Below are 57,671 nucleotides of genomic sequence, written 5' to 3' on the forward strand. Positions count from 1 at the left end.
TGCCGGCGGCTACGGAGAGCACGACCTTGCCAGGGGTGGCCAGCGCCTCGCGTACGGGGGCAAGCACGTCGGCCACCTGGTAAGGCTTCACGGCAACGACCACGACGTCGGCAACATCCACGACGTCGGCGGCGCTGTGCAGGGGCGTGATCCCGAGCGCGCCAGTCGTGCGACAGAGCTTGTCCCAGTCGCGAGCGCAGGCACAGGCGTGTGCGGGATCGATGGCGCCGGCGTTGACGAGTCCCTTCGCCAGGGCCTGCGCCATGTTGCCGAAGCCGATGAAGCCGAGCCTGACCTGCGGCGTCTCATGTGCGACGTTCTGGTCGTCCATGTCCGATCTCCTGTTCTGTGCGGATGCCCAGCGAGTTATCGGGATAATACCCGCTCGTTGTTGCCGTTGTAATAAAGCGGCGCCGAAGGCATAAGGCCGACGGCGCCGCTTTCGTTTCGTGATTCTGGCGATGTGAGCGTGCGGGTGGGCGGCCCTAGGCGGCGTCAGTCGGCGCCCAGGAGATGGAGGCCGCGCCGAGGCCGAGGTTGCACGACAGCACGGGGCCGCCGTCCTTCACGCGAATCTTTGCTTGCGGGAACGCCGCCTTCGCCGCCTTGAGCAGCTCGACGACGAGGGGCCCACGCGCTCCGTAGTGCGCAAGCGTCAGGTCGCGCGCGTCGACGGGCACCTGCGCGACCATCTCGCGGGCGGCGACGTCGGTGCCGCGGGCAACGGCAGCACAGGCTATGGCGCCGTCGCGGATCGTGAACACGGGCAGGCGGTTGAGCAGCGTCGTCACGGACTGCGGAAGCATGGAGAGGCGCCCCGCCGAGCGCAACGGCTCCGTCGTCAGCACGGAGAAACACACGCCCTGGCGCTCGCGGGCGTGCACGAGATCGTCGACGACGGTCTCGAAGCCGGCCCCGCTCGCCTCGAGCTCGCGGGCGCGGCGCACGAGGTACTCGATGCCGGCAAAGCCGCCAAGCGAGTCGAGCACGGCGATGTGCGCTGTCGAGCCCGTCCCGGCGTCGGCTAGCGCGCCCTGCACCTGGTCGGCCGCGCGACAGGCGTTGCGGTACGTGCTGCCCAGGCGCGACGAGAGCGTCACGCACAGCACATTGCGTCCGGCGCTCACGAGCGGCTCGAACGCGGCGCGGAAGGCGTCGGCGCTCGCAGCGTGTGACTCGCTGGCGCTGCCGGCGCGCAGGGCGGCGTCGTAGTCGCCGTTGGCGTCCATGAACGACTCGACATATTCCTGCCCGTCGACGACGTAGCGGTTGCTTACGAGCGAGACGTCGAGGGAGGTCGCCTCGGAGCGGGCGAGCATGGCTGTCGAGTCGACGACGATGCCCAGGGAGGGACGCGATGCCTGTGCGCTCACTGCTCCATCACCCCAATCTTGCGGAAGCGCTCGTAGCGCTGCGCCACGAGCTCATCGCCGGACAGCATGCCCAGCGTCGCGAGCGTCTGCTCAAAGCCTGCGCGCAGCTCGTCGGCCAGCGCGGACACGTTGCCGTCATGCTCGGAGACGATACGGTCGATGATGCCGAGACGCAGCAGGTCGTCGGCCGTGAGCCCGAGCTGCTCGGCAGCCTGGGCGGCCTTGGCGGCGTCCTTGTACAGGATGGACGCACAGCCCTCGGGGCTGATGACGGAGTAGACGGCGTTTTCGAGCATCCACACCTCGTTGCCCATGCCAAGGCCAAGGGCGCCTCCGCTGCCGCCCTCGCCGATGACGACGCTGATGAGCGGCACCGTGAGGCCTGCCATGGCAGCGAGGTTCTCGGCGATGGCGAGGCCCTGGCCGCGCTCCTCCGCCTCGATACCGCAGTAGGCCCCCGACGTGTCGATGAGGCAGATGACGGGCCGGCCGAACTTCTCGGCCTGCTGCATGAGGCGCAGTGCCTTGCGGTAGCCCTCGGGATGGGCGGAGCCGAAGTTGCGCGCGACGCGGTCTTTCGTCGACGTGCCGCGCTCCGTGCCGATGACGGTGACGGCTTGCCCGCCGAGCCGCGCGATGCCGCCCACGACGGCGCCGTCGTCGGCGAAGCGCCGGTCGCCGTGGAACTCGACGAACTCGTCGAACACCTGCGAGATGAGCGTGAGCGCCGTCGGACGATGCGTGCTGCGCGCGTTGCGCACACGGTCGTAAGCCGTCGGGGCGCTGGCGGGCGCGGCCTCGGGCGCCGGGGTTGTCGTGGCACCGGCGCCCTGGGTGGCTTCGCCAGGCTCCGAGGTAGCGCCGGCGCTTGCCGGCTCCGGGGCGCCGCCCTCTTCAGCGGGCGCTCCCGTGCGTGCGGCGTTCACGCGATGGGCTTCCTGCAGTACGGCCTGCGCGCCGTCGGCCACGCGCGCCGCGACGCCCTGGGCCGCCTCGGCGACCGTGCTTGCGACGGCCTGCGCGACCTCGGACGCGCTCGGGCGCTCGCCATGGGCACCGCCTGCGTGCTCGGCCGAGGTCTCAGCGTCTGCCGAGCGGCCTGCGATGCCGAGCGCCGTGTCGACGCCGGGTGCTGCGGGCTGCACGTGCGCGCCGTCCGCTCCGACCCCGTGCAGCGCCAGCACACGGCCCAGGTAGCCCTTGAGCTGCGGGCGCGCGACGATCTGGTCGACGAAGCCGTGCTCGAGCTGGAACTCTGCGCTCTGGAAGCCGGCGGGCAGCTTGCGGTGGATCGTCTGCTCGATGACGCGCGGCCCCGCAAAGGCCACGAGGGCGCCCGGCTCGGCAAGCGTGACGTCGCCGAGCATGGCGAAGCTTGCCGTGACGCCGCCCGACGTCGGGTCGGTCAGCACGCACACGTACAGGCCGCCGGCATCGGAGAAACGCCTCTGGGCTGCGGACACCTTCGCCATCTGCATGAGCGACGTCGTGCCCTCCTGCATGCGTGCGCCGCCCGACACGGTGAAGCCGACGACAGGCAGCCCCGCCTCGCCGGCCTTCTCAAAGCACCGCGCGATCTTCTCGCCAACGACCGATCCCATGGAGCCCATCATGAAGTCGCCGCTCATGACGAACAGGGCGCACGGCAGGCCGTCGATCGTCGCCCGGCCGCAGACGACGGCGTCGTTCTCGCCGCTCTTCTCGCGGTACTTCTCGAGCTTCGAGGCATATCCCGGGAAGTTCAGGAAGTCGCGGGAGCGCAGGTCGGCGTCCCATTCGACGAAGCTGTCGGCGTCGGTCGTGATCTCGATGCGCCGGCGGGCCGTCAGGCGCATGTGGTGGCCGCACCGGGGGCAGACGTCCAGGTTGGTCGCCATGTCCTCGACGTCCACGATGCGGTGGCAGCTGGGGCACTTCACGTAGAGCCGGCGCTCCGCCACCTCGACGGGAACCTCGGTCAAAGGGCTCTCGAGCGTGTTGCGGCTCTTCTTCGAGATGAGCTTGGCAAACATGTCCATCGACGGCATCGGCTACGCTCCCATCAGGTGGCTCATGAGGTTCGTGTGGTAGACGCCCGAGATGAACTCGGCGTTGTTCAGGATGTCGAGCTGCAGCTCCGAGCTGTCGGAGACGCCCTCGATGGCGAGTTCGCCCAAGGCGGAGCGCATCTTGCGGATAGCCTCCTCGCGCGTGCCGGCATGTACGATGAGCTTGCCGAGCATGGAGTCGTAGTAGGGTGGCACGTTCATGCCCTGGTAGAGCGCCGAGTCGAAGCGCACCCACGGGCCACCGGGCACGTGCAGCATCGTCACCTTGCCGCAGCTTGGCATGCCCTCGCGCGTCTCGGCGTTGATGCGGCACTCGATGGCGTGGCCGCGCACGTGGATGTCGTCCTGCGTGAACGGCAGCTCGGTGCCGGCGGCGACGCGCAGCTGCCACTTCACGAGGTCGAGGCCGGTCACCATCTCGGTGACGGGGTGCTCGACCTGCAGGCGCGTGTTCATCTCCATGAAGTAGAACTCGCCTGCGTCTGTGTAGAGGAACTCGATCGTGCCGACGCCCGTGTAGCCGACGGCCTTAGCGATGGCGCGCGCCGCCGCGTACAGGCGGGTGCGCACGTCGTCGGGCAGGCACTCGCACGGGCTCTCCTCGAGCAGCTTCTGGTTGCGGCGCTGCACGGAGCACTCGCGCTCGCCGAGCGTGACGACGTTGCCGTATGTGTCGCAGAGCAGCTGCACCTCGACGTGGTGGGCGTCGGTGATGAACTTCTCCATGTAGCACGCGCCGTCACCGAAGGCGGCCTCGGCCTCGTTGAACGCCTCCTGGTAGGCGTGGCCCGCGTCCTGGGCGTTGTCGATGCGCCGGATGCCACGGCCGCCGCCGCCTGCGCGCGCCTTGATGAGCACGGGGCAGCCGATGCGCTCTGCTTCGGAGATGGCCTGCTCGGGCGATGACAGCAGGTCGCAGCCCTCGGCGACGGGCGCCCCTGCCGTGCGGGCGACGCGGCGGGCGAGGTCCTTGTTGCCCATCTGGGCGATGACCTCGGGCGTGGGCCCGATGAACACGAGGCCGCACTCCTGGACGCGCCGGGCGAAGTCGGCGTTCTCGGACAGGAAGCCGTAGCCGGGGTGGATGGCCGAGCAGCCCGACTCGACGGCCACGGTGAGGATGGCGTCCTCGTTGAGGTAGCTGTCCTGGGCACGCGGGCCGCCGATGCAGTAGCTCTCGTCAGCAAGCGCCACGTGCAGGGCGTCGCGATCGGCTGTGGAGAACACGGCGACGGTCTGAACGCCCATTTCCTTGCAGGCGCGGATGACGCGCACGGCGATCTCGCCACGGTTCGCTATCAGGATCTTCGAGAACATGGGCACACGCTTTCGTGATCGGGGAGGGGCGGACGGCGCGCGGCTCGGCGGCCTACTCGGCCTCGGGGGCCTTGGGCTGCACGAGCGCGAACGAGAACTCGGCCGTCGTGCACAGCGTGCCGTTGACGCTGGCCGTGCCCGTCGCGAAGCGGAACGGGCCCTTGGCCTTCGTGATGGAGCAGACGAGCTCGATGGTGTCTCCGGGCGCGACGGGGTGCTTGAAGCGCACCTTGTCCAGGCTCGTGTAGTAGGGCGTCGCGCCCTTGAGCGCCGGGTCGTCGGCGAGCAGCACGCAGCAGTTCTGCGCGATCATCTCGCACTGGATGACGCCGGGGACGACGGGGTTGCCGGGGAAGTGTCCCTGCAGGAAGAACTCGTCGCCGCGCACGTGGTACGTGCCGTGGGCCTGCCCGTCGACGACGGACGCCTCGTCGAGCAGCAGCATGGGCTCGCGGTGCGGCAGGATCGTCTTGAGCTGCTCCCTATCCATGGGTGCCTCCTTGTTGGGACGGCCCCGGTCGCGCAGGGCGAGGCCGGGGCCGGACGTGTGCGCTGGCTACTCCGAGATCTTCATGAGGCAGCGGCCGTACTCGACGAGCTCACCGTCCGAGACGCAGATGTCCACAATCGTGCCGTCGCACTCGGCCGCGATCTCGTTCATGCACTTCATCGCCTCGACGATGCAGAGCGTGTCGCCCTTCTTCACCTTGGAGCCCACGGTGACGAACGGGTCGGCGCCGGGCGCGGGCGCGGCGTAGAACACGCCTACCATGGGGGCGCTCACCTCGCGGGAGCCGTCGTCGGCCGGCTTGGGCGCAGGCGCCGCGGGGGCGGGAGCGGGAGTGCTCGCCGACGCGGGCGATGCGGGGGCCGGCGCCGGGGCTGGCGTGGGTGCCGCGCCCGGGAAGCCGGAGGCGGCGGCGATGACGACGGGCGGGACGGGCGCCGGGGTCGGGGCGACCTTGGGCCCGCGGTCGAGCTCGATCTTGCCGGACTCGTCGTCGATCTTCACGTGCGACAGGTCGTGCTGCTCCATGAGCTCGACGATGCCGCGCAGGGTTTCGAGGTCCATCGGTTACTCCTCTTCGTACTTCTTGAACGCCAGCGCGGCGTTGTGGCCACCGAAGCCGAGGTTCGTCGAGAGTGCCCAGCGCCCGTCGAACGTGCGGGCCGTGCCGGGCGTGTAGTCCAGGTCGCACTCGGGGTCGGCGTGCTCGAGGTGGATGGTCGGGGGCACGACGCCGTCGCGCAGCGCCAGCGCGCACACCATGGCCTCCATGGCGCCCGTCGCGCCGAGCATGTGGCCCGTCATCGACTTCGTGGACGAGATGTGGGCCGCGCGGGCCGCGTCCTCGCCGAGGGCCTGCTTAAAGCCACGCGTCTCCGAGGCGTCGTTGAGCTTCGTCGACGTGCCGTGCGCGTTGATGTAGAGCCCCTCGCTCGCGTCGAGGCCTGCCTCGGCGACGGCGATCTTGATGGCGTTCGTGATGCCGGCCGCCTCGGGGTCGGGCGACGTGATGTGGTAGGCGTCCGCCGTGTTGCCGTAGCCGGCGACCTCGGCGTAGATCTTGGCGCCGCGAGCGCGGGCGTGCTCCAGCTCCTCGAGCACGAGCACGACAGCGCCCTCACCCATGACGAAGCCGTCGCGCTCGGCGTCGAACGGGCGGCAGGCCGTCTCGGGGTCGGGGTTCTTCGACAGCGCCATGCAGCTCGTGAACGCTGCGATGGCGACGGGCAGGACGCTTGCCTCCGAGCCGCCGGCCAGGCACACGTCGGCGTAACCGTCCTTGATGGCGTGGAAGGCCTCGCCGACCTCGTGGGCGCTCGTGGAGCACGCCGTGACGACGGGCAGCGTCGGGCCGGTGGCGTGATGGCGCATGGAGACGGCGCCCGAGGCCATGTTTGCGATCATCATCGGGATCATGAACGGCGACACCTTGCGAGGGCCGCCCTCGTTGAACTTCGTGATCTGGTCGATCATCGTCGAGAAGCCGCCGATACCCGAGCCCACGTACGTGCCCACGCGCGTGGGGTCAACGTTGGCGTGCTCGGGAGCGTCCTCTGCAGCGCCTGCGCCCGCCTTGGCGCCGGGGATGACGAGCCCGGCGTCGGCCACGGCCTCGTCGGAGGCTGCGATGGCGTACTGCACGTTGGGGTCGTTGTGACGCACCTCGGACTTGGAGAGGTAGGCGAGCGGGTCGAAGCCCTTGACCTCGGCGGCGACGGACACCTTGAAGTCGGCCGTGTCGAAACGCGTGATGGTGCCGACGCCGTTCGTGCCTGCCTTCAGGGCCTTCCATGTGTCGGGGGCGTTAAGGGCCAGGGGCGTGACGGCGCCCAGGCCGGTTATGACGACTCTGCGATGATCCATCGGTCATGCTCCAAACTCGGGCCGCGCACGGGCCCTGCTTGCGGTTGGTACGAAAGAGAGGCTGGCTGCCCGGGCGCTACATGCGCAGGCCGCCGTCGACGCGGATGACCTCGCCCGTGACGTAGCCGGCTGCCTCGCTGGCGAGGAACGCTACGACGGCCGCGACGTCGGCGGCGCTGCCCATGCGGCCGAGCGGTATCTGCTCGTCGTAGCGGGTGCGGACGTCGGCAGGCAGGTCTGCCGTCATGTCAGTCTCGATGAAGCCGGGCGCCACGGCGTTGCACGTGACGCCGCGCTTGGCGAACTCGCGCGCCACCGACTTCGTGAGGCCGATGAGGCCGGCCTTCGACGAGGCGTAGTTGGCCTGGCCCGCGTTGCCCATGATGCCGACGACGGACGTCACGTTGACGATGCGGCCTGCCTGGGCGCGCATGAGCGTGCGGGACAGGGCTTTCGTCATGTGGAACGCGCCTTTGAGGTTCACGTCGATGACGCGGTCGAAGTCGTCCTCGCTCATGCGCATGAGCAGGCTGTCGCGCGTGATGCCGGCGTTGTTGACGAGGGCGCTGACCGGGCCCTGCTCGGCGACGATCTGCTTGCAGACGTCCGTGCAGGCCTGGGCGTCGGCCACGTCGCAGCGGTAGGCGCACGCCGTGGCGCCCAAGGCCCGGACGGCCTCGAGCGTGTCGGCTGCGGCCTGCTCGTTGCCGGCGTAGACGAGCGCGAGGTCGCAGCCCTGCGCCGCGAGCGCCTCGGAGATGGCGCGACCGATGCCGCGCGTGCCGCCGGTCACGACGGCCAGGCGACGCTGCGGGGTCTCGGTGGCGGTCGTAGTGTCCTCAGTGCATGCCATGGGCAAAAGCCTCCTTCGTGCGATCGCGTGATCGCGGACGGGCGGGGTGCGTGCGGGTGCGGGGCGCTATGCCAGGCCGAGCTCGGTGAGCACGGCGTCCAGCTCGGCGGGCGTCTCGCAGCTCAGGGCGCGGGCGTCGGGCAGCGTGCGCTTCACAAGGCCCGTGAGCACCTTGCCGGGACCCACCTCGACGAACGTGTCGATGCCCCGATCGGCCATGCCCTGCAGCGTGCGCGTCCAGCGCACGGGGTGGGCCACCTGGCTCGCGAGCAAGTTTGCCTGCTCGACGGCGTCGGCCGGGTAGGGGCGGCCCGTCGCGTTGGCCCAGATCTCGACGCCTGCCGGGTGCAGCGGGTGCGTCTCCAGGTAGGCGCGCAGGCCGTCGCTGGCCGCCTGCATGTACGGGCTGTGGAACGCGCCGGACACGGCGAGCGGCATGGCGCGGCCACCGGCCTGCTTCACGAGGGGCGCCAGCGTTTCGAGTGCCGCAGCCGAGCCGGCGACGACGGTCTGGGCGGGGCTGTTGTAGTTGACGGCCCACGCCTCTCCGGCCTGGCTTGCGAGCTCCTCCACCTGCTCGGGGGCCAGCTTGAGCACCGCGAGCATGCCGCCCGGGTGCGCCGTGCAGGCCTCGTCCATGAGGCGGGCGCGCTCGCATACGAGCTCGAAGCCCTGCGCGTCGCCGAGCACGCCGGCAAAGGCCAGCGCGGCCAGCTCGCCCAGGGAGAAACCGGCGACGCAAGCGGGGCGCACGCCGCGAGCCTGCAGCGCGCGGGCGCACGCCAGGTCCATCGCGTACATGCACGGCTGCGTGTTGGCCGTCTGCTTGAGCTCGTCGGCGCTGCCCTCGAAGCACAGCGCGCTCGTGCCGGGGCGCACCTCGTCGCACGCGTCGAACACGGCGCGCGCCGCAGGCTCGGCGGCGGCAAGCTCGGCGCCCATGCCGGGGTGCTGGGCTCCCTGGCCGGCAAACAGCAGCGCGACGTTCGGGAGCACGGGGGTTTCTACGCGATCCACGTGCCCGCCCCCTTGAGCGTGCGCTCGGCCCCGTCCATGAGGTCGGCGATGATGGCGGCGGCAGGCTCCTCCTTGCTCACCATGGCGGCAACCTGGCCGGCCATGAAGTAGCCGCGGTCGGAGTCGCCGTCCTTCGCGGCCCTGCGCAGCGCACCGGCGGAGGTGCCGTGCAGCTCGTCATCGTTCTGGCACGTTGCCTCGAGCTGGGCGTAGTCGTGCGTGAACGGCGTCTTGAGCGCGCGCACGGGATGGCCGGTGCGGCGGCCGGTCACGATGGTCGAGATGTCCTTGGCCTTGAGGATCTTGTCCTTGTAGACCTGGCTGACCGTGCACTCCGTGGCGACGAGGAAACGCGTGCCCACCTGCACGCCCTGCGCGCCGAGCATGAACGCCGCCGCGACCTGGCGGCCGTCGGCGATGCCGCCCGCTGCGAGCACGGGGATGTTCACGGCGTCGACGACCTGCGGCACGAGTGCCATCGTCGTGAGGTCGCCCACGTGGCCGCCCGACTCGCCGCCCTCGGCGACGACGGCGGCCGCGCCGAGGCGCGCCACGAGCTTGGCCATGGACACGGAGGCGACGACGGGGATGACCTTGATGCCCGCCTCTTTCCAGGCGGCCATGTACTTCGTGGGGTTGCCGGCGCCTGTGACGACGACGGGCACGTGCTCGTCGATGACGACCTGGGCCACTTCGTCGGCGAACGGGCTCATGAGCATGATGTTCACGCCGAACGGCTTGTCGGTGTGTGCGCGCAGCTCGTGAATCTGGTCGCGCAGCCAGGCCGCGTCCGCGTTCATGGCAGCGATGATGCCCAGGCCGCCGGCCTCGGAGACCGCGGCGGCCAGGCTGGCGTCGGCGATCCAGGCCATGCCGCCCTGGAACACGGGGTGCTCGATGCCGAGCAGGTCACACAGGGGGGTTCGGATCATGGTAGCGTGCTCCTCGCTTTCGTGAGGGCGGCCGGCGCCGTTTGAAGAGGTGCCGGCCGCCCGCCCGTTCGTGCGCGTGGCCCTAGGCGCGTCGCGCCGCGGGGCCTTGCCTGCGCCTAGTTACCGGCGATGGCGTCGTCGACGAGCTTGACGAAGTCGCCGACCGTCTTGGGGTTGGACTCGGGATCGATCTCGATGCCGAACTCCTCCTCGCAGGCCATGACGGCCTCGACGGTGGCCAGGCTGTCCAGACCGGCGGACTCGAGCGTCATCTCGGGCGTGAACTCGACGTTCTCGAGGCCGTCCTGCTCCTTGAGGACCTTCACCACGCGGTCGAACGTGCTCTCAGCCATGCTTTCCTCCTTGGTATCGGGCCCGACGGCGCCGGACCTCCAATGGCCTTTCCTACGTATCTTATCTACATGCGGGGCGCGTGTGGCGCACGCCGCCTTGGCTGCACCGCACGCCCACCGCGCATGTTCCTCTGTGGGTGCCCTACGACAGCTGCGTCGGGCCGCCCGGCTGCCACACGATGAGCGAGCAGCCGGTGACGAGCCCGGCACCGAAGCCGAACAGGGCCACGAGCTCGCCGTCCTTGAGCTGGCCCGTTGTTGCGAGCGTGTCGAGCGACAGCGGGATGCAGGCGCTCGACACGTTGGCCGTGTGGTCGATCGTAACGATGACCTTGGCCGGGTCGATGCCCAGGCGCTCGACGCCGGCGTCGATGATGCGCTTATTCGCCTGGTGGAACACGAAGTGGTCGATGCTTTCGAGCGCGATGCCCGTCTCGGCGGACATGAGCTCGAGCTCCGAGCAGATGTGCGTCACCGCGAACTTGAACACCTCGCGACCACGCATCGTCAGGAAGGACGGGCCCTCGTACTTGCGCTCGTCGAACGGCGAGTTGCCGCCCGGCGTGGGGACGTGGATGGCCTCGAGACTGCTTTGCGTCGTGAGATGGGTGTACAGCGGGCTTTCTCCGCCGGCCCCGAGGACGGCCGCCGCCGCGCCGTCGCCGAACAGCACGCACGTAGCGCGGTCCGTCCAGTCGCTGACGCGCGTGACCTTCTCGGCGGAGACGATGAGGATGCGCTGGGCCCTGCCGCGCGCGAAGTAGCCGTCGGCGACGTCGAGGGCGAACACGAAGCCCGCGCAGGCGGCGTTGACGTCGAACGCGGGGCACGTGGCGCCGATCGCGCCCTGAACGACGCAGGCCTGGGCTGGTGTGGCGTGCTCGGCGGACATCGTCGTGCAGATGATGAGGTCGAGCTGCTCGGGGGCAACGCCGGCGCGCTCGAGCGCCTGGCGCGATGCGGCGACGGACAGCTCGTCGAGCGTCTCTGTCGTGCAGACGGGGCGGCTCTTTATGCCGGTGCGCTCGGTGATCCAGGCGTCGTCGGTGTCGAGAAACTGCGAGAGCTCGTCGTTGGTGACCTGGCGGGCGGGCAGGGCGCTGCCGGTGCCCATCACGTGGAACGACATGGTTGGTCAAACCTCCTGCTTCGTGGGTCGCGCGACGGTGCCCCTGCGAGTCGCGCGAGCGACCTGCGGTGGCGTGAATAGACGGCGCAAATACGCCAGGCTAAACGATACGCCTTCTTGTACCCACGGTCACTGCGCAGACACAGAGAACAAACAACACTGAAGGCATCATGTGTTGGGTATCGGACTGGTGTGGCGAATCTCTAGGTGGGGGCGTACACACGCGGAACGGGCGCTCTGGGTCGCGGTGCTCCACGTGCATCCCGGCGCGTGTTGCGAGCCGTGCTTTTAGGGTGGGCGCGTGCGGGGGCGAGGGGGCCTGCGCCGGTGGGGGAGTACCCTGCCTGCGTGTGAGGCTATCATCAGGCGGTGCGCCGCATACCGCGCTACGGGAAGCCCCGGCGCGGGGAAGGGCGTACTGCGAGCGGAAGGGATTGCCATGAGCGAGTGCGGGTGCGGGTGTGGCGGGGCGGCTGCGGCCAAGGCTCCGATGAGCGACGTCGTCGAGCGCTTCCTGCGCTACGTGCAGGTTGACTCGCAGGGCGTGCCGTCCAACGCGGCACAGGTGCCCTCGAGCGCCTGCCAGTTTGATATGACGAACCTGCTTGCGGAGGAGCTGCGGGCCCTGGGCTGCGAGGACGTCACGACGACGGAACACGCCTATGTCACGGCGCACGTGCCGGCCTCGGCTGGCTGCGAGGGCATGCCGACGCTTGCGTTCAACGCCCACATCGACTCGCAGGCCGACGTGCCCGGCAACGGCGTAAAGCCGCACATCGTCGACTACGAGGGCGGCAAGCTCGTCATGGGCGTCGTTGATGGCAAGGAGGTCTACACCGACCCGAGCGTCAATCCCGAGCTCAACGACATGGTGGGCCGCCAGATCATCGTGACGGACGGCCGCACGCTGCTCTCGGCTGACGACAAGGCCGGCATCGCCGAGATCATGGCGCTCATCGCTCGCTTCAAGGCAGACCCGAGCCTGCCGCACCCCCGTCTCGCCGTCAGCTTCGTGCCCGACGAGGAGATCGGCCATGGCGCGAAGTTCCTCGACCTCGACGAGCAGGGGGCGGCGTTCGGCTACACGCTGGACGGCGGCCCCATCGGCGTCATGAACTACGAGACGTTCAACGCCTGCTCCGTCAACGTCGACTTCAAGGGCTTCTCCGTGCACACGGGCACGGCCAAGGGGCGCATGATCAACGCCATCGACATCGCGTGCGGTTATAACCAGCTCATGCCCCAGCAGTCCAAGCCCGAGTTCACCGATGGCTATGACGGCTTCATCCACCTGTGCGAGCTCTCCGGCGGCTGCGAGCACGCGCACGCCCAGTACATCATCCGCGACCACGACCGCGCGAAGTTCGAGGCGTACAAGCAGCTCATGCTGCACGCGGCCGACTACCTCAACGAGATGTATGGCACGCACGTCGACGGGTCGCCCATCATCACGGTGAGCATCGAGGACACGTACTTCAACATGGCCGAGGTCATCAACAAGCACCCGCACCTCATCGAGAACGCCCGGGCGGCCTACGCGGCGCACGGCTACACGATGTGGACCGAACCGATGCGCGGCGGCACGGACGGCGCCCAGCTGTGCTTCCGCGGCCTGCCGATGGCCAACATCAGCTGCGGCTACCACAACGCGCATGGCGTGAAGGAGTTCATCGGCATCTACGAGCTCGAGGACATGGTTGACGTTCTGCAGACGCTGTGCGAGATCTACGCCAAGGAGCCCGCCCAGGCGTAGGGGGCGGGCACTGTAGCCAGGAAGGGGGATCCCATGCTAGAAGCCGGGGTGAAGGCACCGGAGTTCGCGCTGCCTGACAAAGACGGCAACCTTGTCTCGCTGAGCGACTTTGCGGGACGCAAGGTCGTGCTGTATTTCTATCCCAAGGACTCGACACCGGGTTGCACGCGTCAGGCCTGCGCCTTTGCTGCGAGCTACGGCGAGTTCGAGAAGCGCGGCGTCGTCGTCATCGGCGTGAGCAGGGACTCGCAGGCGTCGCACCAACGCTTCGCTGAGAAGAATGCCCTGCCGTTCATTCTGCTGTCCGACCCCGAGCTCGCCGCCATCCAGGCGTATGACGTCTGGCAGGAGAAGAAGCTCTACGGCAAGGTGAGCATGGGCGTCGTGCGCACGACGTACGTCATCGACGAACAGGGTGTCATCGAGAAGGCTATGCCCAAGGTGAAGCCCGACACGAACGCAGCCGACATTCTCGCCTATCTCGACGGAGCGGTGGAGTAGGCGGAGCTACATAGCGCGAGAAAGAGGGCGCCCCGCCGTCACAGGCCTGCGACGGCGGGGCGCTTTGCGTGCGTGCGCGAGTGCGGGCTCGTGCTATCCCAGGAAGCGGATGTTCATGTCCACCTGACCGTCAGACGTCGTGATGCCGCTCACGCTTCCGCTGGCGGTGTACTGCCACATCGTAAAGTCAAACTCGCCGGTCGGCACGTCACCGGGCGCGTCGTACTCGGCGTACCACAACGGGTAGGCGCTCAGCTCGCCTGACAGGTCGAGTCGCGCGAGATCGTGCTGGTTGCCATAGATCATCGCCTGGTAGCCAGCCTGCTCTATCGCCTGACAGAACGCCAGTGCATTGGCCATGAGCTGGGCGTTCGTGATGTTGTCCGTGCGGGCGACGTCGCCGTTCGTGATGGGCTCCTGGTCGAACGCCACGGGGTAGGACAGCGTGACGCCCAATCCTGCCAGCGTGTCGATGACAAACTGTGCCTCTTCGCGCGCTTCCTCTTCGGTGATGGCCTGCGAGAAGAAGTAGACGCCCACCTTGAGCCCCGCTGCCGACGCCCCCTGGATGTTGGCGAGGAAGTAGTCGTCAAGCGCCATGGTGCCCTGCGAGTAGCCGCGATAGCCCAGGCGGATCATCGCGAAGTCGGCGCCGGCGTCCTTGACGGCCTGCCAGTCGATGGCGCCGTCGTGCTCCGATACGTCGACGCCCGCTTCGGATGCGAGCGAGCCGTCTCCGTTGTAGTAGGCGTAGAAGCCGTTGTCGAGCTGCTTGAGGTTCGACCAGGTATAGGGCGAGACCCACTCCTGCTCCGTAGCGGGCGTGACGGGCTCGGACGAGAGCGAGCACGCGCGCACAGAGAGCACGATGACGGCGACGAGCAGAGTGACGATGGCGACGCATACGAGGACGATGAACCACAGCGGCACGTTGACGCGCTTCCGGGTGCGGGATACCGCCGCGCCGTCGCGCGGGGTCCGTGGCTCACGCGGGTCGTTGGCGGTCGGGGCGGGAATACGGCGCCCTGCCGAGTGCCGGCCGATAGGCTGCACGGGCGTCGCGTTGGGATTCTGGGAGCCTGGAGCCTCGCGTGCGGAAACGCGAGGCTGGACACCCGTCGGGATACGCGGTGTACGACCTGTGGACGCGGGATTCTCGCCGCGTGCCCGCTGGGGGTCGCTGGTGAGCGGCTGGCCTGTCTGCGGATCGAAAAGCCAGGGGAGAGCGTCTGGCGTGATCGACGCGTCCGGAGCTGGGTTCGCGGTGGGTTTTGGGGGTGGCGTCGGGTTGCTCGTGTTTGGGTTGCTGGGCGCGGGATTCTTGCCGTTCATGGGATCTTGCGTCGTCATCGATGGGATCCTCCGTCTGGTATAAGGCAAAAAGGCTCAATGGCGAGGTATCGGGCGCCGATGTTCCTATGGCGAGACGTGTTCGCTTATACCCATCGTGAAAGTGACGCGAGACCGTGACCCGCTGATGGGGAGGAAATGCTAAGAAATGCCGTTTTGGCGATGGCCGGGGGAAGGCGCTGCTAAGAAATGCCGTTTTGGCGAGGAGCGTGCGGAGTGGAAGGCCGCTCGTGCCCCTGCCCGCGGCGCGGTGCGGAGATTCACGCATCAAAACCCCAGGTAAATGAGGGCTGTCTGTTAGGCGACCCTGACTTCCCGCCCGTGCTCTGGGCTGCGGACGTCACGCCGGATCGCCCGATCGTCATTTCTTAACACGCGAATTATCGAACGATCGCCATACCGGCATTTCTTAGCAAGAATGCGAGAAGAGAACTGAAAAGGCGCGCCGACTCCATGCGAAGCCAGCGCGCCAACGGTGCGGATGCCTTACTTTTTCGCAAGCCAGCTGTTCACGGCTTCGGCACAGGCCAGGCCGTCGGAAATCGCCGACACGACGAGCGATTGCCCGCAGCGCGCGTCCCCCGCCACGAAGACGTTCTCCGCGCCCTGCGCACGCCAGCGCTCGGGGTGGGCGGCTCCTGCGCTGCCGGAGATGCTTGCCGGCGCGAACAGTGCCTCGGCCGCGCCCGGTTCGGCTTCGCGCATGAGCGGTCGAGGCCGGGCGCCCTCGACCATGGGCACCCCAAGCGCCGCGAACGCGTCGCCCTCGGGGCCTGCGAATCCGCGCGCCACCAGCACGAGGTCGGCCGGGATGAGTCGCTCGGTCCCTGGCACGGGCACGGGCCTTCCCGTTGACCATTCCACCTGCGTCACACGCAGCTGGCAGGCGTGACCGGCCTCGTCCGCCAGCACTTCGAGCGTGTCGGTCGACCACAGGCGGGCGTCATCGCGGCCGTCGAGCCACGCCGCCTCTGCCTGGCCGTAGTCGGTCGCGAGCGTCTCGGGCCACGTCGGCCAGGGGTTGTCGGTCGCACGCCGGGTCGGGGGAGCGGGGTGGTACTGCAGCTGGGTGGCGCTTGCGGCGCCCTGCCGCACGGCCATTGCGAGGCAGTCCGTGCCCGTGTCGCCGCCGCCGATGACGACGACGTGCTTGCCGCGGGCGTCGATGGCTGGCCTCGCGCCGTCGCACGCCTCGTCGTCACCGCAGGCCAGTGCCGCCTCAAGCGCGCTCTCCAGGTACTCGAGCGCCAGGTGGACGCCTGCGCTGTCGGTCCCGGGCACATCGAGCGTGCGGGCCCGCGTCGCACCGACGGCAGCGATGACGGCGTCGAACGCTGCGGGCAGCTCAGCGAGCGCATCGGGGGACGCGCTCAGCTCGAAGCGCACGCCGGCGCGCTCGAGCAGGGCAACGCGGCGCGCCACGACGTCCTTGGGCAGCTTCATCGTCGGGATGCCGTGCTGGAGCAGGCCTCCGGGGCGTGTCGCCCGGTCGTAGACGGTGACGGCGTGTCCTTGCTCGGCGAGGCGCCACGCACAGGCGAGGCCTGCGGGCCCCGAGCCGACGATTGCCACGCGTCGCCCGCTCTCGCCTGGCACTCCGGCGCCTCGGCGCGGCAGGGGAGGCCGCACGAGGCCCTCGGCAAACGCGCGCTCGGCGATGTCGCGCTCGTTGTCTCGGATCGTCGTGGCCTGTTCGGTCAGTGCCAGGTTGCAGGCCTTCTCGCACGGTGCCGGGCAGACGTGGCCCGTGAACTCGGGGAACGGGTTCGTCAGCGCCAGCCGCTCATACGCCTCGGCCCACAGCCCGCGCCACAGCAGGTCGTTCCACTCGGGGATGCGGTTGTGCAACGGGCAGCCTGTGACGTGGCGCGTCCCACCGAACGCGCGGCCGCTCTGGCAGAACGCAACGCCGCAGTTCATGCAGCGCCCCGCCTGCGCGTGGCGCTCGTCCTCGCCCGGCATGAGCGCGATGTCGGCGTAGTCGCGCACGCGCTCGTCGATCGGGCGTGTCGCGTGCTCAGCGCGCTCGTGCAGAAGGTAGCCGCCCACCTGACCCATCGCTGTCTCCTCGCTCCTCGGACGGCCTGGCTCGCCCGCCGTCCGTTGTCTGCTCTCGTCTATCGCGGGGCGTGCCCCGAAGCGTTCTTACTTCGCCCGTCCCGTCATGACCGCGAACGCGTCGGCCAGGGCGTCGTCGTGGCTTTTGCCGGCCGCCTCTTCGGCGGCGATGAGCGTCAGCATGCGCTCGTAGTCGGCCGGGATGACCTTCTTGAACCGGCGTTGCACTGCCTCGAATCGGTAGAGCATCTCTATGCCGCGTGCCGAGTTCGTGTGGTGCACGTGCTCGGAGATGAGCCCGCGGATCTGGATGATCTCGTCGGGCGTCGGCGTCTCGATGCGCACCATGTCGAGGTTCGTGTTGCGCTCGAGCGTCTCGAACTCGTCGTAGACGAAGGCCACGCCGCCCGACATGCCGGCTGCGAAGTTCTGCCCCACCTCGCCGAGCACGACCACGACGCCACCCGTCATGTACTCGCAACCATGGTTGCCCACGCCCTCGACGACGAGCGTCGCACCGGAGTTGCGCACGGCGAAGCGCTGCCCTGCCAGGCCGTTGACGAAGCCCCGGCCGCTCGTGGCTCCGTAGAACGCCACGTTGCCGACGACGATGTTCTCGTCGGCGCGCAGCGAGCTCTCTGCCGGCGGGCGCACGGACAGCGTGCCACCCGACAGGCCCTTGCCGAAGTAGTCGTTGGCGTCGCCGTCGATGCGCAGCTCGACGCCGGCCGGCAGGAAGGCGCCGAAGCTCTGCCCGCCCGATCCGGAGCACCCGATGCAGATAGAGCCGTCGGGCATGCCTTCGGGATAGGCCTTCGTGACGGTCGATCCCAGCATCGTGCCGACGCAGCGGTTGACGTTGGCGATGTCGGCCCTGAAGCGCGCCGGGGCCAGCGTCTCGCGTGCCGTCTGCGTCAGCGGCACGAACAGCGTCGCGTCGAGCGTGCGCTCGAGGTGGTGTGCGAACGCCATGTCCGGCAGGAAGTGGGGTGCCTCGGCCCCGGGGATGCCGGCGCCGAACATGAGCTTGGCGGGGGCGAGCACGGCGGAGAGGTCGACGGTCGCCGCCTTGGCGTTGCCGGGCACACCCACCTGGCGCAGGCACTCCACGTGGCCGACCATGTCGTCGATCGTGCGGAAGCCCAGCTCGGCCATGATGACGCGCAGGTCCTGCGCGATGAAGTGCATGAAGTTGACGACGTGCTCCGGCTTGCCGGCGAAGTGCCCGCGCAGCCGGTCGCTCTGCGTGGCAACACCCACGGGGCACGTGTCCTGGTGACAGTCACGCTGCATGAGGCAGCCGAGCGCGATGAGCGGGCCGGTCGCAAAACCGAACTCCTCGGCGCCGAGCAAGCATGCGATGGCGACGTCGCGGCCGGTCAGCAGCTTGCCGTCGGCCTCGAGCATGACGCGCGAGCGCAGGCCGTTCGCCAGCAGCGTCTGCTGGGTCTCGGCCAGGCCCAGCTCAAGCGGCAGGCCTGCGTGGTAGATGGAGTTGCGCGGCGCCGCGCCCGTGCCGCCGTCGTGGCCGGAGATGAGGATCTTCTCGGCGCCGCCCTTTGCCACGCCCGTCGCGATCGTGCCGACGCCGGCCTCCGAGACGAGCTTGACGGAGATGGCGGCGGAGGGATTGGCGTTCTTGAGGTCGTAGATGAGCTCGGCCAGGTCCTCGATGGAATAGATGTCGTGGTGCGGCGGCGGCGAGATGAGTCCGACGCCGGCCGTCGAGCGTCGCGTGCGCGCGATCCACGGGTAGACCTTCTTGCCAGGCAGGTGCCCGCCCTCGCCGGGCTTGGCGCCCTGCGCGAGCTTGATCTGGATCTCGCGGGCACTGCCCAAATAGCGGCTCGTGACGCCGAAACGCCCCGACGCGACCTGCTTGATGGCAGACAGCGCCGAGTCGCCGCCGGCAAGCGGCACCTCGCGCGCCACGTCCTCGCCGCCCTCGCCCGTGTTCGAGAAGCCGTGCAGGCGGTTCATGGCGACGGCCAGGCACTCGTGGGCCTCGCGGCTGATGGAGCCGTAGCTCATGGCGCCCGTCTTGAAGCGGCGGCAGATGTCGTCGGCGCTCTCCACCTCGTCGAGCGGCACGGGCGTGCGTCCGGCGGCGTCGAAGTCGAGCAGGTTGCGCAGGGTGATGGCGCGCCCCGGTCGGTTGACGATGGCGGTGTAGGCGTCCCACGCCTCGCGGCTGCCCGTGCGCGCGGCCGTCTGCAGCGCGAATATCATCGGCGGGTCGATGAGGTGATCCTCGCCGTCGGGGCGCCACTGCGTCAGGCCGGCGTTGGCGAGCTGGTCGGGGGCGGCACTGCCGGCCAGGCGGGCGGCCGTATCGTACTTGGCGCACGCCTCGCGCTGGAGGTCGTCGACGGACAGGCCCCCGATGCGGCTGACGGTGCCCGTGAAGTAGCGGCTGACGACCTCGTCGGACAGGCCGAGCGCCTCGAAGACCTGCGCCGAGTGGTAGCCCTGCATCGTCGAGATACCCATCTTGCTCATGATGGCGACGACACCGGCCGTGAGCGCCTTGTTGAAGTTGGCGATCGCCTGGGCGGGCTCGATGCCGGGCAGCAGGCCGCGCGCGCAGGCGTTGCGGATCTGCGCGTGGGCGAGGTAGGGGTAGACGGCGCTGGCGGAGTAGCCAATGAGCATGGCGGCGTCGTGCGTGCTGGCGATGTCGCCGGCCTCCACGACGAGGTCGACATGCGTGCGCAGGTTCTGGCGGATGAGGTGGTGATGCACAGCGCCCAGCGACAGCAGGCTCGGCACGGGCACCTGCCCCTCGCGCACGCGATCGGACAGCACGAGGATGTTCGTACCGGCGCGCACGGCGTCCTCGGCGGCGCGGGCGAGGCGGTCGAGCTCGGCCTCAAGGGCGCCGGGGCCGGCCGTGCGGTCGAAGGCGCACGTCAGGCTCGTGACCCTGAAGCCCACCTTGTCGATGGAGCGCACGCGCGTGAAGGCGTCGCGGTCGAGGATGGGCGACTCGAGCCGGATGAGGCGGCAGTTGGCGCGGCTGTCCTGCAGCAGGTTGCCGTGATTGCCGAGGTACAGCACGGTTGACGTGACCATCTTCTCGCGCAGCGCGTCGATGGGCGGGTTCGTGACCTGTGCGAACAGCTGCTTGAAGTAGTCGAACAGACGGCGCGGGCGCTGGGAGAGCACGGCGAGCGGCGCGTCGACGCCCATGGAGGCGAGCGGCTCCTTGCCGTCGCGCGCCATGGGGACGACGGCGTCCACGAGGTCCTCGTAGCCCAGGCCGTAGCGCGCGGCCAGGCTCGAGAGCGTGTCGCCTGGGGACAGCGCGCCAGCGTCGGGGTCGCACGCGTCTGCGGGTGAGGGCTCGCTCGGCAGTGGCAGGCTTTCGACGCGCAGCATGGTGGAGTCCAGCCACTCGCGGAAGGGCTGCTCGGAGGCCATACCCTCCTTGAGCTCGTCGTCCCATATGATGCGGCCTTCGTCGGGGTCGACGAGCAGCATCTGTCCGCCGGCCAGCGCGCCCTTCATGAGCACGTTGTCGGGCGCGATGTCGAGCACGCCTGTCTCGCTCGACAGGACGAGCCGGTCGTCTCGCGTCACGGTGTAGCGCGCCGGGCGCAGGCCGTTGCGGTCGAGCACGGCGCCCATGCGGCGGCCGTCCGTGAACGCGATGGCCGCCGGGCCGTCCCACGGCTCCGTCAGTGTCGACTGGTATGAGCAGAACGCGCGCCGGCGGTCGGAGAGGTTGTCGTTGTGGTCCCACGGCTCGGGGATGAGCATGGACAGCGCTCGCGTCATGGGGCGGCCGTTCATGACGAGGAACTCGAGCACGTTGTCGAGGATAGCCGAGTCGGAGCCCTCACGGTCGATGATGGGCAGCACCTGGTCGAGGTGCGCGATGACGGGCGAGTACAGCGAGGCCTGGCGCGCGCGGATCCAGTTGACGTTGCCGCGCAGCGTGTTGATCTCGCCGTTGTGGATCATGAAGCGGTTGGGGTGCGCGCGCTCCCAGCTCGGCGTCGTGTTCGTGGAGTAGCGCGAGTGCACGAGGGCGATGGCCGTCTCGATCGTGGCGTCGTTGAGGTCGAGGTAGAACGTGCGCAGCTGCCCCGCGACGAGCATGCCCTTGTACACGATGGTTCGCGCGCTCATGGAGCAGACGTAGAAGATGGAACGCTCGGGCAGGCCGACCTCGTGCGCACGCTTCTCTATGGTGCGCCGCGCGACGAACAGGGCACGCTCGAAGTCCTGGCCTGCGGCGACGGTGCCGGGGCGCAGCATGAACGCCTGCCAGATGCGCGGCTGGCAGGCGCGGGCCGTCGAGCCGAGGTCGTGCGCGTCTACGGGGACTTCGCGCCAGAACAGCACGGGCAGGCCGCAGTCGGCGCAGCCCTGCTCGAACAGGGCGCGCGCCTGGTCGAAGTCATCCTGCTCGCGCGGGAGGAACAGCATGGCCACGCCGTAGTCTCCCTCGTCGGGCAGCAGGTGGCCGCACTTCTGCGCTTCCTTGCGGAAGAAGCGGTGCGGCAGCTGGAACAGGATGCCCGCGCCGTCGCCCGTGTTGGACTCCAGGCCGACACCGCCGCGGTGGTCGAGGTTGAGCAGCACGGACAGCGCGTCGTTGAGCATCTGGTGCGTGCGGATACCCTTGATGTTGGCCAGCGCGCCGATGCCGCACGCGTCGTGGTCGAACTCGGGCCGGTAGAGCCCGTATGCCTCGCTGTGATACTGCATGCCTGAGCCTCTCCCTATGGGGCGCCTCCGTCGGGCGAAAATGGAGCAGTCTGCATCATGGCGCGCTCCACACGAGAGAGAAAAGGCACGGGGGACGCCGAAACAAAGACGTTACCGGCTGAGCACGTACGCGCAACACGACTGGTTTGCCCGGGGTTGCGTGGCGCCCTCGCTGGTGCGCGCTGCCTGGGCCTGTCGGTCTGGGACGGTGTTTTCCCGACCTGACTCATATTCTGCGAAGTTCGGTGATCTGATAGCAATTCGTATTCTTCTCGCAACAATCCCCTCGTAAGGTGGCCGGCGTATCGCGGTCGTTTCTGCAGCTCCGGGACGCTTGTCCTTGCCGCCACCCGGCGGCGCTGGCATGTGTCAGCCTGGGGTTCCAGTCGAATGTGGTATGGTATTGCGTCAATGGGGGGCATCCGCGCAGGCGTCGAAGGCCCAGGCCGGTCGACGTCGGTGCAGTCCCGTGCAGGGAGGACACCGATGCATCACAAGACTGCCTTGTTTCTATCTCAGACGGCCGATGGCCATGAGCGGATGCGCCGCCTTTCCTCCATGCTCGACGTCTCCATCCTGCTCGCGAGTGTCGCTCGCTTCTCGCAGGCCATCCTGGAGCGCGAGTTCGACCTTATCGTGCTTGAGACGGGCGGCGTGTCGACGTCGCAGATCGAGCACATCGAGGGCACGCTGGCCGACAGCTCGACGCCTCTGCTCCTCGTCGTGTCTGAGGCCCAGATGCCCGATCTCCACCTTCCCATGCGACCCGTCTGCGACTTCATCTCGACACAGGCGCCCGATGCCGAGTACGCCGTGCGCATCCGGCACCTGCTTTGGCCGGGCGAGGAGACGGGCGACGACGACGTCGTGAAGCTCGACGAGCTCACGGTTAACCTTGCTACGTATCAGGTACGCGTTGACGACCAGCCCGTTGATCTCACCTATATGGAGTACTCGCTGCTCGCGTTCATGGTGACGCACCCGGGGCGCGCCTACTCGCGCGAGACGCTGCTGCGTCGCGTGTGGGGCTTCGACTACTGCGGTGGCTCGCGCACTGTTGACGTGCACGTGCGACGCATCCGCGCCAAGCTCGGCCCCCAGGCGTCGAGCCACATCGAGACCGTGCGCGGCGTCGGCTACCTGTTCAGGCTGTAGTAGCAGGTATTTTGGGTAATAGCGCTTGCGGGTGCCGCGGAGCCTAGATGCGCTCCGTGACCTTGCTGACGAGCTTGGCCGGCAGGCAACCGGCGACCCATTTGCCCCAGTTCGAGTTCATGATCGGGAACATGCGCAGACGGAACCGGATGTTGCGGCGGATGGGCTCGAGCGCCGCAACATAGGCCGACCGTGCCGCGCGCACCTCGTCGCTCGGGGTGACGCGTCCGACGGACAGCCCCTTTGCGATGGCGGCGCCGCAGCGCTGTCCCGAGTTGAACGCGAACGAGATACCCTCGCCTGAGCTGGGGCTCATGAGGCCGGCGGCCTCGCCGGCGAGCAGGACGCGGCCCTGCCCGTCGATGACGTCGGCGATGGAGCGCACCTGTGTTGCGGTGCCCGCTTCGCGGCGCACGGGCTCGCCGAGCGGATAGCGCTGAGAGAACGTCTCGAGCGCGCGAGCATGCAGCTCGGGCATGCCTTTTGAGCCGGGGAAGAACACGGAGCCCACGATGGCGACGTCGCCCTTCGGCATGATATAGCCGTAACCGTACTCAGGCCCGATGTGGCGCGAGTACACGCAGTCGAAGAACGGCTCGATGCTGCCGCGCTCGATGCGGACGAACTCCTGCACGGTGCGATAGCACGCGACCTGCGGCCAGGCGGCGTTTGCCCGACGCGTGGCAGAGCGCGCACCGTCTGCCCCGACGAGGAAGGCGCAGCTCACGTCGACGGGCTGCCCCGCACGCGTCAGGTGGGCGGTCACGCCGTGCTCGTCCTGCTCCCAGCCGCGCAGACTCGCGCGCTCCCACACGGTGACGTTGGGCGGGAGAAGCGTCATCGTCCACTCGTCGAAGGACGTACGGTCGACGTTGACGAAGCGCAGGCTCGTGGGCTTCTTGATGCCGCGGTCCCAGTCGTAGAAGCGGAAGTGGACGAAGGCGGGGTCGAGCATGAGCGAGCGGGGCACGCCGCCCACCTGTTCGAGCCAGCGCTGAGCATACTCGTTGAGCATGCCGCCGCAGCTCTTGTGGCGCGGCAGCGACGAGGCCTCGGCCAGGATGACGTCGTGCCCGGCCCGAGCTGCCTCGCGTGCCGCAGCGACGCCGGCGGGACCTGCGCCGATGACGAGCACCGTCGTCGAGACGCGCTGCGCTGCGGGGGACGGGCTGGGGGTGGGGGCGCTGTTCTGGCTGCTCATGACTGTTTCCTTGCCGATTCGGGGTCCGGATGATTGTCGCACATGAGTGCGCGCCGGGTGGCGCTCCACATAAACGCCCGACCCGTTTCGGGTTGCCGTCCGAGTATCATGGCGCCGGAAGATGACGTGCGAGGGACGGGACGGCCATGAAGGCGAACGACAGCAGGGGCGGCGGAGACATGCGGGGGATGACGTCGGGGGGACGGGTGCGCGCTGTCTTGACGGCTGTGCTAGCCGGCGTGGCGATATCCGTCGTGCTTGCCCTCGTGGCGGTGGCGCTGGGGGCGCTTGGGGGCAGCGGGCTGGTGGGTGGGCTCGACGGCGCCCGGCGCGTGCTGCTCGTCGTGGGCGCCATCATGCTCATCGCGGGTTCGTTTGGCATCGCCTCGCCCGAGCGTTTTGGGGAGGCTGCCGCCCAGCTGGGCCGCGACCTCGTCGAGCGCGTCGGCGTCGCACACCATGACGGCGCGCTCTCGTGGTATGTGCAGGCGGTCATTGCTGCGCTGACCATGGAGGCCATGGCCTTGCTCGTCGATCTCGTGTTCCAGCTCGTGGTGTAGCCGTGTGCGCGGCCTGCAGCCTTGCGCGTGCAGGCGTTCGGCTCTATCATCTAGAACAGGTGTTCGATTCTTTAGAATCTTGCTGCAGCGGATACGGTGCTGGCGAACGAGGCGGAAGAGGGGAGGCGCGCGTGATTATCCTGGGCATAGACCCCGGCCTGGCGCATACCGGCTGGGGCGTCATCGAGACGCGGGGCATGCAGTGTCGCGCGCGAGCCTATGGTTGCATCGAGACGGACACGGGCATGGACATCGCGCGGCGTCTCAAGCGCATCCACGACGAGATAAGCCGCGTCATCGGGCGGTACCATCCCACCGACGTCGCCATCGAGGAGATCTTCTTTTCGGCTAACTCCCAGAGCGCCGTCAAGACGGCCCACGCGCGCGGCGCCGCGCTTGTCGCATGCGCTTCGTGCGGCCTCGAGACGGGCGAATACACGCCCATGCAGATAAAGCAGGCCGTTGTTGGCACGGGGGCGGCCGACAAGCGGCAGGTGCAGTTCATGGTCAAGAGCCTTCTGCACCTCGAGCAGGAGCCTCGGCCCGACCACTGCGCCGACGCCTTGGCCGCCGCCATCTGCCATGCCCACCTTACGGCGTGGCGCGAGATGGGCCGCTCGCAGCACCTGACAACGCTGTCCGCCTCCTCTTATGCCGAGCGCGGTACGCGCAAGGCGTCCGCTTCCGAAGCTCGTGCCGCCGAGGCCCTTGCCGAGCGCAAGGCGCGCCCATGATGAGGAAAGGGGCCCTCCGATGATCTCGTTTCTGCGCGGCACCGTCGCCGCCAAGACGCTGGCGCAGGTTGTCATCGACGTCGGAGGCGTGGGCTATGCCTGCGGCGTCTCTTCCATGACGTCGGCTGCCCTGCCTGCGCCCGGCTCAGATGAGCCTGCCATGGTTCACACGTACCTGCAGGTGCGCGATGACGCCATCGCGCTGTACGGCTTTGCGAGCGCCGACGAGCGGGCCGTGTTCGAGCGGCTCGTCGCCATCACGGGCGTCGGGCCCAAGCTCGCGCTTGCCGTGTTGAGCTCGTTTTCGCCCGACGCGCTACGCCAAGTCGTGGCGGCGGGAGACGAAAAACGCATGGCTACGGTGCCCGGCGTCGGAAAGAAGACGGCGTCGCGCATGATCCTCGAGCTCAAAGACGCACTCAAGGGCGAGCTGTTCGGGCTGGGGGGCGCTGCGATTGCCGGCGCTCAGCTCGGGGGAACGCCTGTCGAGACCGGGGCGCTCGACGAGGCGGGCCAGGCCTTGCTTGCGATGGGTTTCTCCTCCGAAGAGGTTCAGCTCGCGCTCAAGGGCTATGATGGGTCGCCGACCGATGTCGAGTCCGCTATCAAGTATGCGCTGCGACGCCTGGGGAGTAACGCCTGATGTGGGAAGCTGACGCTGACAAGGACCTGTGGGACGACGTTCCGCGCACGCGCGAGCGCATCGTCACGGCGGAGCTCACTGAGGACGACCTCGAGGCCGACCGGTCGCTGCGCCCGCAGCGGCTCGAGGACTACATCGGCCAGGCGCGCGTGAAGCAGTCGCTGCGCGTCGCGATCGACGCGGCAAAGTCTCGCGGCGAGAGCCTCGACCACCTGCTGCTCTCGGGCCCGCCCGGCCTGGGCAAGACGACGCTCGCCACGGTCGTCGCCAACGAGATGGGGGCCCAGGTGCGCACGACGTCGGGGCCGGCCATCGAGCGCACGGGCGATCTCGCGGCCATCCTGACAAACCTGTCCGAGGGCGATGTCCTGTTCATCGACGAGATCCATCGTCTCAACCACACGATCGAGGAAATCCTCTATCCGGCGATGGAGGACTTCTTCCTCGACATCGTCATCGGAAAGGGGCCTGCGGCGCGCTCTATCCGCCTTGACGTACCGCGCTTCACGCTCATCGGGGCAACGACGCGCTCGGGCCTTCTCACGGGGCCGCTGCGCGACCGCTTCGGCATCAACTGCCGGCTCGACTACTACACGGCAGACGAGCTGGCGCGGATCGTTGCGCGCTCCGCGGGCATCCTTGGCGTGCACGTCGACGCTGCGGGCGCTCAGGAGATCGCCAGCCGCAGCCGTGGAACGCCCCGTCTGGCGAACCGCCTGCTCAAGCGCGTGCGCGACTACGCTCAGGTGCGCTTTGACGGCGCCATTACCGAAGAGATCGCGCGAGAGGCACTGTCGTTTTTCGAGGTGGACGAGATGGGCCTCGACTGGATGGACAACAAGATCCTCTCGACGCTGACGCAGACGTTTCTCGGCCGGCCCGTCGGACTATCGACGCTGGCGAGCGCCGTTGGCGAGGACGCTTCGACGCTCGAAGACGTGTACGAGCCGTTCTTGCTGCAGCAGGGCCTCATCAACCGCACGCCCAAGGGCAGGCAGGCGACGCCGCGTGCGTTCGAGCACATGGGGCTGCCCTGCCCCAAAGATGATCGGTAGCGCGCGGCCACGTTCCGCGCGGAAAGGATGACGTATGGCGATTCGCAACGACTACCTGGTGGACATGATCGCCCGCTTTGTCGAGTCCGTGATGCGCGGCGCAGGGCGCTTGCGTGCGGGCGACGAACAGGGCGTTGCCGACTACGAGGCCGTCATTGGCGAGGTGCTCGACATGGACGCGGCGACGGCCCTGGCGCTGTCGCCAGCTTCCCTCGTCACGATGATGCAGATCTCCGCTGTCGACGAGCGCCTCGCCGTTTACGCGGCGTACTGCCTCGAGCGCATCGCAGACGTCTACGAGGGACGCCCTGACGGCATGGCGGGTGTGCGCCGCGAGCAGGCGCGTGCCATCAATGCGTCGTATGGCGTGGAGCCCGGAATGGTGCCGCCCGAGGTTCAGGAGGCGCTTGCGGCTCAGCAGGCCGAGGGACGGGCATAAGGGGCGGCTCTCTGGTGCGCGCCGGGGATGGCTGCCGGAGATTCGTTCGTACATTTGTGAGGATGCCTTCATAAACATGCTGGTAGACGCGCCGCAAGTGTGGGAAGTGTACGTCAGGCGTATGACACTTCGTTCCTGTGGGGCACCATGTCGCGCCGTCTGCCGGATTGCCTTCTGAGGCGTGCCGGATTTCTTGTTGGGAGGGTTCCCGCGCCCCCGGAGCGTGGCAGAATGACCGCGAGGATGAGCCTGCCCGGGCGCTGGCGCCGTTCCGGAATGTCCGAGACGTCCTGCCCGGACGCCACGAGAGGAGACCCCATCGTGTTGACCGACATCGAGATCGCCCAGTCCGTCACGCCGCGCGACATCGCTGAGGTCGCTGCCCCGCTGGGCATCGACGAGAAGTACCTCGAGCGCTATGGCTCGACGAAGGCGAAGGTCGACTACAACCTGTTGCGCGAGCAGCAGCACACGCCTGGCAAGCTCGTCCTGGTCACGGCTATCAACCCCACGCCTGCCGGCGAGGGCAAGACCACGACGACCATCGGTCTCGCCGACGCCATGAAGCGCCTGGGGAAGAACGTCGTCGTAGCCCTGCGCGAGCCGTCGCTGGGCCCGGTGTTCGGCGTGAAGGGCGGCGCTGCGGGCGGCGGCTATGCCCAGGTCATCCCTATGGAGGACATCAACCTGCACTTTACGGGTGACTTCCACGCCATCGGCGCCGCGAACAATCTGCTGGCTGCCATGCTCGACAACCACATCCAGCAGGGCAATGTCCTGGGAATCGACCCGCGCCGCGTCACGTGGAAGCGCGTCGTCGACATGAACGATCGCCAGCTGCGCCACGTCGTGGACGGCCTGGGCGGCAAGGCCAACGGCACGCCGCGCGAGGACGGCTTCGACATCACGGTCGCGTCCGAGATCATGGCTGTGCTCTGCCTGGCACGTGACATCCCTGACCTCAAAGAGCGCCTCGCGCGTATCGTCGTGGGCTACTCCTATGCCGGCAAGCCTGTCACGGCGGGCGACCTCAAGGCGACGGGCGCCATGGCCGCCCTGCTCAAGGACGCGCTCAAGCCCAACCTCGTGCAGACGCTCGAGGGCACGCCGGCTTTCGTCCACTGCGGCCCGTTCGCCAACATCGCGCATGGCTGCAACTCTGTTATGGCGACGCGCATGGCCATGGCTTTGGGCGACATCGCCATCACGGAGGCCGGCTTTGGTGCCGACCTGGGCGCGGAGAAGTTCTGCGACATCAAGTGCCGCATGGCCGGCCTGTCGCCCAACGCCGTCGTTATCGTCGCGACGGCGCGCGCTCTCAAGATGAACGGCGGAGTTCCGAAGAAGGAGCTCGATGCCGAGAACCTCGAGGCGCTGGAGCGCGGCCTTCCCAACCTGCTGCAGCACGTCGAGAACATGACGCAGGTCTTTGGCATGCCCGTCGTCGTGGCCATCAACCGTCACCCCACGGACACGGAGGCCGAGCTCGCCCTCATCGAGGAGCAGTGCCGTGCCAAGGGCGTGAACGCCGTGCTGTCCGAGGTGTGGGCCAAGGGCGGCGAGGGCGGCATCAAGCTGGCCGAGGAGGTGCTGCGTCTCGTGGAGCAGCCGAGCCAGCTGACGTACAGCTATCCCGACGGCACCGGCATCGAGGACGCTATCGAGGCCGTGGCCACGCGTGTCTACCATGCCGATGGCGTCGACTTCACGCCTGCCGCCAAGAAGCAGGTTGCGACGCTGCATGAGTTCGGCTACGGTAACCTGCCGGTGTGCATCGCAAAGACACAGTACAGCTTCTCGGACGATCCGAACCTACTCGGCGCGCCGCGTGGGTTCCGCATGACGGTTCGCGAGGTCAAGGTCTCGGCCGGTGCTGGCTTTGTTGTTGCTCTGACCGGCGATGTCATGACGATGCCCGGTCTGCCGAAGGTCCCGGCTGCCGAGGCTATCGACGTCGACGAGACGGGGAAGATCACGGGCCTGTTCTAAGGTTTTTTGCTCGCGCACAACACGACTCCGGGGGCGATGCCCGGGCGCGTCTGGCACGGGGTGGGCGAGGCGACTATGGTCTCTCCCGCATGTGGCGGACAATGCGCTCGAGCGTCGCCTTCGGACTTTCTGGTATGAAGGAGGGCTTTCTATGGCGGTCCTGATAGACGGCAAGGCTGTTGCCGCGAAAGTGCTGGCCGAGGCGGCGGGACGCGTGGAGCGGCTTGCCGCCGCGGGACATCCCTGTGGCCTGGCTGTCGTGCTTGTGGGCGATGACCCGGCAAGCTCGGTCTACGTGCGCAACAAGCGCCGCGATTGCGCACAGTGCGGCATCTCGGCGTTTGACTACGACCTGCCCGCCACGGCGACGCAGGCCGAGCTCGACGACCTGCTCGCCAAGCTCAATGCCGACCCGCGCGTTAGCGGCATACTCGTGCAGATGCCCCTGCCTGCCCACCTTGACGCTGAGGCGGCTATCGCGCGCATCTCGCCCGAGAAGGATGTCGACGGCTTCCACCCGGTCAACCTCGGCCGCCTCATGCGCGGCCTTCCCGGTCCGCGTCCATGCACGCCGGCGGGCGTTATGCGCCTGCTGCGCGAGTACGACATCGACCCGGCGGGGAAGCGCGCTGTCGTGCTCGGCCGCTCGACGATCGTCGGCAAGCCCATGGCGCTCATGCTCATGGAGGCGGACGCCACGGTGACGATCTGCCACTCGCGCACGCCCAACAAGGTGGAGACGAGCCACCAGGCCGACATCGTCGTCTCGGCTATCGGCCATGCCAAGCTCGTGCAAGCCGACTGGATGGCTCCGGGTGCCGTCGTCATCGATGTGGGAATGAACCGCGACGAGGCGGGCAAGCTCTGCGGTGACGTGGACTTTGACGCTGTGGAGCCCATCGCCGGTGCCATCACGCCGGTGCCCGGCGGCGTCGGCCCCATGACGCGTGCCATGCTCATGCTCAACACGGTGACGGCAGCCGAGCACCTCGCCGGCGTCAGCTCGGAGTGGCCGCGCTAGGTCATTGACGCGTGCGTACAAAAAGCCCCGCCTGTTGGATGCGTCCAGCAGGCGGGGCTTTGCTGTGCGGAGGCGATGCTTATCGCGCTGTGGTGCCGTGGGGCTACGCGGCCTGCTTCTCGTCAGCGACGCTGGACGCGGCTGCCTCGCCGTCAGCGGGCGTGTAGCTGTTGCCCAGGAGCTCGATAACCTGCTCCTCCGTGAGGTCGCGGTGATAGAACATGCTGTAGAACTCCTGCGTCGTGGCCACGATGTCGATGTCGTAGGCCTCGGGATACAGAAGGTTCGTCAGCCACTGCAGGCCGATGAAGCGGTTGACTGCCGGCGGGCGGTCAAGCCAGGAGAACGGGGTCTGAACCATCGTGTAGACGCGACCGTCCTTCACGGCCTTGATCTCAGACCAGTTGGGGTCGGTGCGGATGAGCTCGTCGGCGCCACCCTCAAAGCGCTGGTCGTCCCAGGAGACGATGACGTCGGGGTTCCAGGCCAGAACCTGCTCAAGCGAGACGGCCGTGCGGCCCTTGCCGCCCTCGGCCTCGAGATCTTTGGCGACGTTCTCGGCACCGGCCAGCTTGAAGACCAGGGCGTGCGTCGAGGACGTAGGCTCGGTCTGCAGGCCGTCGGGGCCCTCGGCGTAGTACACGCTCACGCGCTCGTCCTCGGGAACGCTCGCCACGGCCGCGGCGACGTCCTCGGCGACCTTCGTGCAGTAGTCAGCCATGGCCTTGGCCTCGTCCTGCTTGCCGAGCAGCTCGCCGAGCGACTCGTAGCAGGCGGCCGTCGTGTCGAACGAGCCATTGAGGACGACGACCGGGATGCCGGTCTGGTTCTGCAGGTCGTCAGCGAACGAGGCGTCGGACTCGCCGGGCTCGACTGAGGTGATCGAGAAGATGAGCTGGATGCCCTCGGCGAGGATGGCCTCGGGGTTTAGCTCGCCGCCGCCGGACAGCGTGCCGAGGTTCGGCAGCTTGTCCGTGCCCTCGGGCAGGTTGGCGAGCTCCTGCTCCGTGAAGTCCATCGTCGTGCCGGCGCACAGCTCGGGCGCTAGCGTGAAGCAGAAGATCTGGCCGATGGGGCTCGTGAAGTAGATCTTCTCGAGCGACTCGACGCTGGGGATCGTGACCTCGCGTCCGGCGTCATCGGTGATGGTGCGATCGCCCTCGGCGGCGTGGGCGACCCCTGCCGACGAAGCGAAGGCGGCCAGGGCAAGCGCGACCGTCAGGACGACGGCGAGCAGCCTGGGCAGCGCACGTGCTTGAGCCTTCATGCTCATCCCTCCCATTACATGGAACAGTGCTCCTTGTGGACAGTGCGTGTCCATCCTAACATGCACTGTTGGAAATGGATAGAACGTGAAGTTGAAACAGAATTGATAAGGTACCTGACAATGTCAATTTGTCTGCAAAATTAGGTCACCTGGCTTTAAAATAGTCAATTCGCAGGGAGGGAGTTAGGGGAGGGATATCCGTGAGCAACTCAGACGAGGCGCGGGGGAGCGACGCCCCCGACGAGCGTTCGATGGCGTCGGCGTTCGATACGCCCAGTGCCGATGATCTCGCCGAGCGCAACATCGACCGGCCTGTCGCGCTGTGGTTGAAGATCGCTATCCCGCTCGGCCTGCTTGCCATCGCGGTGGGTTCGTTCGCCGTCGGCAAGTATCCCATTACGCCCGTCGAGCTTGTCTCGACGATTTGGAACACGCTGTTCAACCCCGAGGCCGTGGACACGCGCATGCAGACGGCGCTGCTCAACATCCGCCTGCCGCGCGTGCTCGTTGTCATGCTCGTCGGCGCCGCCCTCGCCTCTGCCGGTGCGGCATACCAGGGCATGTTCAAAAACCCGCTCGTTTCCCCCGATCTGCTCGGCGCCTCCGCGGGCGCGAGCCTGGGAGCATGCGCTGCGCTGCTGCTCAACATGCCGAGTGCGATGGTACAGCTCATGGCGTTTGCGGGTGGCATGATCGCCGTGGCGTGCGTCATCTGGCTCAACAAGATCATCCACTACGACGAGCTACTGGGCCTCGTGCTCGGCGGCATCCTCATCTCGACGCTGTTCCAGTCGGGTGTGTCCATGGTCAAGTTCATGGCCGATGCCAACGACAAGCTACCCGCCATCACGTTTTGGCTCATGGGCGGCTTCTCGCGCGTCGACCAGAACGACCTGTTCGCCATCTCGCTGCCCATGCTCGGCGGCTTTGCCCTGCTCATGCTCGAGCGATGGAAGCTCAACGCCATGAGCTTCGGCCAGGAGGAGGCCAAGAGCCTCGGCATCAACGTGGCGCGCGTCCGGCTCGTTGTCATATTCGCCGCGACGCTCATCGTGTCGGTGTCCGTGGCCGTGTCGGGCATCGTCGGCTGGGTCGGCCTCGTCATCCCGCATGTGGCGCGCGCCCTCGTGGGGCCGAACTACCGCGCGCTCATTCCTGCGTCCATGGTTATCGGTGCAGGCTACCTGCTGCTCGTCGACGACCTGTGCCGCATGCTGCTCAGCCTGGAGATACCGGTGGGCATTCTGACGTCGATCATCGGCGTGCCGTTCTTCGTCATCATCTTCAAGCACAACATGAAGGGGTGGTAGCCGATGGATGCGACGGAGGACACCATTCTTGACGTCCGCGATCTGAGCTGCGGCTACGACGGAGCAACGATCATAGACCGCGCGAACTTCTCTATGCGCTCTGGAAGCTTTGCCTGCATCATCGGTGCGAACGGCTGCGGCAAGACGACGCTGCTCAAGACGATCCTCGGCCTGTTACGGCCTCTGGGTGGCGGCGCCTACGTGCGCGGCGTGGCCGTCGCCTCGATGGACGACCGCCAGCGCGCCCGGGCGCTCGCGTACATCCCGCAGGCACACCGGCCGCCGTTCCCGTTCAAGGTGGCCGACGTCGTGCTCATGGGGCGCACGCCTCACGTCGGCCGGTTCTCCGCCGTGTCGCACGCCGACAAGCGGGCGGCTTGGGACGCGCTGTGCCTGCTGGGCATCGAGGATCTGGCGCAGTCTGTCTACACGCGGCTGTCCGGCGGCCAGCAGCAGCTCGTGCTCATCGCGCGGGCGCTGGCGCAGCAGCCCGAGCTCATCGTCATGGACGAGCCCACGGCGAGCCTTGACTTCGGCAACCAGCACATGGTGCTGTCGCGGATGCGCGAGCTGTCTCGCGAGGGCGCGAGCGTGCTCATGGTGACGCACGACCCGCACCACGCCATCTACTGCGCCGACACGGTCGTTGTCGTGAAGGGCGGCCGGGTCGAGCGGGTCGGAACGCCGGGCGAGATCATAACCGGGCCGGTGCTGCGCGGCATTTATGGCGTCCCGGTCGACGTTGTGGAGGCGCCGCTGACGGACGGCGGCACGAGAAGGGTGTGCGTCGCGCTGTAAGCGAGGCGTGCGGTGCGGGTACCATGCCAGAGGATGCGCTCCCGGTGGGGCGCCACAATTCAAGGGGAAGGGTGTCGCAATGACGGGGACCGATCAGCCGCAGTGCAATCCGTGGGCGCTGTACGACGAGCTCATCGCAGGGGTTCCGCAGGACGCGTGCGTTACCGACTACGGCATGGGCCTGCACTGGAGCTACGTGAACGCCGAGTGCGGGTGCGGCGTGGCGTGGACGATGCGAGGTGGCGCGTCGGGTGGTCACGGTTCTCGTGGCGCGAGCGATCTGCGCGGTCGCAGCCTGCGCGAGGTGGCGGAGCTCTCGAAGAGCTGGAACTTCGAGCAGGCGACGCTCGGTGTGGCAGCGCTCAACGCGTGGTACTCCCGTCGTGAGCTGCTCGACCCGATGGGTGCTGTCTACGAGGAACAGCGCGAGCTGGCTCCGTCCGAGCGCAAGCGCGAAGCGTTCCATGAGTTCCGCCCGATGATGTCCGGCAAGAAGGTTACGGTCATCGGTCATTTCCCGCATGTGCTTGACCTTGCCGAGTGCTGCGATGAGCTTACGGTGCTCGAGCGCAACTGCGGGCAGAGCGACACGCCCGACCCGGCGTGCGAGTATGTGCTGCCCTCCCAGGACATGGTGTTCATCACGGGCACGACGACGATGAACAAGACATTGCCTCGTCTGCTCGAGCTGTCGCGCAATGCGCTGACGGTCATGACCGGCCCGAGCGTCGTGCCCGCGCCGGTGCTGTTCTCCTACGGGGTTGACGTGCTGGCGGGCAGCGTCGTGGGCGATCCCGAGAAGACGGCGTTTGCGGTGCGCAACGGCCGTGGCATGCTGTTTGGCGAGGCCATTCAGATGATGCGCGTCGTGCGCCCTGGTCTGGAGCTGCCGCTCGCGGAGTAGCGGAGACGCAGGTTGCTGCGCTTTCTGCCGCGAAAAGGCCTCGAGTGCAGGTTTCTCTGGCCTGCCATGTGCGTTTTGACCGTCGAGTGCATGTTTCTTTGTGGAGAAGAGGGGCTACGGGGACGGTTCCCTTTGAGGGGAAGGCCTCTACCTGCGCTTTTGCTGGCGGCAAGAAGCGACCGGGCCGCTTGCTGCCAGTTCCTTCCCGAAGAAGCATGCACTCGACGCTTGTTTTGTGCGAGCATCAGCCAAGAGTCGTGCACTAGGGCCGGTTTTTGTGCTGGTCATGGCTTGCGGGGGGCCTTCCGATGGACTCTTGCAGCCCTGTCGCATGACGGGGACGCAGCGATTCGAGGCTCTCTGCTATATTTCCCTCTCCCGTCCCGGTGATGGTGCTCTTCGAGTGCCTCCCCGAGCGTGGGTTCCCCCTCGCGCATCCCCGCCCAACGAGGTTGTGCGCTGCCATCGGAATGACGCAGAATGGCTCGGCGTAAGGTGAGCCTGCGTTCCCTGTCCCTCGTATCCAAGGGTCTCATCCGAAAGCCGATGGCATGCGCGATATCGCAGGCCATTGTGCAGAACATCGCGTCACTCTGTACGTGCTCGTCAAAGAGCGAGATCGTTGTTATCCCCATATGTGCCAGGGCATTGGCACGGGCTTTGTCCGAGGCCATGCGCGCCTCGCCTTCGTGATATATGCGTCCCTCGTATTCGACGTCCACGCGCGCTGACTCCCAATACAGATCGGCTTTTGCATGGTCACGATGGGCAATGCTGCGTGCGGCGTCATCGAACTCGATGCGCCGGTTGAGCGAAAACGGGGGAAGACCGAAGCCTCCCAACCGTCGTGGCATTCCGAGGAGCATGGCACACACGCTCTCCATGGGGGAGGCGGCGTTATCTCGTACGAGGTTTATTGCGCGCAGGGCGGTAGCCCGGTTGCGTGCGCCTCGCATGAGGCCTAGCGCGGTCCGTATGCTCTGGACGCTGGTGAGTGCCCGATTTCTTTGGACGAGTCCCGTGGTGCCCCTTCGCTCGGGAGCATATGTTCCGCATAGCTCGAAACCAAGCTGAGTAAGCTCAAACAGATCGAGCACACGTGCCATCTGGAAGAAGGAGAGCTCGGGTGAGACGACGTATAGCCCACGAGCGGCGCGTGCGATTGATTGTGCGGGCAAGGTGGGCATGCAGAGGTGGACCTGAGCAAGTGGGAGAACGCGTCGCTCGGAACGCCTGAGCACGCAGAGGTCGAGCGGGGCGGTGAGCGTCGACTTCCAGCGATCGCCAAGCTCGTCGAGTAGGGCGAGGCTCGGCGGCGCGAGCAGGGCTGCATCGGGATCGATGACCCACTCGTGCTGCGAGGGAGTGAGCGGGGCCGTGCGCCAGTATTCGAGGGCGGAGCAACCGGCAAGACAGATGCCAGGGGTGAAGTGGGCCATACGGAGCCTCGCTTTCGCGGTTGTCAGCTGACCGTCAGGGCATGCCGCATGGCTGTCCCGACAGGGGGCGGCATGATATGCCACGTCGGAGGCGTCCTTGTTTTGAATCGGTGTCGTTTTGTCGTGTAGGGAAGTTCTCGAAAACGATGTGTTGTTTGGTATCTACTCTTAGGTACATCGGCACTGTCCCTTTGGAACGGTGCCCACGGGCAGGACGTCGCGTGGACGTTCCCCGCGTGTCTGAGAAAGGGTTTTGGACATGGCTTCCCTGCTTTTCGCGAACATTTCTCGTCGCTCGTTCGCCGCGCTTGCTGCTGCCGGCGTCGCTGGGCTGGGCCTGGGGGCTCACGCCTTTGCTGCTGAGTCGGCCAAGAAGGACGCCAAGGCTGTAGCTTCCTCGGCAGCTGACAAGGGCGCTTCTACTTCCGCCGCCAAGGACGGCGCCACGAAGACGGTCACGGACTGCGCTGGTCGTACGGTCGAGGTTCCCGCGCAGGTCAACCGCGTCGCTGAGCTGCATCCGCAGGCAGGTCAGATCGTCGTGCGCCTCGCCGGCGCCGACAAGCTCGTTTGCGTCGACACGGTGTTCTCGAAGGCGTATCTCGCTGACTCGGGTACGAGCTCGCAGAACTTTGACGCCCAGACGCTCGAGACGCTCAAGGCCCTGCCGGTTACGAATGTCTTCATGAAGGGCGCTGACAAGGAGGCCCTTGTCTCCTACGCTCCCGACGTCATCTTCACGCTCGATGGTGACGGCAACGCCGACGAGCTGCAGAACACGATCAACATCCCGGTCGTCTGCCTGGCCAAGTCGCCGGTCGACAAGGTGCTCGAGGCGTTCAAGGTTGCGGGCGAGGTGCTGAACAACGAAGCCGACGCCCAGGCCATGTGCGACTGGTGGGAGGCCGCCTCGCAGCGCATCGCTGATGACGTTGCCGACCTGGCCGCCGACGAGCGCCCGACGGTCATGTACTGTGGCAAGAACGGCGAGCCGCTGCAGGTGCCGGGTAAGGACACGATCTTTGCGCGCAACATCGTTAATGCCGGTTGCACGAATGTTACCGACGAGCTGCAGGACACGGGCAACGAGTCCATCGACGTGAGCCTCGAGCAGGTCATCGGCTGGGATCCCGACTACATCGTGTGTGCAACGCAGAATGTCGCCGACGCTATCATGTCCAACCCTGATTGGGCGTCGCTTAAGGCCGTCCAGAACGGCACCGTCATCGCGCCGCTGCGGTATGCCGGCTTTGATGGCTGGTTCAGCGTGCTGGGCACCGACTGGCTCAACGCGTTTGTGACGCGCGGTGGCGACGCGGCCTATGTCGACCAGCTGCACCAGGACATGCAGGACTTCTTCCAGATCTTCTACGGCACCCAGCTCACCGACGAGCAGCTCGAGGCCGTCGCGACGGCGTAGCTCTGCCGGCACGACGGCCCTTTTGGCCACAGGCGTCATGTTTTCGGCCCGGGACTGTTCTCCTGCGCTCAGCCAGCTTCGCCGCAAACACGCAGCTGGCAAACTGAGTCAGAGGAACAGCCCCGGGCTGGGTCTAACTTTCTAGGCGAGCGAATCCAGGGACGCAATCGCCTGGTCGAGAAGATCTGCTGCCTTCTCCTGATAGAAGCGCTCGGCGGCGGGGTTGTGCGCGACTTTCTGTCCCGGCTTCTCGGCCGATCCGTGGGCATACACGTTGTACCACTTGGCGGTCGCGTATTGCTCGCGCGCTTGCTCCAGCGTCTCCTCGTCTATACCGCCCTCGCTGGTAGCTTTGGCCAGCAGTTGCTGGGCCTGGGCAATCTTATCCTGGACAACCTGTTCCTTCTCGCCAAGATCGGCCTCGGCCGTCTCGATGAAGGTACGCATCTCATCGGTGTTATCGACGCCCTGGTCCTTGTGGCAGGTGAGGCAGAACTCCAGGGCCTCCTCGTTCTCGAGCGGCGTGGATGACGCGTCGTGCGAGGTGTACTCCTGACCGTCCTCGTTCGTTTTCGTGGGCATGTGGCAGCTCACGCAGGTGAGCCCCAGCTTTTCGTGCACGCTGCCCTGGAAGATCTCGATGTCGGGGTGCTGCGTGATGAACACGTCCGCGCCCGTGTCCTCCTCGTGGGTCGCTTGCACGCCGTCTTCAAGGAAGGCCTGCTTGAGCGAGTCGGGATCGAAACCGTAGCGATAGGGGTCGATGCTCGCGATATCGCCTTCGTAATCCGCTAGCCACGAGCGACCATAGCGCCCAACGGCGTTATGGCACTGGCCGCACACGGCCTCCTCCGTGCTGACCTGGCTCAGGGTCGTCTTGCCGATGAGCTGGTAAAACGCAAGGTTCGGATGAAGCGTGCCGCCCGGTGTGCCCTCATGGCATATGCCGCAGTCCCAGTACTTGCCGTTGCCGACGTAGTTGGTCGCATCGGTGGCAAACGCCTGCTTGCCCTCTTGTGCGTAAAGTGCGTTGAAGTCGGTCGATTTGCAGGCGATGCACGCCATGGACGAGGTCGGCTGCGGCAGCATGGGCTCGACGTGCTCTGCCAGCGTGGCGTGCGAGTGCACATAGCCGTTGTCCTCATCTTCCGCCTGGCTGGTTCCTGACATGAAAGAGCCTACCTCGTCGGGGAAGATGTCGGCATAGTCCTCGGCGGTGTACTGTGCAGCTTCGCTTGGCAGGCTGGCGGAGATGTTGCTGGGAGAATCTGCTTGCTCCTGCGCTTGGCTATAGGCAGGATGGCATGCGATAAGCGCTGCAGCGCCGGCGAACGATGCCGCCGCCACGATCGTCATCGCTTTTCTGGCAATGTTCATGGTGCCGCCTCTTTCGTGATCATCAAGTAGAAAATGCACAACTTTAGTGACATACGCATGACATTTTTAAGATGCGCGCATGATGACCAAAAGGCAATGTGCAGATGGGGCGATCCGTTCAGCAAAAGACGGATTGCTAAAAGTGTTGATTAAGCCCGATGCGGATGAGGCTTTGGGGGCGTATTAGCTCTCCTGTTGCCCGTTGATGTTCCGCAGCGAGGAGAGCCCTCCGTCAATAAAGCGGGCGAGCAGGGTCTGGACATCTAAAAAGCGGGCGTCGCCCTTCCATCCCAAGTGCTGGTTCACTGCAAGATTGCCGTGAACTATGTGGGCGAATAGGATGCTCGCGTCCTGCTCGGAGAGCCCCGTCGCTTTCATGATGGTGGGGACGACCTCGGGGGTACTCCGATCGATGATGCGCTGGGCGACCCAGGGAGACGTGGCGGGGTCTTGGTACAGCAGCAGGTCGTCTTCGGTCGACGGGGCTCGCTGGCACATGGCGGACGGTTTTTCGCTAACGAGGGGAGCGGCGTCGAGTGCGGCGTCTATGAGGGTGTTCAGCAGAGCGAATTTGTCCTCGTAGTGCAGGTAAAACGTCCCGCGACTTATGTCTGCTCGCTTGCAGATGTCGGCGACAGACATTTTTGCGAAGCCCTTTTCTCGCATGATCTCGAAGAAGGCGTTGCGGATGGCTGCGCGTGTGTAAGCCGCCCGTCGATCGCTGCGCTTCTCCTCCATGGCGAGCCCCCTGCCTTCGTGGGCACATTCACGATCTTGCACACCCATATACGCTGACAGACACATGTCTATTATCGAGTGTAACACGCAAGAGCAGGCAGTAGGGGAAACTCGCGACGGCTCCCCCCTCCAGCTCCGAGCGACAGCGCGCGTCCAACCCCGTGACGCATACAGAAGGTCCGGGGCACTTCCCCTGGCGCAGTTCTGCAGCCGCGCCCTATGCGGCGAAGCTGTTTGAGCACAGGGGAAGTGCCCCGGACCGGATTGGTGATCCTGCGAGGAAGTTTTGGCGCCCGCTACTCAGCGAGGTACTTCGCGACTTCCTTGCCGCACTCGCGGCCCAGCGTGATGCAGAAGCCCAGGCTGCAGCCGGGGATCGGCGTCACGTACTCGTAGCCAAAGCGGCGGCCGCAGTCGTTGCCCGAGACGTACAGGCCGGGGATCGGCTCGTAGTTCTTGTCGACGGCGCGCTGCTGGCCGTCGGTCAGGATGCCGCCCATCGTCACCATCGTCTCGCCGAGCTGCGGGTCGAACTTCACGGCGTAGAACGGTGCCTTGTCCACGGGGAACAGCACTTTCTCGTCACGGCCGAACTGCTGGTCGACGCCGTCGGCGCAGTACTGGTTCCAGTCTGCGATCTGCTGCAGGAACGCGTCCTTGGCTGCGCCTTCCAGGCCGAGCTGACCGGCCAGACCCTCGAGCGTGTCATCGGCGATGAACTCGGCGCTCGTCATCGGGCCGCCCATGGGGCCGTCGTCCTTTTTCTCGGGCTCCTCATAGGTGCCGTTGAACTTGGCGTAGGCCGTGTCGAGCGACTCGCGCAGCGCGGTGATGTTCTCGTCGGTCGCGGAGAAGCCGGCGTGCTGTGGGATGGTGTACTGGCGATACTCGGTGAAGTTGTCGTCGCAGATGGCAAACTTCGTCTTGCGCGTCTTGAAGATGGCCTGGTAGCCGCGCTGCTCAGAGACGGGGTAGTACTCGTTGCAGAAGCGCTTGCCGTTCTCGTCAACCCAGACGGCCTGCGGCAGCACGTTCATCTTGCCGGGGACGGACAGCCCCTTCATGTTCATGCCGGCCACGGGTGTCGTCTCGAGGTGCGCGCCGGCCCAGTAGGCCATCTGCACGCCACGGCCCGTGTTGTACGGCATCATCGAGGTGAGCTGCTCGCCCTCGACGCAGGCGTTGGCCATGTCGGGCATGAAGTCGTTCATCATCTGCTGGTTGGCACCGAAGCCACCGCATGCGCAGACGACGGCCTTGCAAGTGAACTTGACGAACGAGCCGTCCTCTTGCTTGGCGACGAGGCCGGCAACCTTACCGTCCTCCATGATGATGTACCAGGCCTCGGTGCCGAACATGAACGTGGCGCCGGCCTCCTTGGCGAGCTCGCGGTTGTAGCCGTGGATCTTCGTCTGGTTGCACTCGCCGTAGAACGAGCAGACGCTGCCCCAGAACTTGATGCCGGACAGCTCGTCCATCTGATGGGCTGTCTTGGGGAAGAAGGCCGTCGTCATCGTGGCGAAGTCCTCGTCGGTCAGCGCGGAGAGGTACCAGTTCGTGGCCTCGGCGGAGTTCTGGGCGAACTTCATGACGAGCTCGGGGTTCGGCTGGTTCGAGGTGATCTTCATGAAGTTCTGGTAGAAGACGACCGGGTCGATCTCCTCGACGCCGCGCTCCTTAAGGATGTCGGAGTTCAGCGACGCAAACTCGTTGCCGACGGCGTTGAACGTGTCCTCGGGCTGCTTCTCGATGAGGTAGACGTTGGCGCCCTCCTCGGCAAGCTCACGGCAGGCGGTGATGCCGGCGAAGCCGTGGCCGCAGACGACGGCGTCGCACTCGATCTCCTGGGCGAACTCCGTGACCTCCTCGGGGGCGATGTGCCAGTCGGTTTGCTCGGCGGCGTCACCGACGGCAGAGGTGGCGGGGGCGGCGCCGGCGGGTGCGGGGCCCTCGGCGGCGAGGGCGGTGGAAGCAACGCCAGCCAGCGCGACGGCAGAAGCGGCGGCACCGGCGGTCTTGACGAAGTTCCTGCGGGTGAGTTCCATGGGTCATCCTTTCGAGTGGGTACGGTTGTGTGAGGGCGCGGGGCTGTGTGGGCCTCGACGCCTGCGAACGATCCCCACGATATGGCTGCGTGTCCACAACGTACCATCGCGGAAGGTGCTGAGCGTGGGGTAGGCGCGTTCCGAGACACCCTCAAGGTTTCCGCGAGTCTGTGGGTATTGACACGATGACCTGCGATGATGGATTGTCCCGTGATGCAGATCGAGCTTTCATGAGATCCCTTCGCGACGTCTTGATCCCATGCGGCCACCGGCCACCCACATCCGAGGAGAATGCGATCGAGCGCGATAGAATTGTGGGGATGTTTTTGGCAGAGGGATGCACGATGCCGGACGACGGGGGCGACGAGGCCATGCAGAAAACGATGGGACGAGCGCTGCGATTTGTGTCGCTGACGGCGTTTCTCACGACGCTGCTCATCTACTCGCCGAACATGATGGCGTTGCACGGTTCCGACACGACGGAGCTCACGAGCCACTTTGCGGAGCCACTGCTGCTGGCCACGTTCCTTGTGGCCCTGCTCGTCGCGCTTGTTCCGGGGCTTCGCCGAGCGGTCGCCACGCGGGGCGTTGGTCTGGCGTCTTTTGTGCTGTACGGCGTGGGCGAGCTGACGTTTGCCGCGCTACTGTTGCTCCAGCCGGGTTGGGGCGCTCCGGTGGCGACGGCCGCCTCCGTTGTCGCCGCGGGCGCACTCGTGCCGGTGTGCACCGCGTGGGTGGACTGTCTGCGCGGGTTTGACCTGCGTCGATGCCTCCAGATGCTTGCTCTGGCGTTTGCGATCTCGGCCCTGTGCAACATGGCGCTGACGGCACTCGGTGCCCCGTGGTCGCTGCTCGCCTTCATGGCACTCGTGGTCGCTGGCGTTGCCTGGCCGGCGCTGGGTCTGGCACGTGGGACGACGGGCGGCCCCCGCGCGTCGCTGCATCCTCAGGCTGTTGAGGAGGGCGCACCTGGAGAATCAGCTCCGTCCGCCCACCCATATCGCGCTGCCGCATCGGCGTTTCTCTCGGTTATGGGCGTGCCGCTGCTTGGCATGGCAATCTCGTCGTTTGCGATGGGCGTGCAGCCGGCTTTCCTTTTCGGCGAGGTCGTCGACGCCCAGCACCTTGGCATGCTCGTGGCTGACGCCTTGCTGCTTGCCGTGGCGATTGCGTGGGGTCATGCGGGGCGGCGACCGTTGTTCTCCCTGCTCTACCAGGTGCTTCTGCCTGCCTGCGTCGCGCTGGCGCTCGTGCTGTGCTCCTTCCCGGTTGACAGTCTCGTGCACGAGGTTGGGTTGGCTGCCATTTACGTGTTCTACTCGATGGTGAGCTGCGTAGGCGTTGCGGTTGCCGCAGCCACGGCGAACGCGGGCGAATTCTCGCGGTCAGGCATGGTTGCGGCGCTCGTCGCGGTGTTCTGCGGGACGGGCATCCTCGGCATATTCCTGGGCGCGCAGGTGGCCGACCTCATCGACAACAACGCGCTCGTGCTCATCATCCTCACGGCAGCGTATGGGTGCTGGCTGCTATTGAGCGGCTGTCTCAAGTCGTGGCGCCTCATGGTGGACACGGATGCTGTGCAGGGCGCGCGCGGGGAGTCGCTTGACGAGCGCATCGCGCGCCTTGCTGCTCAGGCGGGGCTCTCGCCACGCGAGACGGAAGTGCTGGGCTTTGTTGGACGCGGTCACAGCTCTGTCTACGTCGCTAAGACGCTGCTCATCTCGGAAAGCACGGTCTACACGCATGTGCGCAACCTCTATCGCAAGCTTGGCGTCGGGACGCGCGAAGAGCTCATCCAGTTGCTGAACGGTCGGGCGTAGGCATTGCGCTCCGGTTTACCCCCTGGCTCCTTGACAGAAAACAAAACGGCATCGCACCAGCTCAGAGGTGTGGTTTATGCCCGGGTTATACAGATACACCGCCCGGTAGATGCTCTCTGGGGCGTCATGCGGCATCGTACGGCCTCGACGCGTTGAGACAGCGCGGCGCAGGCACGTCCCATTGCGGGAGTGCGCAGGCGCCGCCCACCACGAGGAAGAAGGATCACGCATGACCGCCCACTCCATCGCCGACCAGAACATCGATCGTCGCTCGCTCGTGAAGGGTGCCGCTGGCGTCGCCGCCGCGAGCCTCGCTGTCAGCGCCATGCCGCTGACGCACGCTGTTGCCGCTGAGGAGGCCGCGAGCAACCCCATGGTTCCGAGCTTCCTCGTGAAGCCCGAGCCCATCACCGAGTTCGCCCAGACGTACGAGTATGACGTCGTGGTTGTCGGTGCCGGCGAGGCTGGTCTGTCCGCCGTCCACACGGCGCTCGAGGCCGGTGCTACGGTCGCCTGCCTGCAGAACACCGACACGGCTTTCACGACGGGCAACATGGCCGCCTCCGTTGACACGACGCAGACGAGCCCGGCCGGCGTTGCCGCGTGCGTTTCGTTCATCAACTGGAAGAGCGACTACCGCTCGAACCTCGACCTTGTGCGCTCGTGGGCTGAGAACTCGTTCGAGGCTCTGAACTGGTGGGCTGATGAGGCCGCGAAGGGCGGCGTCGAGTCCCAGGCGTACGACACGACGCTGACGTACAACGGCTACGACATCTACCTGCACGCCAACACGTACTTCCATTGCAAGGGCGCGCACAACGACGCTGCGCAGATCATCTGCCAGGCCGAAGCCGAGGCTGGCGCCGAGTTCTTCTTCAACACGCCCGCCGTCCAGCTCCAGGTCGCCGAGGACGGCGCCGTGACCGGTGTCATCGGCCAGGACGCCGACGGCAACCACCTGCTCTTCACCGCCAAGAAGGGCGTCATCATGTGCACGGGCGACTACTCGGGCAACAAGGAGATGCGCGAGTACTACTGCCCCGACGTGCGCGGCTTCAACGACAGCGTCATGCTGCGCGACGGCAGCGGCTACGCCATGGGCATGTGGGCCGGCGCCGTGCTCGTGCCGCCGACGCACACGAAGATGATCCACGGCGAGGGCTCCCCGGTGCGCCTCGAGATGCCGTTCCTCTTCCTCGACACGACGGGCCACCGCTTCATGGACGAGAACTGCGGCGGCCGCATGGGCTATCTCAACAACTACGGCCGCAAGTACATCGCCCAGACCGGCTTCACGAACTCCAACGCCGCCAAGATCTGGTCGATCGTGCCGTCGAACTGGGCTGACTACATCGACGAGTGGAGCGAGGTCAACCCCTACGAGATCTCGACGCACAACGCCTACCGCGACGTCGACTCCAGCAAGTGGCTCTCCGCTGACACGATCGAGGGCCTGGCCGACGCCATCAACTCCTACATCGATGAGAACGAGTGGGGCACTGAGCACATGGACGCGGCCACGCTCAAGGAGCAGATCGACCGCTACAACGAGCTGTGCGAGAAGGGCGCCGACGAGGACTTCGGCAAGGATGCCCGCTACCTCGTGCCGATCGACGGCGCTCCCTACTACGCCGTGCCCCGTGGCTCCAACGGCGTGCCCGCCATCCTCTCCGGCCTCATGTGCGATGGCAACGGCCAGTGCCTCAACATCGACATGCAGCCCATCACCGGCCTGTACGCTGCCGGTAACGCCGCGGGCCAGTTCTTCGGCGGCGTGGACTACCCGATGAACATCGAGGGCCTCTCCATCGGCCGTGCCGTGACGTCGGGGTATGTCCTCGGCGCCTACGTAGCCTCCCTGTAGCAGACCGTAGCACACCGCCTACTTCGTTGGGGTCGGGCTTGCGTATGCAATACGCGGCGCCCGGCCCCGCCTCGTATTCGGCGCACTACGGCAGCTACAGAGGCACCGCCGCGTGGCAGCGACAGCACTCCATCTGCGGCGTTGCCCGGCGGCTTACGTAGCGTCTAGTACGCTACGCCGCCGGGCGCCTTGCATCTGGGGCACTGTGAAACTCCAGGTGAGATGTGCCTGTGGCGTGCTGCCATTTCGTTGGGATCGGGCTTGCGTATGTCAATACGCGGCGCCCGGCCCCGCCTCGTATCCGGCGCACTACGGCAGCTACAGGACTGCTTGTTGCGGCAACCACAGCACTCCATCTGCTGCGTCGGAGCGGGGCTCACGCATGTCATACGCGGCCCCTCGCTCTGGCTTGTATCTGAAGCGTTGTGGGGATGAGGGGTTTGCTGGGCGAGGTGCGTGCTCGCCCAGTGTGGCGCGATTTGCGGTTGTGCGAGGTCTTGTAAAACGGCGCTCTAAAATTGGGCACAAATGCCGGCTGTGCGAGGTTTGCGGGAGTCGCTGCTGCTTTGTAGAACACCGTTGTTTGTGGAAACCGCAGGTAGGCGTCCCGCACCTGATGTGTCGCCCCAATTCGGGCGCTCCGGAGAGCCACGCAAACCTTGCACTGCCGCCAATAGCGCCCATTTCCAGGCTCCGGTTTTGCAAGACCTCGCATAAACGAAAAAAGCGCCACCCTGTGAGCAGACCGCGGCTGATGATGTTGCTGACTAGCGCAAAACTCTCTTGCCAAAACGGTGCTGTCATCTCCTGTGGGGTGGCGGCACCGTCTTACAATGGCGATATGAACGCTGCGGCTGACATATCACGCCCGTCCCACGTCCGGCTGCCTGCCGGGCCCGTGTCGCTTGCGTTTTTTGGTACGGCGTTCGCCCGTACGTGGCTGACGCTCGTGTTCGTTGACCCCGGGGCTGTCACCAGGGGAGGGGGAGCGATCACTCCCTGGCCCCACGCAATCTTCGACCTGGGGTTCTTTGCCATCTCGTTCGCCATCGCCTTGCTTGCGCGCAAACTCGTTCCGCTGGCGGCGCGCCGCGGGGCGTGGGCTGCGACGCTCGCTGCCATGCTCGCCGTGTCCCTGGTGTTTTCCGCGGGGCTGTGGGTGGAGCTGCCGACGTGGGTCTGCGTTGTGCTCAGCGTGGCGGGCGGTGCGGCCTATGGAGCGTACCTGTTGCTCAACGGAGAGGTGTTCGTCGGCGTCAGCCTGCTGCGCATCGTGCTCTACATGGCGGGCTCTCGCGTGCTGAGCAGCGCACTCACGTGGGTCGTCCAGGCCTGTGACGCGCCTCGTCTTGCGTTCGTGCTTGCCGTCATGCCCTTCCTCGCCGTCGGGCTTTCCCGTGCCGCCCTCGCGACGCTTGCGCCCTCCGAGCGCCAGCGTGCCGGCTATCCGCGCTTTGCCTTCCCGTGGAAGCTCATCGCGCTCGTCGCTGTGTTCTCGTTCGCCTATGGTCTACGCCAGTCGACGCTGGCGGCTGTTGGAGCGGGCCAGCACGCGTCGTTCTCGACGGGACTCGCCATGGCGGTCGTCTTTGTGGCGACGTACTTCTTCTCCGACCGCATCGACGTCGCACGTCTCTGCCGCCTTCCCCTGCCCGTCATGCTCTGCGGCCTGTTGCTCGTGCCGACAGAGGGCCTGTTCGGCGGCGTCGTGTCGTCCTACCTCGTCTCCATCGGCTACACGCTCATGACGCTGAGTATCGGGGTGCTGTTCTACGACATGAGTCAGCGCACGGGCGTCGCCATCGTGCCGCTGCTCGCCGCAAACCAGGCGATGCAGATATTCATCGTGCTCGGCAATGCGACGTCAGGTGTTGTTGGCAGGCTGGCGCCGGACGCTTTCTCGGCGAGCCTCGTCGTGACCGTCTTGACGTGCCTGGCGCTCGTCGCCTCGTTCTTCCTGCTGTTCTCCGAGCGCGAGCTCGAGGCGCGCTGGGGCATCAAGGTGCTGAGCGGAGGCACTCTCGACGATGCTGCCCAGGCAGCAGACGACCTCGCCGAGCGCTGCAACGAGCTTGTGCGCGCCTACGGTCTGACGTCGCGCGAGGCGGAGGTCCTCAATGCGTGGGCGCTGCGACGCGACCCCGCCACCATCGCCCAGAGCCTCTCGATTGCTCCGGGTACGCTCAAAGCCCACACGCGCCACATCTACGAGAAGATGGGCATCCACAGCCGCGAGGAGCTCTACGAGCTGCTCGGCCTCGAGTGGGGCACGCGCGAGTAGGCTATGGTTGGCTGCGCCTACCTATGCGGCCTCGCGCGTCCCAGCGTCCACGAGATCGATGAGCTCCTGCTGGCTGTGGACGTCGAGCTTGCGATAGATGCGTTTGACGTGTGTCTTCACTGTGTTGTACGACAGCGTGAGCTCGTCGCGGATGTGGTAGCCGTTATGGCCGCGCGCGAGCATGCCGAGCACCTCGCGCTCGCGTTCTGTCAGGCCGCAACGAGCCGTCAGCTTGTCGCAGGCAGCGTCGATGAGCTCGTCGCGCGAGGGGGTCGAGGCCTCGGCGACATCGGGCTCGCTCTCGGGCTCTACGTCACGGATGGTCTCGGCGAACGAGAACCCACGCAGGCCGAGCAGCACGTAGGCGAACAGACCCAGCACGGCGCTGCCGCTCACGAGCGCTGCGGCCTCCGGCACGGCGGAGAGCAACGCGTTGCACAGGTGCCCCAGGTCGGCGCCCACGAACGTGCCGGCTGATGACGCGATGGCTCCGCAGGCGAGCACGAGCAGCGAACCGCCGATGTTGCGGGAGCACAGCGCTGCTAAAACGATCCACAACAGGATGCGAAAGCACGTGTTGCCGGCGTAAAGCAGGCCATTCGACAACGCACCGTTCGGCAGCGACTCGAGCGGGGCGAGTAGGAACCCGGCCACGACAAGCAAGGCGGCAACGGCGAAAAGCGCATCCTCACGTGCCCGGCCCTTCCACGGCAGCAAGAACCAGATGACGACGAGCGCCACGACGACGATCTGCACGTTGCTTGCCGCGGGCGTGAACAGGGAGATGCGCAGTGCGAGCGCGAACCCAAACGCGACGGAGAATATAAACGAGAGCACGTATACCTGGTGAAACGGCGAGAGAAACGAGCGGGGGCTTGCCAGAGCGCGCAGCTCGGCACCTTGCGTCTGGGAAAGGTTTGCAAGCAGCGGCACGCCCGATCGCCACAGAAGGGCCGCGCAGATCGCGCACAGGGCGAGGCTGAGCCAGACGCCGGCGACGTAACCTGGTGCGGGCAGCACGCTCGTGATGAGCGTCTCGACCAGCAGGGCGCCGGCGATGCTCGCCGCGCTGAGCCGCGAGGGTCCAAGCTGGGCATAGGCCAAGCCAATGAGGTAAAACGGAAAGCTCTGGCCGACCGCGCGCCCCACGAGCCCCGCTGTCACGGCGGCGGCGTAGTCCGGTGCGAGGACGAGGACGACGGAGGAGGCTGCCGTCAGGATAAGGCTGCCGAGCAGCAGGGGCATCGGGCGGAGCAGGCGGGGCAGGCGCATGGCAGCGAGCAACACGAAGACCCCCACCGCGATGCCGGCGAGCGTCTGGATCTCGCGCGCCAGGGGGAACACCTCGCTCGTCACCGGGAAGATCGCGTTGTTGAGCAACCAGGTCTGGGCTGTGTCGCAGGCAAGCGCGACCGCGTAGATGACAGCGAGACACACAGGGGAGGCCGCATGCGCGGCGCCCGCTTGTTCGGTGCCCATCTCGGAGCCGCGTGCCATGGTGCCCCCTTTCGCCCATCTTGCCATCACGGTGCCTCATTCGCTGCGTTCGCAGACAGTGTAACCGCATTGACCTGCGATTTCAACAGATACCCCTCCAGGGGTGACTCCGCGGGACGGCACGGGGGAGTAGCGTCACAAAGCGCACGAGGGGAGCGGTGCGTTCTACCTTCGCTTCGATCCCCTCACTCGGATTTCCTCTCACGAAAGGAAGCTCATCCATGGAACTCACCCGTCGCTCGTTCGTCGCCGGCGCCACGGCCGCCTCCGCCCTTGCCGCTACCGGCGTTGCCTCCGCCATGGCTGCCGAAGGCTCTGCCGCCAAGGACGAGAAGGCTGCCCCTGCCGAGGAGAGTGCCTCCTACTCGCAGACGCACGAGCCGCCCACGTGGGGCGTCGAGCACATGGCTGACATCGACTGGCTCGGCACGGCGCCCGAGATCGCCGAGGCTGACATCGTCGAGACGAAGGAGACGGACCTGCTCATCATCGGTGCGGGCAACGCCGGCATGGTCGCCGCCGCCACCGCCTCTGACCTCGGTCTGAACTTCGAGCTCTGCGAGAAGACGGCCGTGCTCGGCACGACGCGCAACTGGTACGGCGTCTGCAACTCCACGCAGTGCGTCGAGGCCGGCAAGCAGGCTGACCCGCTGTTCATGCTCAACGAGCTCACGCGCTACGCCAACGGCAAGGTGAACCAGAAGGTCATCAAGAACTGGCTCGACAACTCGGCCGAGATGAGCGACTGGCTCGTCGCGCTCATGGACGGCTACGGCTTCGACGTTTACTTCGAGACGAACACGGGCAACGAGCAGGGCGCCGGCGGCTGCCACTACTTCTGCGCGCCGACGCAGCACAACTTCAACGCCCGCGAGGACCAGCCGGAGCAGTACAAGGACAAGTCGCGCAACGAGCTGCTTGAGGACTACATCTCTCAGACGGGCCACGCCATCAACTACCAGTACGACCTCGCCAAGCTCGTGCGCGACGGCGACGGCCCCGTGACGGGCGCCATCTTCAGTACGCCCGACGGCTACGTCCAGATCAACGCCAAGAACGTGCTGCTCACGACTGGTGGCTACGCGGGCAACTACGAGATGCTCGAGGCGCTCAACCCGATGCTCGTTCGTTGCACGACGGCCCAGGGTGGCTGGGTGTTCGACACGGGCATGGGCATCAAGGCGGCCATGTGGGTCGGCGCCGAGAAGGACGTCGAGCCTACGGGCATGATCTGGGACCGCGGCGTCACCGAGCCCGGCACGCCGTGCGGCTTTGTGCGCGACGAGGAGACGGGCGGCTGGAAGTTCCCGCATGAGGGGCAGTTCAACCCGGCGTCCCAGCCGTTCCTGCGCGTCAACGCCGAGGGCGAGCGCTTCATGAACGAGAGCGGCCCCTACGACTGGAACGTGTACTGCTCGAGCCAGCAGACGTACGGCACGTGGAAGACGGTGTGGGACGCCAACTTCAAGGATGACGTCGTCAAGTTCGACAAGCTGGGCTGCGCGAGCCTCACGATCATCATGCGCGACATGTTCATGGACGAGGGCGGCACGTTCGACCAGATGGCTGCCGAGGGCACACTCGTGAAGGCCGACACGCTCGAGGAGCTGGCAGAGGGTCTGAACGTGCCCGTCGACACGTTCCTGGCGACGGTCGAGCGCTACAACGAGATGGCCGAGAGCGGCGTGGACGAGGACTTCGGCAAGGAGGACTACCGCCTCTCGACGCTCAAGACGCCGCCGTTCTACGGCGTGACGTGCGGCGGCACGATCCTGTGCACGGGCGACGGCCTCAAGATCAACGAGCACATGCAGGTCAAGGACACGCAGAACCAGGTCATCGAGGGCCTGTACGCGGCGGGCGACTGCTCGGGCAGCTTCTTCTCGGGCGTGTATCCCGAGCTGTTCCCGGGCCTTGCCTGCGGTCGCACGATGACTGAGGCCCGTCAGGCCGTCAAGTTCATTGCGGGCGAGTAAGGCTCGCGAAAAAGGCTTCGTAAAGGTCGCCTCGGCATGGACGAAAAACTCGTCTGAGCTGGGGCGGCCTTCCGATTTTGGAGGCTGGGATACTGGTGGGCTGAGTTGCGCCGCTCATTTTGGTGGCATAACAAGCCGGGGGCGTCGATAACATTGGCTCGTCTTTTGGGGTATACGAGAGGCAGACGGGGTACTGTGGCCCCGCATCCCCGCATCGACCCCAAGAGGAGGCCCTGACCCCATGGCTATCAACAAGGCGGTACTCGCCGCGTTCAAGGCGGCCTCGCGGCTCAAGGCCGACATCCGCAAGAGCTACAAAGCCCAACGCGTCATGGAGGACGTCGCCTCGGGCATGGGTCTGCCCAACCTGCGCTGCTCCACGAGCGACATTACGGCGCACGCCGACGACGGTTACGACATCCCGCTGCGCGTGTTCACGCCACGTGACATAGACTTCTCGTTTGCCGAGGGGCTCCAGGTCAGTGAAGACTTCCGCGGCACGATTCTGTTCTTCCACGGCGGCGGCTGGGTCAACGGCGATGTCGACTTCTACTCCGACGCCTGCGCCCGCACGGCCGTCATGCTCGAGCGGCGCGTCGTTGCCGTCGACTATCGCCGCGCCCCCGAGCACCGCTTCCCGACGGCTCCCGAGGACTGCTATGCCGCCATGCGCCAGTTGCTCTCCGGCGAGCTGCTCCCCGACGTCGACCCTGCCCATGTCACGCTGTTCGGCGACAGCGCAGGCGGCAACCTCGCGGCTGTTGTCTCGCTCATGGCGCGTGACCGCGGCGAGTTCGAGCCACGTCCCCAGATGCTGCTCTACCCCGCCACCTACGACGATCACACGCCGACGTCGCGCTTCGACTCTGTGCGCGACAACGGCCACGACTACCTGCTGACGTCCGAGGAGGTCGAGGGGTACATGGACCTGTACGCCTCTGATCCCCGCGACCGCAAGAACCCCTATTTTGCGCCGTTGCTTGCCCCTGACCTCTCGGGTCAGCCTCGCACGCTCGTCATGACGGCCGAATATTGCCCGTTGCGCGACGAGGGCGAGGCCTACGCCGCTCGTCTTGCGCAGGCTGGTGCCGACGTGTCGTGCTACCGTGTACTCGATGCCGTTCATGGGTATCTTCTCTACCCGTCTGTGCTCGACATCGTCAAAGACACGTATCGCATCATGCGGCACTTCCTTGACGGTGACGAGCTCGTGCAATCGGAAGAGGACCCGTCGTGGCTCGAGATCAGTGGTACCGACTCGACAATGTAGGCAAGTTCTACGCCTCCCAGGCGGGCAGCACGACGCAGACGGTTTTCCGCTACGCCGCGACGCTCGCCGACGACGTGGACCCGGCCGTGCTACAACAAGCTCTCGACGCGACGGTCGAGCTGTTTCCGAGCTTTAACGTCTGCCTGCGCAGCGGCTTTTTCTGGCACTATCTGCAGCAGGCGTCCACCACGCCGCTCGTCGAGGCTGAGATCCTGCCCATCTGCTACGGCCTACATGCCAACGCGCGCAGCGTGCTGTTCCGCGTGAGCTACTACGGGCCGCGCATCAACTTCGAGGTGTCGCACATCGTCTCGGACGGTCGGGGCAGCCTGTCGTTCTTCAAGGCCCTGCTCAGCGCCTACATCCAGCGGCGCTACGACGTGGAGGGCGTGAGCGAGGAGTACGATGGCTCCGACGCGCAGAAGGCCGAGGATAGCTTCGACAAGTACTTCGACCGGCGGGCGGCCGGCAGCTCCAAGCCGCCACGCGCCTATCACCTCACGGGCTGGCGTGACACGGCCGACCCCACGTTCTTCGAGCTGCACCTGAGCGTGAAGCCGGTTCTGAGCTTGGCCCGCGGCCTGGGCGTGAGCCTGACGTCGCTCGTCATCGCGGCGCTCATGGTCGCCATTCGCGACGAGATGGCCCAGCGCGATCGCGGCAAGGCGATCGTGCTCGACGTCCCCGTTGACCTGCGCCAGTTCTTTCCCTCGGTCACGGCGAAGAACTTCTTTGGCCTCGCCTACGTGTCGTGGGTGCCGGCGCACGATCCCGACGCGGGCCTCGAAGAGGTCGCGCGCATCGTGCACGCCCAGCTCAAGGGCGTCATCGACCCCGAGCAGCTCAAGCTCAGGATGAACGCCATGGTCGCGCTCGAGAAGAACCCGCTGCTGCGCTTTGCCCCGCTCGTGCTCAAGGACGCCGTGCTCGCGCTCGCTGACCACATGGTCGCCGGTCAGACAACGACGACGGTCTCGAACCTCGGCGTCATCCGGCTGGACGAGCGCTTGACGCCCTACGTGCGCGACATCAACATCCTGACGTCGACGCGGGGGCTCAACGTGACGCTGTGCTCGTTTGGCGACGACCTGAGCATCGGTGTCTCCACGGTGTTCTCCAACCCCAACGTCGTGAAGAACTTCGCGCGGACGTTCACGGCCCGGGGCGTGCCCGCGCGGCTCAACGTCAACCGCACGCGCGAGGACCTGGCGCAGGATCGCGTCGAGACGCAGTTCGAGCTGTCCGTGCGCCGCATGGGGGAGCGCCGTGGGACGGCGCAGGGAAAGGGGGCGCGGCGATGAGACGCTGCGACAAGTGCGGTATCGACGTGGCAGGCGACCTCGACCTTTGCCCGCTGTGCCAAGCGCGCCTCTCCGGCGAGCCGAGTCGCGCGCCGTTTCCGCGCAATCAGGTGCGTCGTTCCGGGGCCATGGCGCTGCGAGTGCTTGCGTTCGTGACGGGGCTCGGTGTGCTCGCGCTCATCTTCCTCGGCCTGATGCTGCACCTGCCGGGCGGCATCGTGGCAACGGGGTGCGTTGCGCTGCTCGTTAACTATGCGTTCGTGCGCCACATGCTCATGCACACGCCCGACTTCCTGCGGCTCGTCGTGCGCTACTTCCTCATCTTGCTGCTGCTCGCCTTCGTCTGGTTTGCGCTGACGGGCAACCTCGTCGTGACGACGTACGTCATACCGAGCATCTGTCTGCTGGCGCTCGTGTTCGACGCGGTGCTCGTCTGCGTGTTCCGAGGGACGTTCGTATCGGGCTACGCCAAATACCTGCTGTTCGACGTCGTTCTGGGCATCTGCCCGCTGGCTCTCGTGGCGACGGGCCTGACGACGTGGGACATCCTGGCGTACGTGAGTGCCCTCGTTGCCTGCGTGCTGCTGCTCGCCCTCGTCGTGTTCATGCACGAGCGCCTCGTCGCCGAGCTGCGCAAGCTGTTTGCGGCGTAGGGGCAGTCCACAGCGAGTGACGAAGGCGTCATAGTCGCGCGGACGGTCTCATGGCGATGTGGGGCGGCTTACAATGGATGGTGGCCCTCCGCTCCCTGCGCCTTGTCGAAAGCGAGCGCTTTCATGCCCCTGTCACCTGCCATGCCTTCATCTGCCCCTGCGCGTCTGCTCCTCGTCGAGGATGACCCCACGCTTGTTGCCCGGCTCACGGGGTTTCTCGGCGGCGAGGGCTTCTTCGTGCGCTCGACGTCCACGCAGGACGGGGCGCTGTCGTTGCTCGCGGCGGAGCGCTTTGACGTGGCGCTTGTCGACATAGGACTTGCCCAGGGTACGGGCTTTGCGGTGTGCGCGGCGGCCAAGGCGCGGCCCGACGGCGGTGTGCCTGTCATATTCCTCACGGCGGCCAACGACGAGTTCTCGACGGTGGCAGGCCTCGACATGGGTGCTGACGACTACGTGAGCAAGCCGTTTCGGCCGCGCGAACTCGTGAGCCGCATCCGCAGCGTACTGCGTCGCAGCGGTCGCCAGCAGGCCGTGCTGTCGCTGGGTGACGTGCGTTTGGACACAGCGCGCGGCGTCGCGACGAAGGCGGGACGTGAGCTGTTTCTCTCGGCGCTTGAATATCGCCTGCTTCTCACGTTCATGAACGCGCCCGGAGCCATCCTGAGCCGCGCCCAGCTCGCTGATGCCATCTGGGACGCTGCCGGCGAGTACGTCGAGGACAACACGCTGACGGTCTACGTGAAGCGCCTGCGCGACAAGATCGAGGACGACCCGAGCAGCCCGCGCCTCATCACGACGGTGCGCGGCATCGGTTATCGCGTGGCGGGGGAGGGCTCGGCGACGGGCGAGGTGCAGCTGTGAGCGAGGGCGCTGTCGGACACCCGACGGCTTTGTGGGGCCGCGCCGTCGAGCGGCTGTCGGGAGGGAGCACGACTCGGCAGCTGGTGCTTGTCGGCGCGTGCGCTCTGGCGGTCGGTGTGCTTGGCGGTGTGGCGACTGGCGTGCTGACGCGGATGCTGAGCGGCTTTGCGGGCATATCGGTTCGCGCCGGCGCCGTGGCGGGCCTCGTGTGCGCCGCGAGTTGCGTGCTCGTGGGTGTCGCGTTCGTCGGGGCGGATCACGTTCGTCGCCGGCGCATCGCCGGTCTCGCCGAGCGCGTCGACCTTGTGCTGCGCGACCCGATGACGACACAGCCGTTCGGTGCATACGGCGAGGGTGAGCTTGCCGTGCTCGAAAACGAGCTCCAAAAGATGGCGGCGCGCCTACGCGACCAGGCAACGGGCCTCCAGGTCGAGCGCGATGCTCTCGCCGACTCGCTTGCCGACATCTCCCACCAGCTGCGCACGCCGCTGGCCGCCATAGCGCTGACGCTCGAGTTGCTCGGCCGCCCCGACATCGGCGAGGATCGCCGCTGCCGGCTTACGCGCGACCTGCGTTCCCAGGTCGACCACCTCAGTTGGCTGGCGACGACGCTGCTCCTGCTGGCCCGGGCCGACGCGAAGGCTCTGCGCGTGGCGTGCGAGCCTGTTCGCGTTGCCGATCTCGTGCGGGAGGCCGTCGAGCCGCTGCGCATCGCGCTCGAGCTCAAAGACCAGACGTTCGAGGCGCACCTCGCTAGCGGCGATGAGGTGTTCGAGGGCGATCCAGGGTGGAGCCGCGAGGCGCTCGCCAACATCCTGAAAAACTGCATGGAGCACACGCCCGCCGGCGGCGTTCTGCGCGTCGAGGCGTCGCGCGGCGCCCTGGCGACGCGCATCGTCGTGAGCGACACGGGCCCGGGCATCTCGGCAGCCGATCTGCCACACGTCTTCGAGCGCTTCTACAAGGGGGAGGGCTCGGCGCCCGGTTCGGCCGGCATCGGGTTGGCGCTGGCGCGCACGCTCGTCACGGCCCAGGGCGGTACGCTGACGGCTAGCAACGGAATCCACGGTGGTGCTCGCTTCGAGTTGACGTTTCCCCACATTGTGGTGTAGCGGGCCGTCGAATCTCTTACAAGCCTGCCGTTCGTGACGGATCCGTCACCGCGGCCGTGTCCCCCTGTCACCTGCGACAACGCTAACACCGCTAGGCTGAAAGCCGAACGTGTTGGATTGGCTCGCTGACCCGGTTTGCCGGGTGTCGTGGGCGTGCTCCCGCAAGGGGTGCGCTTAAGGCCGCGGGCCCGTGCGGGAGGCATAGCCATGAAAAGGATTCTCGCCACCCTGTTCGCCTGTGTCACCGCCGTCGTGCTGACGTGCTTCGGCGTTTCCTGGTCGAGCACGGCCGTTACAGACCTCACGTACCAAGGCGTGACGCCCGTCCTGCTGACGGGACGTGCCGACGTGCTCAACGGAACGAGCGTCCGCCAGTGGGTCGAGGCCATTCCCGAGCAGTTTGGCGTCGACGTCGAGCGCGTCGTCTCGTCAAGCGCTCGGATCACCGACGTCTATGCGAGCGACATGACGCTTGGCGGACGGGTGAGGCTCGTGGAGGGGGCGTTTCCTCCCGGAGACCAGGAGAGCGACGCGTACGTTGCGAGTTCCGATACAGGCTCGGACCTGCAGGTCGGCCGCTTTGAGCTCTTCGCGCCCCAGCAGCAAGTCCTCATCCACCCGCTGGACACGCTCGAGCACCGCGACTCCTACCTTGGCGAGCTGCATCTGCGAACGACTGACCCGATGAAGGTCGAGGAGATTCTCGCCTACCTGCGCACCCATGTGGGCCCCGCCTCCCGTCTGGACGGGCAGAGCCCCGTGCCCGTTGGGGCCGGGGAATCCGGGGGTTCCGGCTCCTCCTTCGGGGGCGGCGGCGTTGTCGTCGTGCCATCTGGCTCTGACATTCTGCTTGCCTGGCTGTTCATGAATCCGATCTTTGCCGGGGCGGCGGCCCTGCTCGCCTTCCTCACGGTGTTTGCCTGCGTGCGCTACGCCATTCGGGACGCGCGCGACGTCGCCATCCTTCGGCTCGAGGGCAACGGCCTGGTGCGCATCCTCGCGTGGCACGCCGCCCGCCTTGCTCCGTGCGTCGCGGCGTCGTGGGTTGCGTGTGCCGTGGGCGCCGCTGTCGTCGTTGGCGTTGCCTTGCAGAGCCTACCTGCACTTCCGGCCTTTCTGCTCGTCGACCTCACCTGCTCGTTGGGGCTGCTCGCGCTCGCCCTGCTTGTG

At 66.7% G+C, this 57,671-nt stretch carries 45 protein-coding genes (2 of these 45 running past the window's edge); 24 read left to right on the forward strand and 21 right to left on the reverse strand.

Features of this window, described 5'->3' with window-relative positions; genetic code table 11:
• The 12 genes from proC to KHZ24_03710 form a co-directional block, all read right to left on the reverse strand.
• A protein-coding gene (gene proC, locus KHZ24_03655; protein MBS5450293.1) for a pyrroline-5-carboxylate reductase crosses the window boundary here: on the reverse strand, positions 1-331 show its start. 491 nt of this gene lie to the left of the window's left edge; only the first 331 of its 822 coding nucleotides appear in the window; the start codon lies at positions 329-331; its stop codon lies beyond the left edge, outside the window.
• A gap of 154 nt (positions 332-485) precedes the next feature.
• Positions 486-1,373 carry a DegV family protein gene (locus tag KHZ24_03660; GenBank protein MBS5450294.1) on the reverse strand — a complete coding sequence of 296 codons (888 nt, stop codon included), beginning with the start codon at positions 1,371-1,373 and terminating at the stop codon, positions 486-488.
• A complete protein-coding gene (locus tag KHZ24_03665; GenBank protein MBS5450295.1) occupies positions 1,370-3,385 on the reverse strand; it encodes an acetyl-CoA carboxylase carboxyltransferase subunit alpha in 2,016 nt (671 codons plus the stop codon). Before KHZ24_03665 ends, KHZ24_03660 begins: the two co-directional genes overlap by 4 nt.
• An 18-nt stretch (positions 3,386-3,403) precedes the next feature.
• Positions 3,404-4,738 carry an acetyl-CoA carboxylase biotin carboxylase subunit gene (locus tag KHZ24_03670; protein MBS5450296.1) on the reverse strand — a complete coding sequence of 445 codons (1,335 nt, stop codon included), beginning with the start codon at positions 4,736-4,738 and terminating at the stop codon, positions 3,404-3,406.
• A 52-nt stretch (positions 4,739-4,790) separates the two neighbouring features.
• Positions 4,791-5,228, reverse strand: a complete 438-nt coding sequence (locus tag KHZ24_03675) for a beta-hydroxyacyl-ACP dehydratase (GenBank protein ID MBS5450297.1) — start codon at positions 5,226-5,228, stop codon at positions 4,791-4,793.
• A gap of 66 nt (positions 5,229-5,294) precedes the next feature.
• The gene (gene accB, locus KHZ24_03680; protein MBS5450298.1) at positions 5,295-5,810 is read right to left on the reverse strand and encodes an acetyl-CoA carboxylase biotin carboxyl carrier protein; all 516 of its coding nucleotides are present in this window, start codon (positions 5,808-5,810) and stop codon (positions 5,295-5,297) included.
• 3 nt (positions 5,811-5,813) lie between these two features.
• The gene (gene fabF, locus KHZ24_03685; GenBank protein MBS5450299.1) at positions 5,814-7,109 is read right to left on the reverse strand and encodes a beta-ketoacyl-ACP synthase II; all 1,296 of its coding nucleotides are present in this window, start codon (positions 7,107-7,109) and stop codon (positions 5,814-5,816) included.
• 76 nt (positions 7,110-7,185) lie between these two features.
• Complete coding sequence (gene fabG, locus KHZ24_03690; GenBank protein MBS5450300.1) at positions 7,186-7,962, reverse strand: 3-oxoacyl-[acyl-carrier-protein] reductase; 777 nt, start codon at positions 7,960-7,962, stop codon at positions 7,186-7,188.
• 66 nt (positions 7,963-8,028) lie between these two features.
• Positions 8,029-8,904 carry an ACP S-malonyltransferase gene (locus KHZ24_03695; GenBank protein ID MBS5450301.1) on the reverse strand — a complete coding sequence of 292 codons (876 nt, stop codon included), beginning with the start codon at positions 8,902-8,904 and terminating at the stop codon, positions 8,029-8,031.
• Between the two features lie 62 nt (positions 8,905-8,966).
• Positions 8,967-9,911 (reverse strand): enoyl-[acyl-carrier-protein] reductase FabK, encoded by a 945-nt coding sequence (gene fabK, locus KHZ24_03700; protein MBS5450302.1) that lies wholly within the window; start codon positions 9,909-9,911, stop codon positions 8,967-8,969.
• Between the two features lie 116 nt (positions 9,912-10,027).
• Positions 10,028-10,264 (reverse strand): acyl carrier protein, encoded by a 237-nt coding sequence (locus tag KHZ24_03705; GenBank protein ID MBS5450303.1) that lies wholly within the window; start codon positions 10,262-10,264, stop codon positions 10,028-10,030.
• Between the two features lie 142 nt (positions 10,265-10,406).
• Positions 10,407-11,393, reverse strand: a complete 987-nt coding sequence (locus KHZ24_03710; protein MBS5450304.1) for a ketoacyl-ACP synthase III — start codon at positions 11,391-11,393, stop codon at positions 10,407-10,409.
• A gap of 490 nt (positions 11,394-11,883) precedes the next feature.
• On the opposite strand from KHZ24_03710, the gene pepT reads away from it, so the two are divergent.
• Together pepT and bcp are read left to right on the forward strand one after the other, a co-directional pair.
• On the forward strand, positions 11,884-13,146 hold the full coding sequence (pepT, locus tag KHZ24_03715) for a peptidase T (protein MBS5450305.1): 1,263 nt from the start codon (positions 11,884-11,886) through the stop codon (positions 13,144-13,146).
• Between the two features lie 33 nt (positions 13,147-13,179).
• Positions 13,180-13,647, forward strand: a complete 468-nt coding sequence (bcp, locus tag KHZ24_03720; GenBank protein ID MBS5450306.1) for a thioredoxin-dependent thiol peroxidase — start codon at positions 13,180-13,182, stop codon at positions 13,645-13,647.
• 93 nt (positions 13,648-13,740) lie between these two features.
• Here bcp and KHZ24_03725 read toward each other — a convergent pair whose 3' ends face one another.
• The 3 genes from KHZ24_03725 to gltB all read right to left on the reverse strand — a co-directional run bounded on the left by KHZ24_03725 (position 13,741) and on the right by gltB (position 21,768).
• A complete protein-coding gene (locus tag KHZ24_03725; GenBank protein MBS5450307.1) occupies positions 13,741-14,979 on the reverse strand; it encodes a hypothetical protein in 1,239 nt (412 codons plus the stop codon).
• A gap of 504 nt (positions 14,980-15,483) precedes the next feature.
• Positions 15,484-17,055: a glutamate synthase subunit beta gene (locus KHZ24_03730; GenBank protein ID MBS5450308.1), complete on the reverse strand. Its 1,572-nt coding sequence runs from the start codon at positions 17,053-17,055 to the stop codon at positions 15,484-15,486.
• A gap of 87 nt (positions 17,056-17,142) precedes the next feature.
• A complete protein-coding gene (gene gltB, locus KHZ24_03735) occupies positions 17,143-21,768 on the reverse strand; it encodes a glutamate synthase large subunit (protein MBS5450309.1) in 4,626 nt (1,541 codons plus the stop codon).
• Between the two features lie 486 nt (positions 21,769-22,254).
• Between gltB and KHZ24_03740 the strand changes: the two genes are divergently transcribed.
• The gene (locus tag KHZ24_03740) at positions 22,255-22,923 is read left to right on the forward strand and encodes a winged helix-turn-helix domain-containing protein (protein MBS5450310.1); all 669 of its coding nucleotides are present in this window, start codon (positions 22,255-22,257) and stop codon (positions 22,921-22,923) included.
• A gap of 43 nt (positions 22,924-22,966) precedes the next feature.
• On the opposite strand, the gene KHZ24_03745 is transcribed toward KHZ24_03740, so the two are convergent.
• On the reverse strand, positions 22,967-24,124 hold the full coding sequence (locus tag KHZ24_03745; protein ID MBS5450311.1) for an FAD-dependent monooxygenase: 1,158 nt from the start codon (positions 24,122-24,124) through the stop codon (positions 22,967-22,969).
• A 146-nt stretch (positions 24,125-24,270) separates the two neighbouring features.
• On the opposite strand from KHZ24_03745, the gene KHZ24_03750 reads away from it, so the two are divergent.
• From KHZ24_03750 to folD, 7 genes are all read left to right on the forward strand, one after another.
• Positions 24,271-24,684, forward strand: coding sequence for a hypothetical protein (locus KHZ24_03750; protein MBS5450312.1), 414 nt, complete (start codon positions 24,271-24,273; stop codon positions 24,682-24,684).
• 131 nt (positions 24,685-24,815) lie between these two features.
• Positions 24,816-25,418, forward strand: a complete 603-nt coding sequence (gene ruvC / locus KHZ24_03755; GenBank protein ID MBS5450313.1) for a crossover junction endodeoxyribonuclease RuvC — start codon at positions 24,816-24,818, stop codon at positions 25,416-25,418.
• A gap of 19 nt (positions 25,419-25,437) precedes the next feature.
• The gene (gene ruvA / locus KHZ24_03760; protein ID MBS5450314.1) at positions 25,438-26,061 is read left to right on the forward strand and encodes a Holliday junction branch migration protein RuvA; all 624 of its coding nucleotides are present in this window, start codon (positions 25,438-25,440) and stop codon (positions 26,059-26,061) included.
• Complete coding sequence (gene ruvB / locus KHZ24_03765) at positions 26,061-27,116, forward strand: Holliday junction branch migration DNA helicase RuvB (protein MBS5450315.1); 1,056 nt, start codon at positions 26,061-26,063, stop codon at positions 27,114-27,116. The genes ruvA and ruvB overlap by 1 nt, the downstream gene beginning before the upstream one ends.
• A 34-nt stretch (positions 27,117-27,150) precedes the next feature.
• Entirely contained in the window at positions 27,151-27,555 is a 405-nt protein-coding gene (locus KHZ24_03770; protein MBS5450316.1) for a hypothetical protein, read from the forward strand.
• 321 nt (positions 27,556-27,876) lie between these two features.
• A complete protein-coding gene (locus tag KHZ24_03775; GenBank protein MBS5450317.1) occupies positions 27,877-29,544 on the forward strand; it encodes a formate--tetrahydrofolate ligase in 1,668 nt (555 codons plus the stop codon).
• A 151-nt stretch (positions 29,545-29,695) separates the two neighbouring features.
• Positions 29,696-30,565, forward strand: a complete 870-nt coding sequence (gene folD, locus KHZ24_03780) for a bifunctional methylenetetrahydrofolate dehydrogenase/methenyltetrahydrofolate cyclohydrolase FolD (protein MBS5450318.1) — start codon at positions 29,696-29,698, stop codon at positions 30,563-30,565.
• A 103-nt stretch (positions 30,566-30,668) separates the two neighbouring features.
• Here the strand turns inward: folD and KHZ24_03785 are convergent, their stop codons facing one another.
• Positions 30,669-31,832, reverse strand: a complete 1,164-nt coding sequence (locus KHZ24_03785) for an ABC transporter substrate-binding protein (GenBank protein MBS5450319.1) — start codon at positions 31,830-31,832, stop codon at positions 30,669-30,671.
• Between the two features lie 251 nt (positions 31,833-32,083).
• On the opposite strand from KHZ24_03785, the gene KHZ24_03790 reads away from it, so the two are divergent.
• From KHZ24_03790 to KHZ24_03805, 4 genes are all read left to right on the forward strand, one after another.
• Positions 32,084-33,142, forward strand: a complete 1,059-nt coding sequence (locus tag KHZ24_03790) for an iron ABC transporter permease (protein ID MBS5450320.1) — start codon at positions 32,084-32,086, stop codon at positions 33,140-33,142.
• A 3-nt stretch (positions 33,143-33,145) separates the two neighbouring features.
• Positions 33,146-33,940 carry an ABC transporter ATP-binding protein gene (locus KHZ24_03795; protein ID MBS5450321.1) on the forward strand — a complete coding sequence of 265 codons (795 nt, stop codon included), beginning with the start codon at positions 33,146-33,148 and terminating at the stop codon, positions 33,938-33,940.
• 79 nt (positions 33,941-34,019) lie between these two features.
• Positions 34,020-34,844, forward strand: a complete 825-nt coding sequence (locus KHZ24_03800) for a DUF364 domain-containing protein (protein ID MBS5450322.1) — start codon at positions 34,020-34,022, stop codon at positions 34,842-34,844.
• A 1,698-nt stretch (positions 34,845-36,542) separates the two neighbouring features.
• Positions 36,543-37,703 carry an ABC transporter substrate-binding protein gene (locus KHZ24_03805; protein ID MBS5450323.1) on the forward strand — a complete coding sequence of 387 codons (1,161 nt, stop codon included), beginning with the start codon at positions 36,543-36,545 and terminating at the stop codon, positions 37,701-37,703.
• Positions 37,704-37,844: 141 nt separating this feature from the next.
• On the opposite strand, the gene KHZ24_03810 is transcribed toward KHZ24_03805, so the two are convergent.
• From KHZ24_03810 to KHZ24_03820, 3 genes are all read right to left on the reverse strand, one after another.
• A complete protein-coding gene (locus tag KHZ24_03810; protein MBS5450324.1) occupies positions 37,845-39,080 on the reverse strand; it encodes an ammonia-forming cytochrome c nitrite reductase subunit c552 in 1,236 nt (411 codons plus the stop codon).
• Positions 39,081-39,263: 183 nt separating this feature from the next.
• Positions 39,264-39,818: a TetR/AcrR family transcriptional regulator gene (locus KHZ24_03815; protein ID MBS5450325.1), complete on the reverse strand. Its 555-nt coding sequence runs from the start codon at positions 39,816-39,818 to the stop codon at positions 39,264-39,266.
• 296 nt (positions 39,819-40,114) lie between these two features.
• On the reverse strand, positions 40,115-41,863 hold the full coding sequence (locus tag KHZ24_03820; GenBank protein ID MBS5450326.1) for an FAD-binding protein: 1,749 nt from the start codon (positions 41,861-41,863) through the stop codon (positions 40,115-40,117).
• A gap of 344 nt (positions 41,864-42,207) precedes the next feature.
• Between KHZ24_03820 and KHZ24_03825 the strand changes: the two genes are divergently transcribed.
• From KHZ24_03825 to KHZ24_03835, 3 genes are all read left to right on the forward strand, one after another.
• Positions 42,208-43,683: a helix-turn-helix transcriptional regulator gene (locus KHZ24_03825; protein ID MBS5450327.1), complete on the forward strand. Its 1,476-nt coding sequence runs from the start codon at positions 42,208-42,210 to the stop codon at positions 43,681-43,683.
• A gap of 229 nt (positions 43,684-43,912) precedes the next feature.
• On the forward strand, positions 43,913-45,547 hold the full coding sequence (locus KHZ24_03830; GenBank protein MBS5450328.1) for an FAD-binding protein: 1,635 nt from the start codon (positions 43,913-43,915) through the stop codon (positions 45,545-45,547).
• A gap of 898 nt (positions 45,548-46,445) precedes the next feature.
• A complete protein-coding gene (locus KHZ24_03835) occupies positions 46,446-47,828 on the forward strand; it encodes a hypothetical protein (protein ID MBS5450329.1) in 1,383 nt (460 codons plus the stop codon).
• A gap of 21 nt (positions 47,829-47,849) precedes the next feature.
• On the opposite strand, the gene KHZ24_03840 is transcribed toward KHZ24_03835, so the two are convergent.
• Positions 47,850-49,073 (reverse strand): helix-turn-helix transcriptional regulator, encoded by a 1,224-nt coding sequence (locus KHZ24_03840; GenBank protein MBS5450330.1) that lies wholly within the window; start codon positions 49,071-49,073, stop codon positions 47,850-47,852.
• Between the two features lie 473 nt (positions 49,074-49,546).
• On the opposite strand from KHZ24_03840, the gene KHZ24_03845 reads away from it, so the two are divergent.
• The 7 genes from KHZ24_03845 to KHZ24_03875 form a co-directional block, all read left to right on the forward strand.
• Positions 49,547-51,301 (forward strand): FAD-binding protein, encoded by a 1,755-nt coding sequence (locus KHZ24_03845; GenBank protein ID MBS5450331.1) that lies wholly within the window; start codon positions 49,547-49,549, stop codon positions 51,299-51,301.
• A gap of 241 nt (positions 51,302-51,542) precedes the next feature.
• On the forward strand, positions 51,543-52,571 hold the full coding sequence (locus tag KHZ24_03850; GenBank protein ID MBS5450332.1) for an alpha/beta hydrolase: 1,029 nt from the start codon (positions 51,543-51,545) through the stop codon (positions 52,569-52,571).
• The gene (locus KHZ24_03855; protein MBS5450333.1) at positions 52,535-53,872 is read left to right on the forward strand and encodes an alcohol acetyltransferase; all 1,338 of its coding nucleotides are present in this window, start codon (positions 52,535-52,537) and stop codon (positions 53,870-53,872) included. The genes KHZ24_03850 and KHZ24_03855 overlap by 37 nt, the downstream gene beginning before the upstream one ends.
• Entirely contained in the window at positions 53,869-54,525 is a 657-nt protein-coding gene (locus KHZ24_03860) for a reverse gyrase (GenBank protein ID MBS5450334.1), read from the forward strand. Before KHZ24_03855 ends, KHZ24_03860 begins: the two co-directional genes overlap by 4 nt.
• Positions 54,526-54,666: 141 nt before the next feature.
• Positions 54,667-55,389, forward strand: coding sequence for a response regulator transcription factor (locus KHZ24_03865; protein ID MBS5450335.1), 723 nt, complete (start codon positions 54,667-54,669; stop codon positions 55,387-55,389).
• Complete coding sequence (locus tag KHZ24_03870) at positions 55,386-56,501, forward strand: HAMP domain-containing histidine kinase (protein ID MBS5450336.1); 1,116 nt, start codon at positions 55,386-55,388, stop codon at positions 56,499-56,501. Before KHZ24_03865 ends, KHZ24_03870 begins: the two co-directional genes overlap by 4 nt.
• Positions 56,502-56,708: 207 nt before the next feature.
• Positions 56,709-57,671: the start of a hypothetical protein gene (locus tag KHZ24_03875; GenBank protein MBS5450337.1), read on the forward strand. Its footprint extends 1,329 nt past the window's final position; 963 of the gene's 2,292 nt are visible here — the first part of the coding sequence; its start codon is at positions 56,709-56,711; its stop codon lies off the right edge, out of view.

It is taken from the genome of Coriobacteriia bacterium (assembly GCA_018368455.1).
Taxonomy (GTDB): Bacteria; Actinomycetota; Coriobacteriia; order Coriobacteriales; family UMGS124; genus JAGZEG01.

Excerpts from the sequence above, each read along its gene's own strand:
- KHZ24_03665 (MBS5450295.1), bottom strand. The coding sequence starts at position 3,385 with ATGTTTGCCAAGCTCATCTCGAAGAAGAGCCGCAACACGCTCGAGAGC.
- KHZ24_03670 (MBS5450296.1), bottom strand. The coding sequence starts at position 4,738 with ATGTTCTCGAAGATCCTGATAGCGAACCGTGGCGAGATCGCCGTGCGC.
- KHZ24_03675 (MBS5450297.1), bottom strand. The coding sequence starts at position 5,228 with ATGGATAGGGAGCAGCTCAAGACGATCCTGCCGCACCGCGAGCCCATG.
- accB (MBS5450298.1), bottom strand. The coding sequence starts at position 5,810 with ATGGACCTCGAAACCCTGCGCGGCATCGTCGAGCTCATGGAGCAGCAC.
- fabF (MBS5450299.1), bottom strand. The coding sequence starts at position 7,109 with ATGGATCATCGCAGAGTCGTCATAACCGGCCTGGGCGCCGTCACGCCC.
- fabG (MBS5450300.1), bottom strand. The coding sequence starts at position 7,962 with ATGGCATGCACTGAGGACACTACGACCGCCACCGAGACCCCGCAGCGT.
- KHZ24_03695 (MBS5450301.1), bottom strand. The coding sequence starts at position 8,904 with ATGGGCGCCGAGCTTGCCGCCGCCGAGCCTGCGGCGCGCGCCGTGTTC.
- fabK (MBS5450302.1), bottom strand. The coding sequence starts at position 9,911 with ATGATCCGAACCCCCCTGTGTGACCTGCTCGGCATCGAGCACCCCGTG.
- KHZ24_03705 (MBS5450303.1), bottom strand. The coding sequence starts at position 10,264 with ATGGCTGAGAGCACGTTCGACCGCGTGGTGAAGGTCCTCAAGGAGCAG.
- KHZ24_03710 (MBS5450304.1), bottom strand. The coding sequence starts at position 11,393 with ATGTCGTTCCACGTGATGGGCACCGGCAGCGCCCTGCCCGCCCGCCAG.
- pepT (MBS5450305.1), top strand. The coding sequence starts at position 11,884 with ATGAGCGACGTCGTCGAGCGCTTCCTGCGCTACGTGCAGGTTGACTCG.
- bcp (MBS5450306.1), top strand. The coding sequence starts at position 13,180 with ATGCTAGAAGCCGGGGTGAAGGCACCGGAGTTCGCGCTGCCTGACAAA.
- KHZ24_03725 (MBS5450307.1), bottom strand. The coding sequence starts at position 14,979 with ATGAACGGCAAGAATCCCGCGCCCAGCAACCCAAACACGAGCAACCCG.
- KHZ24_03730 (MBS5450308.1), bottom strand. The coding sequence starts at position 17,055 with ATGGGTCAGGTGGGCGGCTACCTTCTGCACGAGCGCGCTGAGCACGCG.
- gltB (MBS5450309.1), bottom strand. The coding sequence starts at position 21,768 with ATGCAGTATCACAGCGAGGCATACGGGCTCTACCGGCCCGAGTTCGAC.
- KHZ24_03740 (MBS5450310.1), top strand. The coding sequence starts at position 22,255 with ATGCATCACAAGACTGCCTTGTTTCTATCTCAGACGGCCGATGGCCAT.
- KHZ24_03745 (MBS5450311.1), bottom strand. The coding sequence starts at position 24,124 with ATGAGCAGCCAGAACAGCGCCCCCACCCCCAGCCCGTCCCCCGCAGCG.
- KHZ24_03750 (MBS5450312.1), top strand. The coding sequence starts at position 24,271 with ATGAAGGCGAACGACAGCAGGGGCGGCGGAGACATGCGGGGGATGACG.
- ruvA (MBS5450314.1), top strand. The coding sequence starts at position 25,438 with ATGATCTCGTTTCTGCGCGGCACCGTCGCCGCCAAGACGCTGGCGCAG.
- ruvB (MBS5450315.1), top strand. The coding sequence starts at position 26,061 with ATGTGGGAAGCTGACGCTGACAAGGACCTGTGGGACGACGTTCCGCGC.
- KHZ24_03770 (MBS5450316.1), top strand. The coding sequence starts at position 27,151 with ATGGCGATTCGCAACGACTACCTGGTGGACATGATCGCCCGCTTTGTC.
- folD (MBS5450318.1), top strand. The coding sequence starts at position 29,696 with ATGGCGGTCCTGATAGACGGCAAGGCTGTTGCCGCGAAAGTGCTGGCC.
- KHZ24_03785 (MBS5450319.1), bottom strand. The coding sequence starts at position 31,832 with ATGAAGGCTCAAGCACGTGCGCTGCCCAGGCTGCTCGCCGTCGTCCTG.
- KHZ24_03790 (MBS5450320.1), top strand. The coding sequence starts at position 32,084 with ATGGCGTCGGCGTTCGATACGCCCAGTGCCGATGATCTCGCCGAGCGC.
- KHZ24_03795 (MBS5450321.1), top strand. The coding sequence starts at position 33,146 with ATGGATGCGACGGAGGACACCATTCTTGACGTCCGCGATCTGAGCTGC.
- KHZ24_03800 (MBS5450322.1), top strand. The coding sequence starts at position 34,020 with ATGACGGGGACCGATCAGCCGCAGTGCAATCCGTGGGCGCTGTACGAC.
- KHZ24_03805 (MBS5450323.1), top strand. The coding sequence starts at position 36,543 with ATGGCTTCCCTGCTTTTCGCGAACATTTCTCGTCGCTCGTTCGCCGCG.
- KHZ24_03810 (MBS5450324.1), bottom strand. The coding sequence starts at position 39,080 with ATGAACATTGCCAGAAAAGCGATGACGATCGTGGCGGCGGCATCGTTC.
- KHZ24_03815 (MBS5450325.1), bottom strand. The coding sequence starts at position 39,818 with ATGGAGGAGAAGCGCAGCGATCGACGGGCGGCTTACACACGCGCAGCC.
- KHZ24_03820 (MBS5450326.1), bottom strand. The coding sequence starts at position 41,863 with ATGGAACTCACCCGCAGGAACTTCGTCAAGACCGCCGGTGCCGCCGCT.
- KHZ24_03825 (MBS5450327.1), top strand. The coding sequence starts at position 42,208 with ATGCCGGACGACGGGGGCGACGAGGCCATGCAGAAAACGATGGGACGA.
- KHZ24_03830 (MBS5450328.1), top strand. The coding sequence starts at position 43,913 with ATGACCGCCCACTCCATCGCCGACCAGAACATCGATCGTCGCTCGCTC.
- KHZ24_03840 (MBS5450330.1), bottom strand. The coding sequence starts at position 49,073 with ATGCCCCTGCTGCTCGGCAGCCTTATCCTGACGGCAGCCTCCTCCGTC.
- KHZ24_03845 (MBS5450331.1), top strand. The coding sequence starts at position 49,547 with ATGGAACTCACCCGTCGCTCGTTCGTCGCCGGCGCCACGGCCGCCTCC.
- KHZ24_03850 (MBS5450332.1), top strand. The coding sequence starts at position 51,543 with ATGGCTATCAACAAGGCGGTACTCGCCGCGTTCAAGGCGGCCTCGCGG.
- KHZ24_03860 (MBS5450334.1), top strand. The coding sequence starts at position 53,869 with ATGAGACGCTGCGACAAGTGCGGTATCGACGTGGCAGGCGACCTCGAC.
- KHZ24_03865 (MBS5450335.1), top strand. The coding sequence starts at position 54,667 with ATGCCTTCATCTGCCCCTGCGCGTCTGCTCCTCGTCGAGGATGACCCC.